At 37.5% G+C, this 57,671-nt stretch carries 53 protein-coding genes, 1 tRNA gene and 5 pseudogenes; 25 read left to right on the plus strand and 34 right to left on the minus strand.

Annotation, left to right across the window (positions count from 1 at the left end):
• Positions 1-200: 200 nt before the first annotated feature.
• The gene (locus CS842_RS00460; RefSeq protein ID WP_103326707.1) at positions 201-404 is read right to left on the minus strand and encodes a hypothetical protein; all 204 of its coding nucleotides are present in this window, start codon (positions 402-404) and stop codon (positions 201-203) included.
• A 39-nt stretch (positions 405-443) separates the two neighbouring features.
• Positions 444-728 (minus strand): annotated as a pseudogene (locus CS842_RS00465) (DUF5712 family protein); the annotation flags it as partial.
• A 914-nt stretch (positions 729-1,642) separates the two neighbouring features.
• Between CS842_RS00465 and CS842_RS06735 the strand changes: the two are divergent.
• Together CS842_RS06735 and CS842_RS06420 are read left to right on the plus strand one after the other, a co-directional pair.
• Entirely contained in the window at positions 1,643-1,789 is a 147-nt protein-coding gene (locus CS842_RS06735) for a hypothetical protein (RefSeq protein ID WP_195909799.1), read from the plus strand.
• 231 nt (positions 1,790-2,020) lie between these two features.
• Positions 2,021-2,308, plus strand: a complete 288-nt coding sequence (locus CS842_RS06420) for a hypothetical protein (RefSeq protein ID WP_146037410.1) — start codon at positions 2,021-2,023, stop codon at positions 2,306-2,308.
• A 633-nt stretch (positions 2,309-2,941) separates the two neighbouring features.
• Here the strand turns inward: CS842_RS06420 and CS842_RS00480 are convergent.
• The 5 genes from CS842_RS00480 to CS842_RS06740 all read right to left on the minus strand — a co-directional run bounded on the left by CS842_RS00480 (position 2,942) and on the right by CS842_RS06740 (position 8,079).
• A complete protein-coding gene (locus CS842_RS00480; protein WP_103326716.1) occupies positions 2,942-3,334 on the minus strand; it encodes a diacylglycerol kinase family protein in 393 nt (130 codons plus the stop codon).
• A gap of 10 nt (positions 3,335-3,344) precedes the next feature.
• Positions 3,345-4,034 carry a Sir2 family NAD-dependent protein deacetylase gene (locus CS842_RS00485; RefSeq protein WP_103326717.1) on the minus strand — a complete coding sequence of 230 codons (690 nt, stop codon included), beginning with the start codon at positions 4,032-4,034 and terminating at the stop codon, positions 3,345-3,347.
• 12 nt (positions 4,035-4,046) lie between these two features.
• Positions 4,047-5,222: a nicotinate phosphoribosyltransferase gene (pncB, locus tag CS842_RS00490; RefSeq protein ID WP_103326719.1), complete on the minus strand. Its 1,176-nt coding sequence runs from the start codon at positions 5,220-5,222 to the stop codon at positions 4,047-4,049.
• Between the two features lie 102 nt (positions 5,223-5,324).
• Entirely contained in the window at positions 5,325-7,136 is a 1,812-nt protein-coding gene (gene typA, locus CS842_RS00495; protein ID WP_103326721.1) for a translational GTPase TypA, read from the minus strand.
• 793 nt (positions 7,137-7,929) lie between these two features.
• Positions 7,930-8,079 carry a thioredoxin domain-containing protein gene (locus CS842_RS06740; RefSeq protein ID WP_195909800.1) on the minus strand — a complete coding sequence of 50 codons (150 nt, stop codon included), beginning with the start codon at positions 8,077-8,079 and terminating at the stop codon, positions 7,930-7,932.
• A gap of 177 nt (positions 8,080-8,256) precedes the next feature.
• Here CS842_RS06740 and CS842_RS00500 point away from each other — a divergent pair, with 177 nt between their 5' ends.
• Positions 8,257-9,480: an NADP-dependent isocitrate dehydrogenase gene (locus CS842_RS00500; protein ID WP_103326723.1), complete on the plus strand. Its 1,224-nt coding sequence runs from the start codon at positions 8,257-8,259 to the stop codon at positions 9,478-9,480.
• An 80-nt stretch (positions 9,481-9,560) separates the two neighbouring features.
• Here the strand turns inward: CS842_RS00500 and CS842_RS00505 are convergent, their stop codons facing one another.
• The 5 genes from CS842_RS00505 to menB form a co-directional block, all read right to left on the minus strand.
• Positions 9,561-10,592 (minus strand): AMP-binding protein, encoded by a 1,032-nt coding sequence (locus CS842_RS00505; protein WP_103326725.1) that lies wholly within the window; start codon positions 10,590-10,592, stop codon positions 9,561-9,563.
• Between the two features lie 10 nt (positions 10,593-10,602).
• On the minus strand, positions 10,603-11,634 hold the full coding sequence (menC, locus tag CS842_RS00510; RefSeq protein WP_103327005.1) for an o-succinylbenzoate synthase: 1,032 nt from the start codon (positions 11,632-11,634) through the stop codon (positions 10,603-10,605).
• Between the two features lie 13 nt (positions 11,635-11,647).
• Complete coding sequence (locus tag CS842_RS00515) at positions 11,648-12,346, minus strand: metal-dependent hydrolase (protein ID WP_103326727.1); 699 nt, start codon at positions 12,344-12,346, stop codon at positions 11,648-11,650.
• A 45-nt stretch (positions 12,347-12,391) separates the two neighbouring features.
• Complete coding sequence (menA, locus tag CS842_RS00520; RefSeq protein ID WP_241518391.1) at positions 12,392-13,300, minus strand: 1,4-dihydroxy-2-naphthoate octaprenyltransferase; 909 nt, start codon at positions 13,298-13,300, stop codon at positions 12,392-12,394.
• A gap of 777 nt (positions 13,301-14,077) precedes the next feature.
• The gene (gene menB / locus CS842_RS00530) at positions 14,078-14,899 is read right to left on the minus strand and encodes a 1,4-dihydroxy-2-naphthoyl-CoA synthase (protein ID WP_103327009.1); all 822 of its coding nucleotides are present in this window, start codon (positions 14,897-14,899) and stop codon (positions 14,078-14,080) included.
• Between the two features lie 120 nt (positions 14,900-15,019).
• On the opposite strand from menB, the gene CS842_RS00535 reads away from it, so the two are divergent.
• Positions 15,020-15,433, plus strand: a complete 414-nt coding sequence (locus tag CS842_RS00535; RefSeq protein ID WP_103326731.1) for a hypothetical protein — start codon at positions 15,020-15,022, stop codon at positions 15,431-15,433.
• An 887-nt stretch (positions 15,434-16,320) separates the two neighbouring features.
• Complete coding sequence (locus CS842_RS00540; RefSeq protein WP_103326733.1) at positions 16,321-16,533, plus strand: hypothetical protein; 213 nt, start codon at positions 16,321-16,323, stop codon at positions 16,531-16,533.
• Positions 16,534-17,232: 699 nt separating this feature from the next.
• On the opposite strand, the gene CS842_RS06745 is transcribed toward CS842_RS00540, so the two are convergent.
• From CS842_RS06745 to rpsF, 5 genes are all read right to left on the minus strand, one after another.
• Positions 17,233-17,394: a hypothetical protein gene (locus CS842_RS06745; RefSeq protein ID WP_195909801.1), complete on the minus strand. Its 162-nt coding sequence runs from the start codon at positions 17,392-17,394 to the stop codon at positions 17,233-17,235.
• Between the two features lie 565 nt (positions 17,395-17,959).
• Positions 17,960-19,504, minus strand: coding sequence for a glycine--tRNA ligase (locus tag CS842_RS00555; protein ID WP_103326739.1), 1,545 nt, complete (start codon positions 19,502-19,504; stop codon positions 17,960-17,962).
• A 234-nt stretch (positions 19,505-19,738) separates the two neighbouring features.
• Positions 19,739-20,206: a 50S ribosomal protein L9 gene (gene rplI, locus CS842_RS00560; RefSeq protein ID WP_103326741.1), complete on the minus strand. Its 468-nt coding sequence runs from the start codon at positions 20,204-20,206 to the stop codon at positions 19,739-19,741.
• A gap of 23 nt (positions 20,207-20,229) precedes the next feature.
• On the minus strand, positions 20,230-20,532 hold the full coding sequence (rpsR, locus tag CS842_RS00565) for a 30S ribosomal protein S18 (RefSeq protein WP_103327011.1): 303 nt from the start codon (positions 20,530-20,532) through the stop codon (positions 20,230-20,232).
• Positions 20,533-20,551: 19 nt separating this feature from the next.
• On the minus strand, positions 20,552-20,908 hold the full coding sequence (rpsF, locus tag CS842_RS00570; protein ID WP_103326743.1) for a 30S ribosomal protein S6: 357 nt from the start codon (positions 20,906-20,908) through the stop codon (positions 20,552-20,554).
• A 409-nt stretch (positions 20,909-21,317) separates the two neighbouring features.
• Between rpsF and CS842_RS06750 the strand changes: the two genes are divergently transcribed.
• A complete protein-coding gene (locus CS842_RS06750; protein ID WP_195909802.1) occupies positions 21,318-21,476 on the plus strand; it encodes a hypothetical protein in 159 nt (52 codons plus the stop codon).
• A 290-nt stretch (positions 21,477-21,766) separates the two neighbouring features.
• Here the strand turns inward: CS842_RS06750 and CS842_RS00575 are convergent, their stop codons facing one another.
• On the minus strand, positions 21,767-22,924 hold the full coding sequence (locus CS842_RS00575) for a cysteine desulfurase family protein (protein ID WP_103327013.1): 1,158 nt from the start codon (positions 22,922-22,924) through the stop codon (positions 21,767-21,769).
• A 164-nt stretch (positions 22,925-23,088) separates the two neighbouring features.
• Between CS842_RS00575 and CS842_RS00580 the strand changes: the two genes are divergently transcribed.
• Positions 23,089-23,358 carry a hypothetical protein gene (locus tag CS842_RS00580; RefSeq protein WP_103326746.1) on the plus strand — a complete coding sequence of 90 codons (270 nt, stop codon included), beginning with the start codon at positions 23,089-23,091 and terminating at the stop codon, positions 23,356-23,358.
• Between the two features lie 503 nt (positions 23,359-23,861).
• On the plus strand, positions 23,862-23,984 hold the full coding sequence (locus CS842_RS07325; RefSeq protein ID WP_265614245.1) for a hypothetical protein: 123 nt from the start codon (positions 23,862-23,864) through the stop codon (positions 23,982-23,984).
• 2,067 nt (positions 23,985-26,051) lie between these two features.
• Here the strand turns inward: CS842_RS07325 and CS842_RS00590 are convergent.
• Together CS842_RS00590 and CS842_RS07330 are read right to left on the minus strand one after the other, a co-directional pair.
• A pseudogene (locus CS842_RS00590) lies at positions 26,052-27,590 on the minus strand (helicase-related protein); the annotation flags it as partial.
• 432 nt (positions 27,591-28,022) lie between these two features.
• Positions 28,023-28,151, minus strand: coding sequence for a hypothetical protein (locus tag CS842_RS07330; protein ID WP_265614244.1), 129 nt, complete (start codon positions 28,149-28,151; stop codon positions 28,023-28,025).
• Between the two features lie 433 nt (positions 28,152-28,584).
• Here CS842_RS07330 and CS842_RS00595 point away from each other — a divergent pair, with 433 nt between their 5' ends.
• Positions 28,585-30,909, plus strand: coding sequence for an inorganic phosphate transporter (locus CS842_RS00595; protein ID WP_103326750.1), 2,325 nt, complete (start codon positions 28,585-28,587; stop codon positions 30,907-30,909).
• 220 nt (positions 30,910-31,129) lie between these two features.
• Here CS842_RS00595 and CS842_RS00600 read toward each other — a convergent pair whose 3' ends face one another.
• A complete protein-coding gene (locus CS842_RS00600) occupies positions 31,130-31,645 on the minus strand; it encodes a CvpA family protein (protein WP_195909803.1) in 516 nt (171 codons plus the stop codon).
• Positions 31,646-31,739: 94 nt separating this feature from the next.
• Between CS842_RS00600 and CS842_RS00605 the strand changes: the two genes are divergently transcribed.
• The 8 genes and pseudogenes from CS842_RS00605 (at position 31,740) to CS842_RS07675 (ending at position 35,991) form a co-directional block, all read left to right on the plus strand.
• Positions 31,740-32,141 (plus strand): hypothetical protein, encoded by a 402-nt coding sequence (locus CS842_RS00605; RefSeq protein WP_103326754.1) that lies wholly within the window; start codon positions 31,740-31,742, stop codon positions 32,139-32,141.
• 1 nt (position 32,142) lies between these two features.
• Entirely contained in the window at positions 32,143-33,162 is a 1,020-nt protein-coding gene (pheS, locus tag CS842_RS00610; RefSeq protein ID WP_103326756.1) for a phenylalanine--tRNA ligase subunit alpha, read from the plus strand.
• A gap of 367 nt (positions 33,163-33,529) precedes the next feature.
• Positions 33,530-33,760, plus strand: a complete 231-nt coding sequence (locus CS842_RS00615) for a hypothetical protein (RefSeq protein WP_195909804.1) — start codon at positions 33,530-33,532, stop codon at positions 33,758-33,760.
• A 357-nt stretch (positions 33,761-34,117) separates the two neighbouring features.
• A complete protein-coding gene (locus CS842_RS06755; protein ID WP_195909805.1) occupies positions 34,118-34,282 on the plus strand; it encodes a hypothetical protein in 165 nt (54 codons plus the stop codon).
• Positions 34,283-34,583: 301 nt separating this feature from the next.
• The gene (locus CS842_RS00625; protein WP_103326762.1) at positions 34,584-34,769 is read left to right on the plus strand and encodes a hypothetical protein; all 186 of its coding nucleotides are present in this window, start codon (positions 34,584-34,586) and stop codon (positions 34,767-34,769) included.
• 17 nt (positions 34,770-34,786) lie between these two features.
• A pseudogene (locus CS842_RS07665) lies at positions 34,787-35,100 on the plus strand (trehalase family glycosidase).
• Between the two features lie 249 nt (positions 35,101-35,349).
• The gene (locus CS842_RS07670; RefSeq protein ID WP_146037420.1) at positions 35,350-35,505 is read left to right on the plus strand and encodes a trehalase family glycosidase; all 156 of its coding nucleotides are present in this window, start codon (positions 35,350-35,352) and stop codon (positions 35,503-35,505) included.
• A gap of 184 nt (positions 35,506-35,689) precedes the next feature.
• Positions 35,690-35,991, plus strand: a pseudogene (locus CS842_RS07675) (trehalase family glycosidase).
• A gap of 84 nt (positions 35,992-36,075) precedes the next feature.
• Here CS842_RS07675 and rlmB read toward each other — a convergent pair.
• The 3 genes from rlmB to CS842_RS06760 all read right to left on the minus strand — a co-directional run bounded on the left by rlmB (position 36,076) and on the right by CS842_RS06760 (position 37,494).
• Positions 36,076-36,822 carry a 23S rRNA (guanosine(2251)-2'-O)-methyltransferase RlmB gene (gene rlmB, locus CS842_RS00640; RefSeq protein WP_103326768.1) on the minus strand — a complete coding sequence of 249 codons (747 nt, stop codon included), beginning with the start codon at positions 36,820-36,822 and terminating at the stop codon, positions 36,076-36,078.
• Positions 36,823-37,131: 309 nt separating this feature from the next.
• A tRNA-Val gene (locus CS842_RS00645) sits at positions 37,132-37,209 on the minus strand.
• Between the two features lie 114 nt (positions 37,210-37,323).
• Complete coding sequence (locus CS842_RS06760) at positions 37,324-37,494, minus strand: hypothetical protein (protein ID WP_195909806.1); 171 nt, start codon at positions 37,492-37,494, stop codon at positions 37,324-37,326.
• 967 nt (positions 37,495-38,461) lie between these two features.
• Between CS842_RS06760 and CS842_RS06765 the strand changes: the two genes are divergently transcribed.
• A complete protein-coding gene (locus tag CS842_RS06765; protein WP_195909807.1) occupies positions 38,462-38,608 on the plus strand; it encodes a hypothetical protein in 147 nt (48 codons plus the stop codon).
• Positions 38,609-39,013: 405 nt separating this feature from the next.
• Here the strand turns inward: CS842_RS06765 and CS842_RS00660 are convergent, their stop codons facing one another.
• Positions 39,014-39,556, minus strand: coding sequence for a hypothetical protein (locus CS842_RS00660; RefSeq protein ID WP_103326774.1), 543 nt, complete (start codon positions 39,554-39,556; stop codon positions 39,014-39,016).
• Positions 39,557-40,231: 675 nt separating this feature from the next.
• Here CS842_RS00660 and nqrF point away from each other — a divergent pair.
• Positions 40,232-41,234: pseudogene (gene nqrF / locus CS842_RS07555) on the plus strand (NADH:ubiquinone reductase (Na(+)-transporting) subunit F); the annotation flags it as partial.
• Positions 41,235-41,320: 86 nt separating this feature from the next.
• Complete coding sequence (locus tag CS842_RS00680; RefSeq protein WP_241518394.1) at positions 41,321-42,100, plus strand: N-acetylmuramoyl-L-alanine amidase; 780 nt, start codon at positions 41,321-41,323, stop codon at positions 42,098-42,100.
• Between the two features lie 7 nt (positions 42,101-42,107).
• On the opposite strand, the gene CS842_RS00685 is transcribed toward CS842_RS00680, so the two are convergent.
• A complete protein-coding gene (locus tag CS842_RS00685; RefSeq protein WP_103326784.1) occupies positions 42,108-43,457 on the minus strand; it encodes a peptidylprolyl isomerase in 1,350 nt (449 codons plus the stop codon).
• 1,282 nt (positions 43,458-44,739) lie between these two features.
• Between CS842_RS00685 and mdh the strand changes: the two genes are divergently transcribed.
• The 4 genes from mdh (at position 44,740) to CS842_RS07335 (ending at position 46,562) form a co-directional block, all read left to right on the plus strand.
• The gene (gene mdh, locus CS842_RS00690) at positions 44,740-45,702 is read left to right on the plus strand and encodes a malate dehydrogenase (RefSeq protein ID WP_103326785.1); all 963 of its coding nucleotides are present in this window, start codon (positions 44,740-44,742) and stop codon (positions 45,700-45,702) included.
• Positions 45,703-45,889: 187 nt separating this feature from the next.
• On the plus strand, positions 45,890-46,066 hold the full coding sequence (locus CS842_RS00695; RefSeq protein ID WP_103326787.1) for a lactate/malate family dehydrogenase: 177 nt from the start codon (positions 45,890-45,892) through the stop codon (positions 46,064-46,066).
• A complete protein-coding gene (locus CS842_RS00700; RefSeq protein WP_103326788.1) occupies positions 46,026-46,247 on the plus strand; it encodes a Rossmann-fold NAD(P)-binding domain-containing protein in 222 nt (73 codons plus the stop codon). Before CS842_RS00695 ends, CS842_RS00700 begins: the two co-directional genes overlap by 41 nt.
• A gap of 183 nt (positions 46,248-46,430) precedes the next feature.
• Positions 46,431-46,562 (plus strand): hypothetical protein, encoded by a 132-nt coding sequence (locus tag CS842_RS07335; RefSeq protein WP_265614242.1) that lies wholly within the window; start codon positions 46,431-46,433, stop codon positions 46,560-46,562.
• Between the two features lie 1,408 nt (positions 46,563-47,970).
• Here the strand turns inward: CS842_RS07335 and CS842_RS07340 are convergent.
• The 3 genes from CS842_RS07340 to CS842_RS00710 form a co-directional block, all read right to left on the minus strand.
• Positions 47,971-48,102, minus strand: coding sequence for a hypothetical protein (locus tag CS842_RS07340; protein ID WP_265614241.1), 132 nt, complete (start codon positions 48,100-48,102; stop codon positions 47,971-47,973).
• 397 nt (positions 48,103-48,499) lie between these two features.
• A complete protein-coding gene (locus CS842_RS06770; protein ID WP_195909808.1) occupies positions 48,500-48,670 on the minus strand; it encodes a hypothetical protein in 171 nt (56 codons plus the stop codon).
• 216 nt (positions 48,671-48,886) lie between these two features.
• Entirely contained in the window at positions 48,887-49,180 is a 294-nt protein-coding gene (locus CS842_RS00710) for a hypothetical protein (RefSeq protein ID WP_103326791.1), read from the minus strand.
• A gap of 475 nt (positions 49,181-49,655) precedes the next feature.
• On the opposite strand from CS842_RS00710, the gene CS842_RS00715 reads away from it, so the two are divergent.
• On the plus strand, positions 49,656-50,921 hold the full coding sequence (locus CS842_RS00715) for a DNA recombination protein RmuC (protein ID WP_103326793.1): 1,266 nt from the start codon (positions 49,656-49,658) through the stop codon (positions 50,919-50,921).
• 10 nt (positions 50,922-50,931) lie between these two features.
• On the opposite strand, the gene thrC is transcribed toward CS842_RS00715, so the two are convergent.
• The 5 genes from thrC to CS842_RS07680 form a co-directional block, all read right to left on the minus strand.
• A complete protein-coding gene (thrC, locus tag CS842_RS00720) occupies positions 50,932-52,245 on the minus strand; it encodes a threonine synthase (protein WP_103326795.1) in 1,314 nt (437 codons plus the stop codon).
• Between the two features lie 49 nt (positions 52,246-52,294).
• On the minus strand, positions 52,295-53,230 hold the full coding sequence (locus tag CS842_RS00725) for a homoserine kinase (RefSeq protein ID WP_103326796.1): 936 nt from the start codon (positions 53,228-53,230) through the stop codon (positions 52,295-52,297).
• Positions 53,231-53,235: 5 nt separating this feature from the next.
• On the minus strand, positions 53,236-55,683 hold the full coding sequence (thrA, locus tag CS842_RS00730) for a bifunctional aspartate kinase/homoserine dehydrogenase I (RefSeq protein ID WP_103326799.1): 2,448 nt from the start codon (positions 55,681-55,683) through the stop codon (positions 53,236-53,238).
• Positions 55,684-56,034: 351 nt separating this feature from the next.
• A complete protein-coding gene (locus CS842_RS00735) occupies positions 56,035-56,508 on the minus strand; it encodes a transposase (RefSeq protein ID WP_195909809.1) in 474 nt (157 codons plus the stop codon).
• Between the two features lie 488 nt (positions 56,509-56,996).
• Positions 56,997-57,191 (minus strand): transposase, encoded by a 195-nt coding sequence (locus CS842_RS07680; protein WP_103326804.1) that lies wholly within the window; start codon positions 57,189-57,191, stop codon positions 56,997-56,999.
• Positions 57,192-57,671: the final 480 nt, after the last annotated feature.

Raw genomic sequence — 57,671 nt, forward strand, 5'->3', positions numbered from 1 at the left:
TAAAAAATTTACACTTTATCCTCAGAGATCTCTGAAGCCCGAAGATACTAGAGGTATATTATTATAGGTATAGCCATTTCCTCGAACGGAGTGCTATAACAATTGTTATAAATAAAGTATTTTCAATGGGCTTTAGTATTGAATCTTTTTAAGTGTAATAGTCACTTTAGTTATCATCATGACCGCCAAAGCACTTGGCGTTATTTTTCTGCTAACCACTTTATTACTTTTATATAGCCCCTCTGGAGTTCATCGTCGGAATCAGACCTCCCGGAGAAAGCAGCTCTCTCATCTGATGTCGGATCGATCTCTTGTAAAACTTCTCTCAAACTACTCCTTAGAGCTCCTTTGACCTTAGATTTTAACCTGTTTTCAAATCCCGCGCTCGCTATTTTTAAATCCATATGAGATTTTTCGCTTTTTAAGGAAGCTTTACTCGGTTCTTACGTTTTGATATAAAAATCTTCCGCATCTTTTTTTTGCCTGATTTCTATGCCTGCGCATTTCATGATTTGTGGCTTTTCTTTGTTGAAATCCGCTAATCTTTTATGAACAAAGATGACATGCTCTTTTTGTCGATGTACATAGCTTTTTTTTGGACTGATGCTTTTTCCCTGATAATAATACCTTGTAATAGCGTTTTCTGAGCTTCTTTGATTGGTTAAAGGACTTAAGTTTACTTTGCGAGATTTATCTTTTCTGTGTACCAATACATGTATATGGGAGTAATCTCCTTTTTTGTAAACCTTCTTCTATAATAACATAGTCTTTATAGGGAGTAGCTTTTTTTCTATGGTTCCTTCTTTACTTACCACATACCATCCACCCATCATCTTATAACAGATATATCTATTTAATCGGCATTCTCCCTTTCTATATGTTTTGAAAGAGCAGAGTATTCCCTGTTATGAATTACATGAGCCTCTTTATTATTGAATTTACGTTCTCTCTCATATCCCCCCGGTGGTCCGTAAGGTAAATTACGGCCTCAGCGCTGAGGATCTTTATAAACTCTTTATCAAGAACTTTGTAGTTAGTCCATAAAAAGCCCTTCGTAAAGGACCGAGAAGCTATGGAGAATCTCAATGAAGAATCCCAAGATCTTACTGTTGTACTTCTGAGAAATATCTGCTTATAGTGGTGAGGATGGTACGGGATAGGAAAGAGCACCGTGATGTGTGTTTTTAGTCAACTTCTTCCTCCTTCCCATAACTTCAATTTTTACTCGGCGAATGAAGTAGTCGAGTGCTACGAGGCCATACAAACCCCTGAAGATAAGAAGCTCTTCTTCTCTGATATGACAATGGTCCTCAGAGGTACTTTGACGATGTTAAAAGTGAATGAGAGACTAACAACTACGGCAAGACCAACCTCTTTAAGGACATCCTAGAGAAGAGATACGCCAAGGATAAGAAAACCATTATGTCAGCTGCAACTACTCAGAAAAAAAAGCCAGATTTAAGGGAAAGAGCTTCAGAAGATGAGCGGCACCTTATAATAGGCTTAAAGAGTACGTTTGTGCTTTGTCGGATTTATATTGCTTTAGAACCCGTGGAAATAGAAGAGATAAGCTCTTTGAGAGGCGAGCTTTTGAGGATGAGTGAACTCTTTGTGAAAGGATGGAAAACAAACAAGAAATCCCTTGGGAAACTCAAAAGTATCCACACCGGATAGGGAAGAAGCGGAAAATGTGAAAAATATTCAAGGCGGCAAGCCTACTCCGGGATCTTTAGTGTTTGATCAAAGCAAGCAGTGCTTGAAGTATTTTATATCTTATAAACGCAGATGATCACGACTCATGTTGATGGTCTGAATGTTCAGGTAAAGACAATTATAATGTCGATAAAATGATGAGCCAGCAAGCCTTTAACGCCGGAAAAGTTGATATCAAAAGATAATTTTGAAAAAGGAGATTTTTTAATTCATAGAACTAGGTGATAGAGAACGAAAAAATAAAATGGCTTGATCGAAATATAAATGCTTCTAGAGTGGCCCAACATAAAAATGATGAACCGATCAATTGGGAATTGAAAGTAGCTCTCATGAGAGTAGAGGAAGTAAAACTTTGCATTTAAGGTCTGATTCTTATAAACTCGCACATGATAAACTTACTGCCACAAGTTATAATAGTATTAACTGCCAATGGCAAGTCACTCCCAACAAAAATCTTTGTAAGATGCTCCAGAAACTAAATAATCCTTGTCCCGAGGACTTTCATATTCCCTCCAGAAAAGAATGGGAAGAGGAATTAAAAAACTTTACTTCTGATGATGAGGCTTTTAAAAGTCTTTTAAGACTTGTAAAATGAACCAACAGTAAGACCAACAATTGATATCGTTATTTTTAAAGGGGCGAAATATCGGTGAAAACCGTTGAGTATATAAATAATAATTTATAGATAATTTATCTAAAACGAGGAGATAAGCTAAGGTTTCGTTTTTCAACTCACGGAGTTAACAACATGAATAAAAAACCTAATAATATCTATGTTGATAAGAATGCTAGTTGGATCGAGCTATGGAATCTTTGAATATAGTTTTTTATTAAATAAAGGGCTTTTTTAGCCCTAAGTTTTATACTATTTCTAAATCAGCGTAAATTTAAAGAGCTTTACAAGAGGGTGTTTTAGCTTTTTTTTTAAATCAGACGCGCATATTTATTAAATATACATTGCTGCTTATTATAGACCTTCGGAAGATTGTTTTAGTTAGGAGCTTTCCTATTTCTGCTGCAAATCGAATCGTAAATACATGCGCTGTGATAAACATTATGTTTATACTATTTACCAAAGATGATAAGTATGCCAAAGATGCGCTGAATATAAAATCACTCGGATTTCGAAAAAAAACTTAAATAAGGCCATGTAAAGACAAAAGAACGTATAGAAAAAAGGAATTTTGAATTCAATGATTCAGCTCATAAGTAAAGAATGAAATACATATTAAAGAAGAATGCAAAACTTAGGCAGGTAGATGATAAGGAAAACGATAAAAGCGCCCGAAGCGGCGAGCAATACAGCGGCAGCGGCCATATCTTTAGCTTTTTTAGCCAGCGTGTGATACTTCGGCGATGCGAGGTCCACCGCATTTTCTACGGCGGTATTCATAAGCTCGGCAGAGCAAATCAAGGAGGTAACCACAGACTGCGACAGCCATTCATAGCGGTCTATATTGAATAAAAAGCCTAAGGCCACGCTAAACGATATCCCAAGGATATAGAGCCAGATATTGTGCTCCTCACAGGCAAAAGTTCTCAGCCCGGATAAGGCGTAGGTAAAGTTTTGGTATTTTTTACGCAGGGAGAATTTATCCGCGTTTTTAACCGGCTCTTTCATATTTTAAGAATTAATTGTTTTTCAGTAAAATTTCCCGCAATATGCGCATACCCTCAGAAGCGATACACTCTATAAAATATGTGTTTTTAACATCAAGCGCCGAAGGTTTTTTGGGATCGATCACGTAGATCTTAGCATTTGATGGTAGGTAATTTATCAAAGAAGCAGCGGGACATACTTCAAGCGAAGTGCCTATAAGCAGACAAATATCTCCCCGAGCTACTTGGGTGGTAGCCTGTTTTATCATCGGAACTTCCTCGCCGAACCAAACGATATGCGGCCGCAGGCGATCGCCGTCATCCTGCGCTTTGTCTTCCAGGTGAAGATCTTCCGTCCAATTATATATAAGGTTCTCATCGCGTTCACTGCGCACCTTGAGCAGCTCTCCGTGCAGATGCAAAACATTTTTCGAGCCCGCGCGCTCATGAAGGTCATCTACGTTTTGGGTAATGATAAAAACTTCAAAAAACGCTTCGAGCTCCTTAAGAATAAGATGCGCCTCATTGGGCTTAACCTTTTTTAACTCACGGCGTCTTTGGTTGTAAAAATCGAGCACCAGCTTTGGATTATTTTTCCATCCTTCAGGAGAAACTACCGTCATCACATCATGACCTTCCCAAAGACCGCCGACATCGCGAAAAGTGCGTAGGCCGCTTTCGGCGCTGATCCCCGCACCGGATAAGACGATAAGTTTTTGCATAGTTTTATAAAATTACAGATGTAAAAAGGATCTGGCCAGCTCTATCATTTTCGGATCACCGGTATATTTTTCTCTGATATCAGAGAGTTTTACCACAGGAGTCCATATTTCATGCTCGGGAAGCGCCTCGGTCATTTTGATAACGATATTCATCAACGGCAGGCCTACATCATTGGTGAAATTCGTACCTATACCAAAGGACATGCCTATACGAGAGCGACAAAAATCGGCGATATCGATTACCTTTTTCGGGTCTAAAGCGTCAGAGAATACGATGGTTTTACTTGTGGGATCGATTTTAAATCGCTCGTAATGTTTTATAGTAGCTTTGGCAAAAGCGATCGGATCGCCGCTATCATGGCGTACTCCGTCGAAAAGCTTGGCGAACTTTTTATCAAAACTCTGGAAAAAAAAACGTGTAGTATAAGTATCTGAAAGGGCAATTCCAAGATCACCTCGATACACGTTCGTCCAGTTTTCCAGGGCCAGTTGATTAGCCATTTTAAATCCATATTTAGCTCCGTGGAACATAAACCACTCATGGGCATGAGTACCAATAGGTTTAGTATTGAAAAGGTGCGCCAAATGTAGGTTGCTGCTTCCTATAAAAGAGCGCTTTCCTTCTTCTTTCAAAGTTTTTACCACCAGCTTGTGCACTTGGTAAGAGTGTCTTCGACGTGTTCCAAATTCAGCTACCGATACATCGATAGCCTCATAGCCGAGTATCTTTTCACGTGTAATGCGTATTATGTCCTCATCTGCAAATCTGCGCAAAGCCTGCATCTTATAGTAAAACTCCGAGATTATCGCCATAAGAGGCACCTCCCATAAAATGGTGCGATACCATAAACCTTCAATGGTCACCTCAAGATCATCCCCTCTCTGAATAACACTTACCTCCGAAGGGTCATAACGATAACCTTTTAGAAAGTCTAGATAAGTGGGATCGAGGTAAGGGCAATTTTCTTCCAAATAAGCGCGCTCCTGATCGTCAAGCTTGAGCTGACGCATTTCTTTAATGGCTTTTTTTAAAGCTTGATCAAAACCTTTAGGAAAAGAATGACCTCCACGGTTAATAAACTTATATCGGGCTTTAGCATAAGGAAAATGCTTCACCACGGCATTCTGCATGGTGAACTTATAAAAATCGTTATCTAAAAGCGAGACCGGAAATAAAGACCCTGACATAGAAAATCAATTGTAATCCTCATGTAAAGATGAGGTATTTTTCTCAGAAAAATAAAAAGGATTTCATTGAAAATTAGTCCATCCTTTATTAAAAAGTGGGGATTATTTCGGACGACGTTTTTGAGCGGCCAAACGTTCACTTTCTTTTAAGATAATTTTACGTAAACGCATATGCTTAGGAGTGATTTCAACATACTCATCACTTTGAATATATTCAAGTGCTTCTTCGAGAGAAAAACGGATGGGCGGGGCAATTTTAGCAGCGTCGTCTTTAGAGGTAGTGCGAAAGTTTGTCAATTGTTTACCATCCGTGATATTTACCGTTAAATCATTTTCACGCGAGTGCTCTCCGATAATCATTCCCTCATACACTTCCTCGCCCGGAGCGATGAAAAATTTGCCGCGATCCTGAAGTCTGTCAATACGATAAGCCGTAGAGAATCCCTTTTCCATGGAGACGAGCACGCCAAGGGCGCGCGTGGGGATCTCGCCTTTCCAGGCTTCGTAAGTGTCAAAGCGATGAGCCAATATCGCTTCGCCAGCTGAAGCGGTCAAAAACATATTTCTCAATCCAATCACCCCGCGTGAAGGAATCCTGAATTCGAGATGTTGCGAATCACCTTTGGCTTCCATGATAAGCAACTCACCCTTGCGCTGGGTGGCGATTTCTATGATTTTTCCGGAATATTCCTGCCGCACGTCTACTGTGAGAACCTCCACGGGTTCATGTTTTTTTCCTTCGATTTCCCGGATGATTACTTGAGGTTGTCCCACTTGTAATTCATAACCTTCACGACGCATTTCCTCAATGAGAACCGAAAGGTGAAGCACTCCGCGCCCGTAGACAAGAAAAGCATCGGGTGAATCGGTAGGAACAATCTTCAAAGCAAGATTTTTCTCCGTCTCTTTATAAAGACGATCTTGTAAATGCCTGGAGGTAAGAAATTTACCATCTTTACCGTAAAACGGAGAATTATTAATGGTAAAGAGCATATTCATCGTAGGTTCATCAATTTTAATGTGAGGCAAGGCCTCGGGCTGATCTACGTCAGCTAACGTATCACCTATTTGAAAGCCTTCCACTCCTACCACAGCGCAAATGTCTCCACAGGAGACCTCGGGGGTTTTCGCTTTGCCTAGGCCATCAAAAACATACAAGTCCTTAATACGCGATTTACTGATCTTTCCGTCGGAATTGACCAGGGCCAAAGGCATGTTTTCTTTAATGGAACCTCTTGCCACGCGTCCAATAGCGATACGCCCCACAAAAGAAGAGTAATCAATCGAGGTGATTTGCATTTGCATAGGTCCTTGCTTGACTTTAGGGGCCGGGATATAGTTTAAAATAGCGTCGAGCAAAGCCAGGATATTTCCCGTGGGCTCTTGCCATTGGGTGCTCATCCAGCCCTGTTTTGAAGATCCATAAAGCACGGGAAAATTAAGCTGGTCTTCGGTAGCTTCTAAATGGAAGAAAAGCTCGAAAACCTGTTCATAAACTAGCTCAGGCTGGCAATTTTCCTTATCTACCTTATTAATTACGACTATAGGTTTTAAACCCAAGGAAAGTGCCTTTTGAGTGACAAAACGCGTTTGGGGCATAGGTCCTTCAAAAGCATCTACCAGGAGTAAAACGCCATCAGCCATTTTTAGGACGCGCTCTACTTCGCCGCCAAAATCCGCGTGTCCTGGGGTATCGATAATATTGATCTTAGTATTCTTATATTTTACCGAAACGTTTTTTGAAATGATAGTGATGCCACGCTCGCGCTCAAGGTCATTGTTATCTAATATCAAATCACCAACCACCTGGTGGTCGTTAAAGAGTTGACAGCTATGAAGGATTTTATCCACCAGGGTTGTTTTCCCGTGGTCTACATGCGCTATAATGGCGATATTTCGAAGAGGTGGTGTCATGAAAAAAAAAGAATACTAAAAAAATGTGAATTTAATCAAATTCTGCACTACTTATCTACTTTGAGCTCAGGACGGCAAATCATTTAATATTATATCTCTCACAGAGATAAATAAATTGATCGTATTTTACTGTTTTAATGAATATATCGCAAATAAAAAGCGCTTGTTGATTTTTTGGATATATTCGTTTCTGATACTTTTGAAAAAAAGACAAAGTCTTATAGGTTTTAAACCTATAAGACTTCCTCATCTATCCGCGCTCCCAAAGAAGCGCTGCAATATTAAATAACAAATCCCTTGAGTATTGAGTATTTATTTCACAGGTTTTAATAACACAAAGGACACAAAAAATTTGTAAACAGCTACAAAATTAAATATTTTCAGAAAAAAATCTGAGAAGAATTAATCATTTACTCTTTTCTAGGCAAATCGTTTTTGTATTTTTAAACATAAAAACCGTAGTCTTTGCGAACAGATCTTACTGAGTAGATTCATTTAGCTGAAATTCTTCAATAAATTTACAGATAGAAATTTACAAGTGCGTCTTAAATTTCCTCTTTGAGGTAAAAACGTTATAAAGCAAAAATTAAACCGATAAGCTCTTCAAGACCCTTTCATAATTCGACTCCCGGGAGAGTTCACGAACTATTTCAGTATTTTTCTACCTTCATCAAGCACTACAACAGCCCTGTCCAGTATAACCGGCTAAAGGTCCGTCTGTTATTTTCAGTTCGTACTCTTTAGAAGAGTTCTAATCTCTGGAATGCGATAACATGATAACCTTGTTAATTCCTTACCGCGCGGTAGTGCAAGTGCCTGTATCTACAAAATGCGCGAAAGAGAGGTCGTTTCTTGTTAAAACAAAATCAGGCGCCGTCGTACCTATCCCCGGTAAGCTTCCATAAACGGATATCTCAGTACCTTTTAAATGAATTTTTGCCATAAAAAATGCTTATTATTAATGTTATTGCTATTTATGAATGAAATATACTCAAGGCAAGAGAAATAAAAAAACTTTCTTTCAAAGCTTGTCAAAACATATGAACGGTAACAATTTCCTATTTCTTAAAGCATTTGATATCTTTAGCGGATTGTATCAAAATTAAAGTATATATTATTCATGAATAAAATAAAGGTAGCCAATCCCGTAGTCGAGATGGACGGCGATGAAATGGCTCGAATTCTGTGGAGGTACATCAAGGATCAATTGATCTTTCCTCATCTTGAGCTTGATATTAAATATTTCGACTTAGGTATAGAACATCGCAACCAGACAAATGATCAGGTAACGATAGAAGCTGCCGAGGCGATCAAAGAATACAAAGTAGGTATAAAATGTGCTACCATCACACCCGATCAAACTCGCGTGGAGGAATACAGCCTGAAAAAGATGTGGAAATCCCCCAATGGCACCTTGCGAAATATCATAGGCGGAACTGTATTTCGAGAGCCCATACTCATCAGCAATGTTCCAAAACTGGTGCGCGGCTGGAGCGAACCTATATGCATAGGAAGGCACGCGCACGCCGATCAATATAAGGCTACTGATTTTCTTGTAAAAGGAAAAGGACTCCTTACGATGACCTTTATCCCGGAAGAGGGCAAGCCGGAAACTTACGAGGTGTACCACTTTGACCGAGCGGGTATCGCCATGGGAATGTACAACACGGATGATTCTATTTACGGCTTTGCGCGTTCGTGTTTCAATCAAGCTATAGCAAAAAAATGGCCTTTATATCTTTCCACTAAGAATACTATTTTAAAAGCCTATGACGGGCGTTTTAAAGATATATTTCAAGAGGTGTATGAAAATGAATTTCAAAGAAAATTCGAAGAGGTTAATATCAGTTATGAACATCGACTTATCGACGATATGGTAGCTTCTGCCTTAAAATGGAAAGGCGGGTTCGTGTGGGCTTGCAAAAATTATGACGGCGATGTGCAATCTGACACCGTAGCGCAAGGCTTTGGCTCTTTAGGTCTGATGACTTCGGTATTACTTACACCCGATGGACAAATCCTCGAAGCAGAAGCAGCTCACGGCACTGTTACACGCCATTATCGTCAACATCAGAAAGGCAAGGAAACCTCCACTAACCCTATCGCCTCTGTATTTGCCTGGACAGGCGGCTTAAAGCATCGCGCCAAACTCGATGGCAACGAAGAGCTGGATGATTTCTGCGATAAGCTTGAACAAATATGTATACGTACTGTAGAAACCGGGCAAATGACCAAAGATCTCGCGTTACTCATACATGGCGAAAGGCTCTCGAGAGAAGATTATCTTACAACGGAAGAGTTTATGAACGTCCTTGAGAAAGGTCTTTATTCAATGCTTTCCTGAGCTTTCAGGAAGGCAAGGGATGGATAATGCTTTCCTGAGCTTTCAGGAAGGTAAGGGATGGATAATGCTTTCCTGAGCTTTCAGGAAGGTAAGGGATGGATTTGGCTAAGGGTTTCTTCTCGCCGAATTTTTCCTGTGGGTGTTTCTAAAAATTTTGAAACAAAATAAATCTCCTTTGGTTTGTAAAACTGACACGCTTCCTTAAAGAGTTCATCAGGAAATTTTATATCAAAAGAGTTTCCTTGCACAATCATTATAAGCTTTTCCCCCAAAGCCTCATCAGCTAAAGAGGAGAGAAAAAATCGCCGGGAGATAAATCCTTGAAGTTTGGCTTCCCACTCTTCAGGGATGATTTTAATACCTCCACTATTGATTAAATAGTCGTATCGCCCCATCCATTTAAAGCGATCAGGAGCTTGTAATCGAACTAAATCGTTCGTCTGCAAAGGATCATCCATTAACAATGGGGAAAAAATTTTCAGGCATTTCCTGTGATCCACTCCGATTTCTATTCCGGGTAAGCTTGTATACCAAAGACTTTTATCCGAACCGTTAATCCTGCGCAAAGCGATATGGCTAAGGGTTTCTGTCATTCCGTAAGAAGCATAACAAGCTGTATGAATCTTTTGCAAGAGTTCCTCCATAGCTAGCGTAAGGGGTGCTCCCCCTACCAAAAGCTTCTTTATCCGATGAATATCAGAAAAGATATTAAAAAGCTGTAAGGGTACCATAGCTGCGAAATCAAAGGACAAGTCTAGATTTCGCAGGGGTTCGGAAGAAGGGTCTACACAGTAAAGACGCAAACCTAAAACAGCAGATCGCACCAGCATCATTTTAGCCGCAATATATTCAGGAGACAAACATAAAAGCGCCGTGCTTCCCTTGGCAAGTTTAAAAAAATCACCGCTCATGCGCGCGCTATTACGCATATATTCTTTTTTAAGAGAGATCTCTTTTCGTTTTCCGGTAGTACCTGAGGTAGATGTTAAAATAAAAGGCTTCTTATCATACCATTGCTCTAAAAAAGAAAAAATAATTTGTTGCCATTTTTCATCAAATCGATCTTTGAGCTCAAATAAATCAGGCGCTCCCTTGCTAAAGTCTATCCACATAGTAGCTTATTTATTTAAAGAAATACAAATCCCATAATTTCCCGGGCTGGTACCACAGATACTGATCCTTTACAGCTAAAGGCGCCGGAATATTGTCGGTATAAAGACCGCCGGTTCCCAAGCCCTGAGGCATGGGATTATCTAATGAGTACGTCCATTGCGCGATAGCGTTTAATCCGATATTACTCTCAAGAGCTGAGGTAATCCACCAGGAGATATTTTTTTTCCCTGCAATATCTATCCACTCCTTCGCCGCACGAAAACCTCCACACAAACTGGGCTTTAATACAAAGTAATGTGGAGCAATTTTCTCAAACAACTCTTGCTTGTCTTTATAAGTGAACCCACCTATCAACTCCTCATCCAGAACAATAGGTATGGGCGTTTCTCGGCAAAGCTGGGCCATGATTTCTCTTTGGCCAGCACGTATGGGTTGCTCGATAGAGTGAATTTTAAAAGCTGAGAGTCTCTCAAGCTTTTGCATGATTTCATCGGGAGAAAAAGCCCCGTTGGCATCCAGACGAAGCTCTATATCAGGATATTTTTCTCGAACTCTGGCGAGAAATTCATATTCTTTTTCAAAACAAAGCGCACCTATTTTTATTTTTATACATGAGAATCCTTGCTGGATTTTTTGATGAAGCTGAGCCTGCATAAAATCTATAGAACCCATCCAGATAAGGCCATTGATAGGTATACCTTGAACTCCTGAAGTAAAATCAGAAGGAAAAAGTATAAAATCATTTTTTTCAAGGCTTAAAAGAGCCTGCTCTAATCCGAAAACAATGGAAGGATAATCTTTGAGCTGCTGATAAAGATCATCAATTTCCTTATAAATATTTTTACAAAGCCATTGAATTTTTTCTTCATAATCAGAAAGATTATCTCTGCTTAATCCCTGTAAAGGAGCACATTCCCCCGTTCCGAGGCGTCCTTGATCTTCAAGCCGGATAAACCAGCTTTCGCGCTTATAGAACATACCCCTGGAGGTTCCGGAAGCCACCCGAAAATGAAAAACACACTTCTTATAACGCGCTCGGATCATTCATGATTTTTTAAATATTGATTTGCTGATCTCTTTTTAATAAAAGAAGTTGTTTTCCTTTGGCGGAAAATTTTTCCAAAGCGATTCGGTGATCTATTTCGATAGACTCAAACGTATCATAATGTACCCCTAATACCCGGTTACATTGTATAAAATCCGAGGCCATGATCGCTTCATCGATATCCATGGTAAACAAACCTCCGAGGGGCAAAACAGCCAAATCAGGTTTTACAAAAAAAGGTATTAATTTCATCTCCTGGCTAAGAGCCGTATCACCAGCTATGTAAATATTTTTTCCTTCTGAGCTTAATAAAAACCCCCCTGGATTACCTCCATGAGTGCCATCGGGAAATACGCTGGAATGGGCAGCCCATACGTACTTAAGTTTTCCGAAATCAAAAGATTTAAAACCCCCGAAATTCATTCCTAAGGTATTTGTAACTCCTATTTTCTCGAAATAAGCGGTGATTTCATAATTTGAGATCACCGTAGCGCCGGTTCGTCTGGTTATAGAGGCTACATCTGTTATATGATCAAAATGCGCGTGGGTTACCAAAATATAATCTGCCTTTAGATTCTCGAGATAATTCCGAACGAGAGCCGTCTCTTGAGAAAATACAGGATTCCCCGTAAAAAAAGGATCAACGAGCAAGTGTTTGCCTGCGCACTCTATAGAATAGGTAGCGTGGGCATAGAAACGAAGTTTCATGAGCAATTTTATTTTGAAATTTCTCGTATTTCAAATATAAAAAAATCAAAATACCTGACCCAATCCGATGATAAGAGCGTACAAAAGTGTAATAAGCGCTATTTTCTTAAGTTCAGGATCGAATTTTTTTAAATCACTAATGGAAAAAATCTTTTTTAAATGAAAAAAAACTGGAATCAACAAGATTAAAAATGCCCAATGATAAATCAATTGATGTTGATTAAGCTTAACGAAAAGGCTTCCCAAGGCAAAAGGAAGCAATACCAAAAAAAGATGATATATTTTAGCTTTATAAAGCCCTATTTGAACTACAAATGTGTATTTATTGCTTTGATAATCGCTATGAATATCACGCATATTGTTCAAATTGAGCACAGCCATACTTAAAAACCCTATAGCAGTTGCCAAAAGCAAAACATCCCATTCAAAATGATGGGTATATAAAAAATAACTTCCCTGCACGGATACCAATCCGAAGAATAAAAACACAGATAAATCCCCTTGGCCTTTATAACCGTAAGCATCCTGACCGATAGTGTATTTAATGGACGCATATAAACAGGTGAATATTATGAATATAAAAATTAACGGAGCAGGTGCGCGATAAGTTTTAAAGGAAAGATAAATCAACAGCATCCCAAAGAGAAGACAAAGCTTCCCTAAAAAAAGCAAGGCTTTTTTCATAGATCGCGGTGAAATACGACCTGACTGAACAGCGCGCTCCGGCCCGATACGAGAGGCATTATCAGTGCCCTTGACTCCATCTCCGTAATCATCGGCGAAGTTGGCTAGGATTTGTAAAGATAAAGTAGTCAGGAAGACCATAATAAAAACAAGGTCTACCTTAAATCCCCTGGAGTAGGCGATCAAGGCAGAGAGAGTAATACCTGAGAGAGAAAGAGGTAAAGTACGCAAACGAGCGGCGTAAATCCAGGATTTAATGTCTATCTGCAAGATTAATTCTTTGGGTCTGTGAAATTAGTAAAATAACTTTACCTTGTTGTAGGTATAGATTTTCTCCATTTATCGGAGATATTTTACAGTTTTACCGACTGTTTATTTGTTTGTTTTCAAAGCGAACTTTAAATTTTTTAGTTTCGATGATCTTCTCTTTTTCAGATGGATCGGACCTTATTGACATACTAATATGCTTATTTTCCGGATCGGTCCTTACTGAGCTTCTAATGTACGAATAAGATTAAATTAAGAAATTTCTGCAATATTATAAGTGCTTTATCACTCAAAAAGATTTAAAACAAGAAAAAATCAAGTCTTTTACCATTTTTTTAATGGCACTTTCAGTAAAAAATCTTATAAATATTTGTGGTTCGAAAAAGCCAATAATTCCTAACCTTAACTAAATGATTTTCACCTTTAGGGTCGTCTACAACCAGAATATAGGATCAGGAATTAGGCTTTTTCTCTTAATCATCGGAAAATCATATGGCCGGATCTTAAAAAAATAGAAAAATGCCGACTTTTCTAAAATTCATAAGCATATTTGTAAATATGTCTTTGTTAATCATCTTTATAATTGGTATTGAAAAGTGTAAACTATTCTTACGGTATTCTTTTTTCTGCCTCGATGAGAGGCGTTTATAGGGTAATTCCGTTCTGCAAGAAAATCCGGGAAGAGCTGAGCTGCCTAAACAAAATTTCTTATTTTTTGTTGTTATTGCCATAGGATCCACTAATCTTTTAGGATAATCGGTATTTCTTTGCTTAAAGAGGTCAGGGAAATTTTGGGAATTTCCCAAATTCCGGTGATCGCTTCTCAAGAAAAGCCTTTTTACCTTCCTGGGCTTCTTCAGTTAAGTAATACATTAAGGTAGCATCGCCGGCGAGCTGCATCAATCCATGCTGACCGTCGAGCTCCGCATTTAAACAGCGCTTGATCATGCGTAAAGCCATAGGGCTACGCTGTTGAATGAGCCTACACCACTCCATAGTGACAGCTTCAAGGTCTTTTTGAGGCACTGCCTTATTGATCAAACCCATATCCAGAGCCTCTTTTGCACTGTATTGCTGACAAAGCAACCATATCTCACGTGCTTTTTTCTGGCCTACATGCTGAGCTAAGTAAGATGATCCAAAGCCCCCGTCAAAAGAGCCTACTTTTGGGCCCGTTTGCCCAAAACGGGCGTTTTCTGAAGCTATCGTAAGATCACATACCACATGTAATACATGTCCTCCACCTATAGCGTAACCATTGACCATAGCGATTACGGGCTTAGGCAATTCACGTATTTTTTTATGTAAATCCAATATATTCAAACGCGGAATTCCATCTTCTCCTACATAGCCACCAATTCCTTTTACTCTCTGATCTCCTCCGCTGCAAAACGCTTTATCTCCGGCCCCTGTAAAAATTACTACATCGATATCCGTACGCTCACGAGCTGTATCCATGGCATTAAGCATTTCACTGACGGTCTCTGGGCGAAACGCATTGTGTACCTCGGGGCGGTTAATGGTAATTTTAGCAATACCCTGATGAAATTCAAATAGAATATCCTTATAATGATGAATGACTTTCCAGGTTTTGTTTAACATCAGCTCTTTTGCTAACAAAATTAATTCTGATAAATATAGCTATTTTTAATAGAGAGAAAACAATCATGAGAGCTCATAAAAATCATTATAGCTATATTTGAGATGAAAAATAATTAAGAAGTGTTAAAGAACATATTAGCTATATTTTTAGGTTTATTTATAGGTATCGCGGTGACATTTTCCGGAAGCGGTATGGCGAAAGAGTGGTTTACAGAACCAAGTTCACTAAATTTCTCTCAATGGCAGGAAGTCATTCGACAAGCGCCTGCTGAATTTTTTATTATTCTGCTCATTTCTTATGCCCTGGGTTCCTTAATGGGAGGCGTTACTACAGCTTTCTTTGTAAGTACAGCTAAAGAAGCCTATGCCTTTCTCATTGGATTTATACTGTTTGTTTTTTCCTGCGTACATATTTTCTGCTATAGAATGCCTTTCTGGTTTGAGTTAAGCACGTTTTTTGTATTCTTCCCTGCTTCATGGCTCGGTGGAAAACTTGTAGTATCCATTCAACCAGATCTCATCAGATTCCTATGAGCACATAGGACAATTGAAATAATAATAAAAAAGAGTTTTTTGTGGTGTTTATTATCCATAATAAAATAAACATATAAAAATTAATATGTTTATTACGGAAACTCGTAGTTGATATTATTATCAGAAATCTACAAACTATCTGTCAAAAACTTCTGTCTGAAAAAATACGTTCGTTCAATCAATAAACGAATGATCAATGATTTAATCTTTTTTACATCCTCGGCAATCTAAGCATAATACTCAACTATAAAATCTTTCTCTGAAGTTCTGATCTAAGGAGCGCTTTGTGGTATACAAGCGCTCCTTGGAGGCATATTTTGCCTTTTTTATCTCGCAAAAAAGTTTTGTGTGATAATAGATTAATCCTCCAAAATCTCAAAACGCCGCTTTGAGCTTCCGGCCCGGCAAACACCAAATTTGGTCTTACCCATCTCTAATCCGTCTAAACTTGCGATGCAAGATATAAATCTGAATGTATATTAAATCTATAATTATTAATAAAATATTAAAAAAATTCTTACAAATAACAATGATATGATACTAAAGGAATTTTTTGGTTATTCCCATCGCCATGGGATCCTTGTAGGAATAAGTGGGAGTGGGAATCGGCACTAAAAACCCACAGAGCAAGCTAGATATCAAGGGGGATATTAGAATAAGTAATGAAATATAAAACCGATGCGCAAGGAAAAGAAGAGATGATACGATGGAATAAAGAAAAAACCTGATTTGAGGGACATAACGGAACACAATGGAAATGCCTAGAATACAAAATAACCAAAGGTTTCGGAGTACCTTTGGTGAGTCGGAGGAAATTTAATATTTGGTAATGATCAGGATTGGTTAAATAATAACAATTCACATACCGGCATAAAAATATATTAAAGTTGAATATAAAAAAAGGAATAAAATCAATCATTTATGATCCTAAAAGCGGAACCACGGCAGATCAGGACGGTTCTTACAAATTGGCTTACAAATTTCAATTAGTAAATGATCCTTTCGGAGGAAGTTTTAATGGAACTTCCGGTAGGTTTGGCACCTGGATCCACCATAAACAACGAACCAGAAAGTTTAACACGGGTGCAACTTATTTATAGAGGAACTAAAACCCGCGGCGGAATTACTAATGTAGACAATAATGAAAATCAGATCATTTATTTAAAAAAAGGCGATAAGCTTCAAGTTCGTTTCTATACCTGTGCAACTTATAATATGAATACTGATACAAATAATATTTATATCAATAAAGACCAGAGGTACTACTTCTGAATACTTTGAAAAATTGTAATTTATCTTTACTTTTAACCCTTTCTTCTTTATTAGGAAACGGTTTTTTATTTATAAACTATCACTAAATCAACTTTAAAAGTTCAAAAACCTCTCTAAGAACTTCCCTGCAAAGCTCTGATCTTAATAAGACGCGTATAGCTCTCATAATGACAAGAAAAGTTTGCCTCTTTGATATCCGTCACAAGACCTTGCTGGCAAGAAACATTCATAGATTCCGGGGGGCACTGAGCAGTCGTGGGAGAGGTGTTGTTTTCGATAATATTGGTATTATAATATCTTATTCATTATTGTATATATCCATAGATTTTTGATAATAAGGTTCTTGTATTTCAGAATATATATTAATAACACGCGCCTTCATAAAATCAATAGGTTTGTTATATTTTAAAGCTTTTATATGATCCTCTGTCGTATCGACCTCTTTCTCGGATTCTTGAATGTCCGAGATCTTTCCGTTAGTTTACTCTCAAGGTGCGTCCGTCAGTTCAGTCAAGAGGTATGGCCCGTCACTCAGAGGGAGTGCCCGCTTCATCTCTCAGCTCATCGCTAAAATCGGGCTCTTCTCTCTCGGTAATAACTCTTATATAACCGCTTCCGTCGGCTAAAGAGAGTTGCAGATCCTTCTGCTTTACACCAAAGGTTTTTATTACTTTGCTTGGAATATTCATATTGTTTTTCTGTTTTACATACGATTTATATTTCTCTAAAAAGGTCTCCACAATCGAAGGGTCTTGCTCGATCTTCTCGAAAATCTCGGGGTGTGGTCATTTAAAAACTCTATTACTCGTTCTCTGTAAGCTTTGAGAAGGAGGTTTTTCAATTTCCATAGAGTACAAGAATGTCTGTCGAACTCGTAAAGAGAGATTATGTCTGTGAGGCGGTAAAACCCCTACAGGTCAAAAATACTAAAGCTAAAGACTCACCTAGATAAGATATTTTATGTGCATCTTACTAAAGGAAAAAACCTTGAGAAATTTTTATTTTACCCTTATAATGAATCGGGAGATAAAAATGATTCTCAGAAGTAGAGGAATGGTTTGCGTTAGGAACGAAACTTACTTTTTTAGAAAAAAGTAAAGATCTGCTCTTATAGATATAAGAGAGGATAAAGTTGCTGAGCATATAAAAAAACTCACGCCAAAATATCCCTTAAAAAATAAATATTTATCAATCCAATTTAAAAGGCTTAAATGACTTGAAAACACCGCAAAAGCAAAGAAGTCAGCAGTTTGATCATATGCTCTTTTTTAAGATTTTTGCCATATTGGTCTCAGCCTCAAGAAACGAGCTGAGCCGGGCTATTGGAATGCGCTCTTGCCGCATGCTGTCTCTGTGGCGAGCTGTGACAGCTTGATCTTCCAAACTCGCATGATCTAGTGTAAAACAGAAAGGAGTTCCAATCGCATCCTGACGACGATAGCGCTTTCCAATGGATTCTTTTTCTTCATACGCCAGGGCATATTTCCATTTAAATTCATCAAAAATTTTCTCAGCCATCTCCGGCAAGCCGTCTTTTTTAACCAAAGGCAAAATAGCCGCTTTAACAGGCGCAAGGCATGAAGGTAGTTTCAATACCCAGCGAGCACTACCATCTTCGAGGGTTTCCTGGCAAAGGCAAGAGGAAAATACCCCAAGAAATAAACGATCCAGCCCCACTGAAGTTTCTATGACATAAGGGACATAACTTTCATTTTTATCCGAATCGAAATATTGCATTTTCTTTCCCGAGCACAGCTGATGGTTCTTTAAATCAAAGTCCGTACGCGAGTGAATGCCTTCTAATTCCTTAAAACCAAAGGGAAAACGAAACTCTATATCAGCAGCGGCATCGGCATAATGCGCCAGCTTGTCATGATCGTGAAATCGGTAGTTCTCGAAGCCTAATCCCAAAGCCAAATGCCATTTCATACGCACTTCTTTCCAGTACTCATACCATTGCATCTCATCACCCGGAGGTATAAAAAACTGCATTTCCATTTGCTCGAATTCACGCATGCGAAAGATGAATTGCCGTGCTATAATCTCATTTCTAAAGGCTTTACCAATTTGTGCAATACCAAAAGGAATTTTCATACGAGCGCTCTTTTGCACCTGAGGAAAATTCACGAAAATGCCCTGGGCCGTTTCAGGACGCATATAGAGCGTACTGCTCTCTTCCGCCAGGGAACCTATACGGGTTTGAAACATCAGATTGAACTGTCTTACATCAGTCCAATTTCTTGAGCCCGTTTGGGGGTCTGTGATCCCCAGTTCATCGATTAAATCTTTCACATCCGCCAAATCTTCTTTTTCCAGAGAACACACCATGCGCCGGAGAATTTGTTTTTTCTGCTCCTGATAACCGATAATTTTTGGATGAGTGATCAAAAAATGATCTTTATCAAAACCTTCGCCAGAGCGCTTACGCGCTTTTTCAAGTTCTCTATCGATTTTCTGCTGCAATTTTTCACAAAAATCTTCAATCAAAATATCGGCTCGATAACGATAACCATTTTCTTTATTATCAATTAAAGGATCGCTAAAGGCATCCACATGCCCAGAGGCCTTCCAGGTGGCGGGATGCATTAGTATAGAAGCATCAAGACCCACGATATTTCTCCGCAAACCCACCATAGCTTCCCACCAGTAAGTCTTAAGATGATTTTTAAGAATAACACCGTAAGGACCGTAATCGTACAGAGCACTTATACCCTCATAGATCTGACTTGAAGGAAAAATAAATCCATAGGATTTAGCATGAGAAATAACAGACTTTAGCGGATCATCAGGCTTTTTCATATTTTCTTAACTACCAAGCAAATATAAGAAAAGAGGCAGGTCACATTAGGAAAAATATAAAAAAATAACTCAAGAAAGAAGATTCAAGATTTCTCGAAAAATGAAGTAAAAAGTTATGTGCAGTTTATCCGAAACTAAAAACGATAGCCTATGATCTTCATAAAAAACTTATCCTCTTCTTAAAGAAAAGGATAAAAAGAAGATTAGAATAAGACAAGCGCCGAAAGTAATAGATTAATGCTTCTTTTTAGGCTCTTCAGCAGTGACCAGTTCAAAAGGAAGTGCTACCTCAAGTTGGCGATGCAGTCGAACCTTGGCTTGATGCTTTCCAAGCACTTTAACGCTGTTTCCGGGGATAAGAATAAATTTTTTCTCTAATGGTATACCCTGTTCCATAAGCGCCTGAGAAAGGGTTTGATTATTTACCGATCCGAACAATTTACCTCCGGAACCTGCCTTAACGACGATTTGAAGTCGAACACTCTGAAATTGCTCAGCCATCTGCTGAGCTTGCTTTAATAAAGACGCTTCTTTTTTAGCACGTTGTTTTAAAATTTCCTGAAGCTGTTTTTTAGCCGACGGAGTAGCCAGATCGACGTAGCCCTGTGGAATGAGGTAATTTCTGGCGTAACCAGGCTTTACATTTATCTCTTCATATTGAAAACCCAAGTTCTCAATATCTTTTTTCAAAATAATTTGCATGTAAAATGAATTTATACCTTGAATTACTTCGAGCTGTCAGTTAAAAAAGGGAGAATAGCCAAATGGCGCGCCCTTTTTATAGCCTGATCTACCCTACCTTGATATTTCATGGAGGTTCCCGTAATGCGACGAGGCAGTATTTTTCCCTGTGGATTGAGAAATTTTAGCAGGAAATCTGGATTTTTATAATCCACGTATTTTATGCCATATTTCTTAAAAAGACAGTATTTCTCACGAGGTTTATCATCTATCTCTAGCGGCGCTAAATAACGTATTTCGCCTTCTCCTCCTTGTTTGGCCTGTTGCGCCAAATCATCTAAAATCATAGCCATTTAAAATTTGTTTTTATTGATTGGACTTTATTTTCTGCCTGCGCTTTTCTGCATATTCAAGAGCGTATTTGTCAAGATTTACACTTAGAAAACGCAGTACACGCTCATCGCGTTTAAATTGAAGCTCAAGATCCGATACGATATTTTTCGAAGCTGTTTTTTCATCTACATGAAATTGTAATAATTCGTAGTAGCCGCTTTTTTTCTTATCTATAGGATAAGCTAATTTTTTAAGTCCCCAAGATTCGTAGTGATCTATTTTCGAGGCATTCTCTTTAAGAAAATCCTGAAATTTTTTTACTGTTTCCTCCACCTGGCTTTGAGATAGAACGGGAGTTAAAATGAAAACAGTCTCATAATGTTTGAGCATGAATCTGATATTTATAGAATGATGAAATTAAAATTTATAGCGCCAGCGAAGGTAAGTTTTTCTGCTCAACGATCAAAAACAAGCAGATCTTTACCTTTAAGAAGGTATATATTTAAATCAAAATAAATCGATGAAATTTATCTTACGATTCCCCTCTTTTTCTTATTTAACAACTAACTGCCGAAAGGACCGGTTTACGAGATAGTCGCCACTCATATTTTACTGCCCGAAAAGCTCGCCGAAAAAAATAGATCGGTCTTTCAAAAGAAAAATTTTTTAGAATACACTTTCCATTAAAAATCTTCTAAAAAAATAGCCGGAAAAAAATGTGTTATTATTTGATATAAAAAACAATTAAGAAATATTAAAGAACATATTAGCTATATTTTTAGGTTCATTCATAGGTGTCGTGGTGATATTTTCCGGAAGCGGTATGGCGAAAGAGTGGTTTACAGAAACCTGTTCACTAAATTTCTCTCAATGGCAGGAAGTCCACAAGCGTTGCCATTTTGAGCTTCATAAAAAAGCTCAAAACCAGGAATTTATTTTGCCCGAGCGGATGATGTAATCTTTATCATAATCCTTAGTATGCATAAAAGCTTTAAAAAACAATTGAAAGAAATCGGAAATCCGAAAAATAGAAAAAATTCTCTTACCTTTCGGTACTGTATAACATTAGTCTACAAATCTCCAGGTTATTTAACTAATAAGTCGTCGGAAATATCTGCATCGATGGTGTATGTTCATAAATAAGAACTTTAGCAAAAGCTAAGTCCTACCAGATTTGTAGACATTCGTTTTGATCGATAATTTTATGCTGAGGGCCTCTTTTTTTTATAAAAATCCCTCGACAAAAAATCAAGACTTATGAGCATTTTCTTGCATGTATTCTTTTAAAGCAACTGTAAGCTTATCTATATCTCCTCGAGTATTGGAGTATCCGAAGGAAATTCGCAAGTTCGTTGTGTTTTCTCTGTCTTGCGACTCATATATTGCCTCAATAACATGCGAGGGCTTTATGGAGCCCGAAAGACAAGCACTTCCTTGCGAAACAGCAATTCCCCTTAAATCCAAATAAAAGCTTAAAAGACCATCTCTGAGGGGAAGGGAAATGTTTAGAACCATATAAAGGCTTTGATCTAAGTGCGCTGAAAGACCGTTAAAGCGTATAGACGGCACAGCTTTTTGAAGCTCAGAAATCGCATAGACTTTGAGAGATTCTATATGTGAACGTTCCTTTTCGAGCCCTTCTAAAGCGCATTCCAAGGCTCTAGCCATACCCAAAATACCGCATATATTTTCTGTTCCGGCACGCAGACCTCGCTCTTGAGGGCCGCCTATGATAAAACCTTTATGCATGGAGTTCTTTCTAAGAAAAGCAAAACCCACCCCTGCGGGTCCATAAAACTTATGAGCGCTGCAAGAGGCGAAATCCATGCCAGCACTCTGCAGATCTAAACGATAATGCCCGATAGTTTGCATTGTATCTGCATGAAACCAGGCTTTGTATTTTTTACAAATTTCCCCTACCCGGGATAATGGCAAGATATTTCCAATCTCGTTATTAGCATGCATCAAGCTTACCAGTGTAGTAAGAGAAGAAGTTTTTAATTTATCTTCCAAATCTTCCAGGTCAATAATCCCATTGGACTTGAGTTTGATAAACTCCACTATCACACCTTGAATTTCATATAATTGACAAGATATCTCTAAAACCGATTTATGCTCAAGAGGTGAGGTGAGAATACGTTTAACCTTGAGATGTTGAACCGCTGTTGTTAAAATCATATTGTTAGCCTCTGTTCCTCCTGAGGTAAAAATGATCTCTGAAGAATCGGCATTCAAAAGGCCGGCAATTCTCTTTCTCGCCGTTTCTATCGAGGATCGACTCAATCTACCCCAATGATGTGAAGAAGAGGGATTTCCATAAAATTTATGTAAATTCTCTATCATAACTTCTATAACTTCTGATCGCATGGGAGAAGTTGCGGCGTTATCTAAATATATCTTTGACAATTCTAAATTTTTGGAAGAAGAGATGAGTGAAAAATTTTTTTCCAAAGGTCGTAAAAAAAGAAAAATTATCGCGTGAATTTTATATGAAAACAGATATTATTAACATATCAAAAAAAATTTAAGTAAATATCTATATATAAACATTAACAAAATATTGTTGAGGTATGATCGTAGAAACCGAATCTTATAAGGTTCCGGAAGAGCGTAGCTCTCCATCCCTTCCTTCGGCAACTGCAGAAGAACGCGTACGAAGCTATATCCGCACAGAGAGCATTCTTTACAGACGTAAGATGAAAGACATGAAAAAGGCTATTCGCCGGACCGGGCTTGCTCACTCAGGAACTACTGTGCAGGATTTGTGTAGGAAAATAAATATTTATATATTAAAATATATCCTTGTAAATCCACTCCTCTCTCAGGAGAGACATATATAATATCACTCGTTTTATCTGTGAAAAATTGATTATGAAAGTTTTACATAAAACATTTTTAACTCCTGGTCGATTATATAAGAATCATAGCTTCAAAAGCTTTCACTTTCGTCCTTTTGTATATATACCTTTAATACTGCTCTAATTCCTTATTCCAGTGCATCATGCCTTCTTTTACTTTGCACATTAATTTTTCTCTCATTGCCTGTATTTAATATCCTCCTTGACATCAAACTTGCTCTCGGGGTTTATGTTATGAGTAAATAAGAATATTTTTTTAATATTTTATTAAAAAACATCTATCTATGTAACAGATATTATTATTTAATATATGTTCATTTTTTTAATATCATGTATCACAAGTTTAGAGGGATCACAAACTGGCAAAACCGAATATGGTGTTCGCGGGCTCGGAAATTTAAAAGGATTTTTGAGCTTTTAAAGGGATTCCCCTATCCTTCTCTCTGTGTAGCGAAAAATTTCTTGCGAGAGACAAAACGAGAAATGTGGCGCGAAAACTTAATGTACTCGCCATAAGGGGTATTAAAGCAGATTTTCAGGGAAATATTTATGGCTTAAGTTGCCAAATAGGCAAAAGCGAAGAAATAGTAATTGCAGGTGATTTATAGATTAAATTTATATATTTTCGTTTTTGGCACATCCTAAATCCATACAACAAAATTAAAAATACCTCTTCCTATGTAAGGAGGTCTTAATCATAAAAATGTCTGTCAATTATTTTGATTTTATAATCCATCATCAGTAAATGTATATACAAGCTCTTTTAACACATATACGCGTTTCTCTCAGGTCGCTTGACAGCACGGAAAGCCTTCTTTGATGGGTTCAGTCCATTATTGGTCTCTTGCAGAGCTCCTCCGGGCTAAACATATTTACAGCGCCCTGAGGTTTTTAAATCAACTCATATTGGTTGATTTTCAACTCCCGCTCTCCTTGTTTATCTCCTATAAAAAGGATATGTAATATAGTTACATGCCAAATTTTTCATGACTTATCCATCACTTTTTTTAGTTAAATGAAACATATGACACGAGTATTTTTAGCCATCATAAAAATTCACTTAATAAAAAGAAAGATTTTACATAAATCTTCTTAATAGGAAAAAATGTATTTTTTAACTCAGGGTTTTACATCAAAAAAAACATAAAATTTTTAAAGATCCTATAAGGACAATTAATATATTATTAATAAATAATTACAAAGCCATGCTTGACAAACCGACATCGCTTATTTTCAATTACGAAAATAAGCGATGTCGGTTATCGGAATTTAGAAGAAATCTACCTATATTGCCGATTCTAACAGAAGGGTAAATGCTTTAAACGTAAGCAGAGTCTATTATATCCTCTTTTAATCTTGCCTTGTTATTTTCTTTATCCTTCCTTATTAATAAGGGGAGCGCTCCATAAGTCTTTGAGCGAATAAAAAGAGATACTTTTAAAATATTTTCGATAAGGATTTTTTTGAAAATACCAACAGTTTTATTTCCAATAGCGGATTTCTTCCCAGTAAATATTAGGAGCGCCTTTATAGGACGAATGACGAATCATGCATAAGATATATAAGTTCACCCCTATAGACCACCTTCCTTATTACCTTAGCTTGCTAGATCTGGACTCATGTATTCCATTCTTGAGAATTCATAAAACTTAACCTCTTTAGCTGCGAGCTTTGATTTTTGCTCTACGCGATACCGATTTGTCTGATGGCATCCTGTAAAAAAGACACAGGAAGAGACACTTAACATCAATTTTTTCATAGCTTATTTATTGTTTTACTTTACCAAGTAAAACAATATTACATGAATCTTTTTTGTTGTTATAAACTAAGTAGGTTCAAACCTAAATGATCTTTCTCGAGACTTCCTAAATATCAAATAAAAGCAACGTGTTTTTTTAAAATATCTATTGTAAATCAACTATTTAATTCAAAAAAAAGAATCGAATTACAGGACAAATATAAACAAAAGTTAACATATTTATTATAAATAATTATAATTCAATATTATATAATATATAAAATTATAAAAATTAGACTATCATCTCATACATCTTATAAACAAGATTGCTCGTTTTCATAATTGAAAATGAGCAACGAAATTTAGAATCAGATAAGAATGAGTAATCCAATTGACCCAGAATATATATGCTTCTCTTCTTTTTTTTACGGTGAAGATTTATCATAAAAAAAGCATCCAAATTATATCCTTTTAATTGTAATAAAATCATTCTCTCCCAAACTCAGTTTGAATCATTTCTAATAAAAGAACAAACGAAAAACCCGGTATATACTGTAAGACTTTTGATCCTCTTCGCTGAGCTTTAATTAAGTGTAGATAAAAAAGATATTTAGCTTTTCCCTCTATGCGATGGCCGAAAATAACACAAAAAACCTTTGAGTTTCATACTTAAAGAGTCTATAAAATTTAATAAGAGAGAAGAAAAATCTATTCCTATAATAGGAACTATTTAAAAATAATAGCTTGGCTAAAGCTATTATTTATTTTCCCTGCCTTTGATCATTTTAAATATATCTCGATGAGAAAATCGTCGTTGAGTCGATTGCTATGCTCTTAAAGACTTAGATTAAAGAAAGCGTTAAATTCATTTTTTTACAAAAAAAAGGGAACTTCCGGCAAAGGTTTATAAAAAAAATCAGCCATGATTCTTTACTAATCACAAAGCACCATCGAGGGTCTTGATAGCATCCCGGTATTTAGCCGCCTGGATAAAATCGAGTTTCGCCGCGGCCTCTTGCATTTGTTTGCGCAGTTTTTTGACTTCTTTTTCAAGGATTTCAGTATCCTTTCCGTAAAATTCTTTGGTCTGTTTTGCGATGGCAAGCGATTCTTGAGGGATTGCGTATACTCGAGAAAGGGAAGGACACAAGGAAGAACCTAATTTCTTATTCAAGGCCGTAGGGGTAAGTCCATGTTTTTATTATAGCGTTTTTGTATTTCACGCCGGCGATTCGTCTCGTCAATGGTTTTTTGCATGCTCGCCGTGATCTTATCAACGTACATGATGACCTTGCCTTCTAAATTTCTCGCAGCCCGGCCCTATAGTCTGCGTAAGTGAGCGGTATGAACGTAAAAAGCCTTCTTTGTCGGCGTCTAAAATATCCACCAGAGAAACCTCGGGAAAGTCCAGGCCCTCACGTAAGAGATTCACCCCTACCAATACATCACAACGGTCGGCGCGAAGATCCTGCGTAATATCTAACCTCTCAATCGTATCGATATCAGATTGGATATAGCGCGTGCGTACACTCGCTCGGGTAAGGTATTTAGTCGATTCTTCGGTCATGCGCTTGGTGAGTGTGACAACCCAACACGCGTTGATCTTTTTTAGCGCGTATACGAGAATTTCTTCCATTAGATCATCTATCTTGATGAAGGCTAGGGCGCAAATCAATCAGGGGATCCAAAAGACCCGTCGGGCGCACGAGTTGCTTTACAATAATACCGTTGCTTTTTTCCAGCTCATAATCCGCCGGAGTAGCACTCACATAGACGACCTGATTTTGCAAAAGCTCAAATTCATCAAATTTCAAAGGACGATTATCAAGCGCGGAAGGCAGGCGAAAGCCGTGTTCCACTAAATTTTCTTTACGTGAGCGATCCCCTCCGTACATGGCGCGAACCTGCGGAAGCGTCACATGACTTTCATCGATCACCATTACATAATCTCCTCAGGAAGATAATCCAACAAACAGAAAGGGGACGCATGCCGGGCAAACGATTATCCATATAACACGAATAGTTTTCTATTCCTGAGCAATATCCAAGCTCTTTCATCATTTCAATATCGAATTCTGTGCGCTCTTTTAAACGCTTGATCTCAAGTTTTCTTCCCTCTTGATAAAGCTGATCCAGTCGTAAAAACAAATCCTGTTGGATTTGGAGAATAGCCGCGTTTAAGCGATCAGGAGTGGTGACAAATAAATTAGCTGGATAGATCTGTATTTGATCCAAAATTGAAAAGCCTTGACCTGTAGAGGGGATCAAAGCGTTCGATACCTTCGATATAGTCGCCGAAAAACTGAAAACGTATCGCCTCATCGGCATAAGCGGGAAAAACATCTACCGTATCGCCGCGCACGCGAAAATTTCCTTGTGAGAGTTCCCCTTCGCTACGAGAATAAAGAGCCGCCACCAATTGATGTAAAAAACGAGTGCGACTGATCGTCTGTCCCTTTTGAGCCGATACCAGATTTTAAGGAAATGCTTCAAAACAGCGATAACTTCCTGGTCGAGAAACTCTTATTGATATGCACCTCAACGCTTTTTAAAATTTTAATACCGATGATCTGATTCGTTACGCTGAGGAGAATTTTTTCAATGCCTGGAACTTTAGTGGAAATTCTTAAAAAGAAATACCCGATTTTAACCACTTCAAGAAATTTTACCCGCCTACGGCATTTTCGACACCCTTAAAACTCTACCCACCGCTGATCAAGGAAATTCCTTTATCTGGGCAAAAACCGGAACCCTTAAGGGGGTATATAATAAAAGTAGCTACATGTTGACAAAAAAAAGAAAATCGATTGATCTTTTCTTTTATGAACAATAACTTCATTTCGGGGCCTTCAAAAATAAGTCAGGAAGTAGCACGCATACTTACTTATATTGACAAAAATTTTAATCCTTAGGAAGTATTTTCGTTTTGAATGACCTCCATTGGACAAAGGGTTTCCTTAAAATGACGTATAGCTCCAAATTCACCGAATTGATCGCGCGTTATTCTATCAAGTATACCGAGAACAATTTTACCCAAATAGGTTTTGTAAGAAAATCGCTTACAAAAAGGATTTGACCACACCCGGATATCGGACCTGTAGCTTTCGCTACTTTCTTTAAAATATACTTTTTTCTTATAACCTCTTCAGGGGAAACATTGAGCCGGCCGTATTCATATCAAAATCCGGTTTATCCACGTTTTTAGAAATAATCTTCTCAAAGAGACAAAGCCATTGTATGTGAGAGATTTAGTTTTCGTGAAAATTTTTCCGGGCAGAACAGGCTGTTTTGAAGAGATATACTATATAAGGAATTTAAATTCCTCATTATATAATAATTTATTTATTATATTCCGATATATAGCAATATTTTATTTTTTTCTAGATACTCTTAGATACTCTCCGGAGAGAAATGAACCGATATATTTCTAATTATTATATTTTTGACCTAACTGAAAAATTCAGAGTCTTATGGAATACTTTTTCTCGATAGGCTTGATCATTCTCTTTGTATTTGCTGTTTTTGATCTTATCGTGGGAGTAAGCAATGATGCGGTAAACTTCCTTAATTCAGCCATAGGCTCTAAGGTAGCCTCGCGTAATACCATAATGATCTTCGCGAGCGTAGGAATATTCATGGGATCCTTCTTATCGAGCGGAATGATGGAAGTAGCCCGTAAGGGAATCTTCGACCCTGCACAGTTTTACCTGCCCGATTTGTTTTGTGTTTTCATAGCGGTGATGATTTGTGATATTATTCTTTTAGATCTGTTCAATACCCTGGGATTGCCTACCTCTACTACTATTTCTTTGGTGTTTTCTCTTTTGGGAAGCGCGCTGAGCGTGGCGCTGATAAAAATTGCCTCGCCCCTAAGCCAGGAGCCGCTACATCATCTGGGGAACTACATCAAATCCGAACGCACCTTAACCATTCTCTCAGGCATATTTCTTTCCATAGGTATTTCATTCATCACTGGGATGATCGTTCATTATTTTGTACGCTGGATGTTTGGCTTTAATTATGAAAAGAAACTTAAATATGTAGGAAGTCTATGGGCGGCTCTCGCACTGAGCAGCATGACTTACTTTTTAATCATAGAGGGCTTTCACAGCGCGTTAAAAGGCCTAGATCCTAAAGAAATCACGGGAGCTACCGCTAGTATAAATGATTTTCTCGAGTGGGTAGACACGCACTTCTACGGATTCATCGGCGCTCTGTTTGTCACTTGGTTGCTTATCGCCCAAATTTTTTTTTCATTAAGCTATAATGTATTAAAATTCGTCGTGCTCTTTGGAACCTTTTCATTAGCGATGGCCTTTGCCGGAAATGATCTGGTAAATTTCATAGGTGTTCCCATGGCAGGTTTCGAGTCTTTTCAAATTTGGTCAACTACCGGAAAACCTGACGCGGAAACCTTTGGCATGCAAGCCTTGGCCGGAAATGTGCAGAGCTCGCCCCTGATGTTGCTTGGGGCGGGGATCATTATGATATTGACCTTATGGTTTTCAAAAAAAGCCCGTACGGTTACTGAAACCGAAATCAATTTAGGACGACAGGATGAAGGCGCCGAAAAGTTTTCTTCGAACTCCCTGGCGCGCCTTATTGTCAGAGGATTTCGAGGATTCGGTCGCTTTTTCTTTGGCTTATTTCCTAAACGCATGCTGGTAAAAATAGAACGGAATTTTAAGCAAAACCAGCAGAATGAAGACATCGCTTTCGATTTGGTTCGCGCCTCCGCTAATCTTACCATATCAAGTATTTTAATCGCGATAGCCACGACTCATAAACTGCCCTTATCCACAACCTTTGTCACTTTTATGGTCGCCATGGGTACTTCTTTATCCGACAGGGCATGGGGCAGGGAAAGCGCCGTATACCGGGTAGCGGGAGTGCTTAAGATCATCGGCGGATGGTTTCTGACGGGAGTCATTGCCTTTCTTATGGCGGGGATTTTCGCAGGATTGCTCCATGAATTTAGGGAATGGGCGCTGCTAGGAGCAATAGGGTTGGTATTTTTTAGTTTTTATAAAAATAATAAAGAGCACAAAAAAGCGGAGCTAAAAAAAGCCAGAGAAGAAACTCATATTTCAGGTGTAGATGAGTTAAGCTTGTTCAAAGCTTTAAAAAAGACCTCTGATCGCCTGGCTTTAGTAATGGAGAGCGTTGAGCAAATCTACCAAAAATCCATAGAAGGTGTTTGCACGGAGAATTTAAAGATGCTCCAAAAAGAAAGAAAACTACAGGAAGAACTGCGGGAGAATTTTACCGCTACTCAGGGCGCGGTTATCAAAGTGATTAAAAAAACTAAAGCCAATGAACCCACGACGGGTAAGATATATATTGAGATATATGAAGAAATACAATTAATAATTAATGCTCTGGATATTATTTCGCAACGCTCTTTGGATCATGTACTTAACAGTCACAAACCCTTGAAATCCAAGCAAAAAATAAATATTGAGTATCTGAAAGAGAGCATGCTTGAGTATATACATCTGATGAGAGACGTACTTGAAACAAAAAAATTTCATACCTACAGGACACATTCAGTTAAAAATATTATCATAAATGATATAAACGAGCAATTGAACTATCAAGTAATGGGTATCGTAAATAAAAAATACGGGCCTAAAAACAGCACTTTAGTATTCGCAATCCTTTTAAAGTCAAAGGATCTTTTGGAAGCGTTTGAAAAAATATTGCAACTTTATAATAAAATTTCCAGAGAGTTTCCTTTGACGGAGATTGCTTTTAAAAAATCTTTTTCAAAACATTCAGAAAAGCAGAACTCTTAGGAAAGAAGCAGATTGCATCCACGCAATTCAAAGTCCTCTAATCTGTCCAAAACAATAAAAGTATCAATTAGCTCCTACGTAAGATTGGACGTAAAAATTAAGAGAAAACGACACATTTTTTTCCCGGAGATACACTGTATACTAAAACTCACAAGCCATATGACATAGACAAAAAAGGCCATGTAAATTAAAATTCCAAGAAAAAAAGTGATATCATATCTTATAAGATATGTTTGATGTTTTTGATACTTGAAAAACTCTGCGATATTTTATCATATAAAAAAGAATTCAGTGAAAGCACCTTTTGAAAAAGAATTGAATTATTTAAGGGCGCCGAAGCAATCAGATCCAGTGAATTATTGAGATGGCTAAACAAGAATACGCCGAGAGGTATGTATAAAAAAGATTTAAGCAATCCCAATAAGGCTCCAAAAAATCTATTGATAGAATAAGCCCAAGTAAGATACATGGCGCGCGCAAGGAGGATATTTAAAAGACGTACAACCCAAAAAATAAGGAGAAATGATAGAAGAAAAGAAACTATTGAAAGGTAAGAACTATTTACAACGGCTGTTTTCTCAAGAAAAGGTGCGATGAATTTAGAGAGCTCACCACCACTGTAAAATCCTAGAATCCAAGAAAACCATGAAGTCATCTGGGAGAGGATCCCTCTTTGGTATCCGCAGTAGGTTCCTAAAAGCACAGGAATAGCTATGACGATATCTACCCAGTTCAAAATATAGTAGTTATACTCTCTTAAAATATTACAAAATATACAAAGATTTCGTTAAGATGTATCAATAAATAGAATTCTAAGTTACTTTTGTCCCATGAAAACGCTGAAAAAGTCAGTGGACGCAGAAAAATGGGAGGCGATCTTAAGTTATATGAGTGAACGTTTTTCACCCGGCGAAGCGATCAGTATTGAAGGGATTCTTTTTCTCATCGGAATACAAACACTTGGTCAGGGAGCGCGCAGGTATAAAAAGGATGAAAAACTCTATATCATCCATATAGCCGTATGCCATCTCTTAGAACCCTGGGGATACTATCGTTATCAGAGCAGAGATCAGAAGGGATGGCCTCATTATAAGATTTCCGATACGCTTCCGTCCCTTAAGGCAGGTGAGCAGACTATTTTGATTAAAAAATCTCTCATTTTATTTTTTGATAAAGAAAATTTACTACACGAAAACTTTCGGAAAATAGAAAAAAAACATCAAATAACTTGAAATGAATGAAAAAATTCAAAAGATACAGCAAGATATTCAAGGATTCATATTTGAGAGCGAGGAAAGAATTGAGACCTTCAGGATTAAATATCTAAGTAAAAAAGGAGAAATCTCCGTGCTTTTTAAAGAATTCAAAACGCTTCCTTCCTGGGGGAAAAAGCAACTTGGCACCCGGCTCAATGATTTGAAAAACCAAGCGCAGAGTAAAGTTCAGCAGGCCAAAATATCATTTTCCCGTCAGATAAAAAACCGGGAAGATTTTGAGGATCTTACCAAACCTGGAATGCCTTTTACCATCGGGGCACGCCATCCCGTTTCGGTAGTAAAAAACCGCATCGTAAAGATTTTTCGAAACATCGGCTTTATAACAGCCGAAGGTCCTGAAATTGAGGATGACTGGCATAATTTCACTGCCTTGAATTTACCAACCTATCACCCGGCACGCGATATGCAAGATACTTTTTTTATCGAGCAAAACCCTGACATCTTACTGCGCACACACACTTCTTCTGTGCAGATTCGTTATATGAAAAGTCATCAGCCACCTATTCGCATTTTATCCCCCGGAAGGGTCTATCGCAATGAGGCGATCTCGGCGCGCTCACACTGTATGTTTCATCAGATCGAGGGTTTATATGTAGATAAGCAAGTGTCTTTTGCCGATTTAAAACAAACACTTCAATATTTCACCACCACCCTTTTTGGAAAGTCTCGCCTCAGATTGAGGCCTTCTTATTTTCCTTTCACTGAGCCCAGCGCCGAGGTAGATGTCTATTGGGGACTGGAAACTGAAATCGATCAACGTATTACCAAAGGCACGGGCTGGTTAGAGATTATGGGCTGTGGAATGGTCGATCCGCAAGTATTGCGAAACACAGGCATTGACAATGAAGAATTTTCAGGTTTCGCCTTTGGCATGGGTATCGAAAGAATCGCCCTGCTACTTTATCAGATCGGAGACATTCGTTCATATTTTGAAAATGACCTACGTTTTCTCAAACAATTCGAAGGTGCCCTTTGAAGTTGTGCAATTATTATTTATCCCACTTAGGATTAATAAGTTATCGAAGAATAATCTTTAAAACATCACTAAATCGATATCGATCTCACCGGTTCGTGCAAAAGGAAATGTTTAAGAAGTATCGTTTATCGTACAGAATTTTCACAGAAAAAAAATAATGTACTTTGGTTATTGTTACTTTCTTTTTGTTAAAAGTGTAAGTCGCTTTGAAATAAGGAAATTATTCCTTTTATCTTAATATATATTTACTAAGTGTTATTGACATATAAAAGTCAAAATTTTTTACTATTATCAATTTATCTTAATTATTTCATTTTCGCGCTTTTGCTAAACAGCGTCGGGGGCAGTAATACTCAAAACTCAAAATTTGAGTAGTGCAAATAAAACAGAGGCAAACACCATGGAATTTTTTAAAGATTTACCCATCACTTTTTTCTTTTATCTCAGGCCTGCCTTGGCTTCTTCTTTAGACAATCAATTCTGGATGCCAAAAATATTGTTTGTCACCATAGATGCTTCATTCTCGCTTACGAAAATATCAGTCTACTCTGCCTTGGGACTGATGAAAGATGATAAAAAACACATCATAAACTCATGAGTGCCACAGAGGGAATATTTATGCTGGTCATAGCCAACGCTTACTTTTTATTCGCTCCCCTTTTTAATCAAAAAGTAAAAGGAGACGCCTGAATGGAAGCTTACTAGGTTTTAGCGGCTTTATCAGCTATAGCTCTCATGATCTTGCTACTTAGTAAAAGTACTAAAGTCGGATAGAAAACTCTGACTCTGTTAAAGGTCACTTTTCAGCCATGCTTGGATTGCTGAAGAAAACCCTGTTGATTCTCTTCGCTCTGAGCACTTTTTTCTCGTGATGACAGAACAAAGCTTCATGACATGGTTGGCCCCTGTCTTTAACAATAAAATATTGAATCTCAATGAAAATTGAACCATCACTATGGGGAGTATTCTTGCCGTATACTCAGGTGTCGAAAGAATAGGCATCGGAAGTCTTACAAAATATTGGAGCTGGCTGAAAATAGTCTCTTTTTGCCTGGTGGGCACTATGCTACTTATCTTATTCATTCTCTCAAAATTGGGACCCGCAGGAAGTGGGGGGTAAAACAGATCATCCGGCTAATATTCCCTGGATTGCCTATATTTTTCCAACCGTAGGGTCTGTTCATCGCTTTAGTATATCCCCTGATAAACTCATGCTCACTTCCATTTCAAAGTCTCTGCACGGATCTATGTCGAGATTGATCATCATTTTTTCAGCCATTGGCAGGGTTTTAGACTCAAGAATAACAGCCTATCTACTTAGAGAAAGCAGCGCGGGGCGGCAGTTTTTTACTATACCCTTATTTCTATGAGATTACTTTTAATAGACCTGTTTCTCTTGAATAAAAAAAGTCTTTAAAAACATGATTAAACACCTTATTTCTGATAGTATTTTTCAAGAGCTTTTCATAGTTTTCCAAACTGCCGGTATACAGGAAATTCTCTCAAAATACCACAGCTTAAAAAAGACAGAAGATTTTAGATTTAAAAAGTTTTTTCTTCGCGAATTTACGCATAATAAACCCAAAGGAGAGTTCACTTGTGAGTGATACCTCCATGGGGGTAGATGAACAATATACAAAAGCTCTGGGAGCTGCTCTACGAGGTACCCGATGATGAAATCGCTCAGAGAAACTCTCTCATTCTTTTAAAGCATCCTTATATCGTGTCCGAAGGACGCTTTAATGAGATCTACTATTGGGATAGCTTCACTATATGCTTGGGTTCAAAGCGCATGGAGAGCACGAGTTTATAGAGAGCATGATCGAGATTTTTACTGAAATGATTGATAGCTTTGGCTTCATGCCCAACGGGAATCGGTCTTATTTTTTAAGCAGATTTCAGCCTCTTTTTTTCTCGATTACGGTACCTTTTATCTGAAATAAAAGGTTAGAAGTTCTTATAAAAATCTGCTGGTGCTTAAAAAGGAATATGCTTTTTGGATGAGAGGTCGGGAATGTTCATCAAATCATTACATCACCCAAGAACATGTGGTTTATATTGGAAAAGAGAAACAACTAAACAGGTATTTTGATAAAAAAGATACGGAGCGTGTAGGAATTTTTGCCACGGATTATAGATAACCTCAGCATTTGAGCGCCATCCTGAGGAAAATTTCACGATTTTACGATACGAAGTGCTTGCGAATCCGGCTGGGATTTCAGCTCACAATGGTTAAAAGATTCTGGAAAGCTCGAAAGCATCATCACTATGCATCTCTTACCCGTAGAGCTCAACTGCTTGCTCTACCGACTGGAAAAAACCCTTTGCTTATCCGAAGGCTAAAAAAGATCCGGTAAAATACTGTCATTATAAAATAAAGGCCAAATAAAATAAAGGCCAAAAATCGTGAAGATCGGATTCTTTCTACTTCTTGTAAAGAAGATTTTTTTTCTATGATTACGATTTTTTCGAAAAAAACACACAAAAAACTAATCCTTAGCGGGAAGCTATCCCCCTTTTTTTTAAGATAGATGATAAAGATCAAGCTAAAAGTTGCGCCGAGCTCTTAGAGAAGAAATTTTTGAAAATCGGCGATTTTCTTACCACTACTTTCAAAAGCGGTCAGCAATGGGACGCACCTAACGGATGGACTCCTATACAACATATAGCCGTTAAACCACTGGAAATTACGGATATCATCAATTGGCTGATGAGGTGCGAAATATATGGATTTTCCTGAATAAAAAAGTATACAAAGAAACCAGATTACTCGAGAAATACAATGTGGTAGACATCGAATTGACCTCAGGAGGAGAATACCAAGTTTAGGACGGCTTTGGCTGGACCAATGGGGTTTTGGCGAGTTTTTTAAATGATTTCACAAAAACCCCTGAAAAATTATTCGTTGAACTTTTAGAGGCCTAAGCGCTGGCGCATAGTCTCGTAGAGAAGCACTCCACTGGCAACGGAAACATTTAACGAGGTGATTTCCCCAAGAACGGGCAATTTTAAGCGTTCATCGGCAAGGGCCAAGCAAGAGGAAGAAATTCCTTCTTCTTCATTCCCCAAAATAATGGCTAAAGGTCCCAAAAGTTCCGACTTATAAAAAATGGCGCCGGCTTTCTCGGTGGCTGCTATAAGGCGTACGCCGGAATTTTTTAAAAAACGCAAGCTTCTTACAAGATCGTTTTCCTTACAAACAGGTAGCTTGAAAATCGCTCCCGCAGAGGTTTTAATTGCATCATCATTTACAGGGGCTGCTCCCTTGGCGGGGATGATTACCGCATCAACCCCCCCACATTCGGCCGTACGAACAATAGCGCCGAAATTGCGCACATCGGTAATTCCGTCTAATACGAGCAATAAAGGCGTCTTGCCCGCTTCATAAATCTGAGGAAGCAGATCTTCAAGTCGGTAAAAATCCACGGGAGACATAAAGGCAAAAACTCCTTGGTGATTTTTTTGTGTGAGTCGATTGAGTTTTTCCAAAGGAACGCCCTGGAAAGGGATGCGATGCTTTCTGATCAACTCATGCAAAATTTGATAGTTTGCTCCCCGCAGACCTTTCTGAAGAAAAAGTTTATTAAGGGTCTTACCTGATTCTATAGCCTCTATTAAGGGGCGTAAACCGTATACAGGCTTTGAAGAAGAATGAATCAAAACAAAAATATTTCTTGGCGAGAATTTAAACTTTTCTCACCAGTAAGGATCTATATGGAAGAGTTTTACCCTAAAAAAAAATTCTTTAGCCACTCGTTGTTTTTTATCATATTATAAATGATAAAAGAGTTATCAAAAATGTAAATGTTTTCTCTTGAATTTTTAAAGATATAAGCGCTTATTGAAGCTTTTTAAAAATTCGCTCGGTTTTGAAATAGTCGCTATCCTGATGAGTTTATTCCGTTGACAAAATGAATTTTTTGATCATCAGGGCTGAAATTTTTATGAGCGCTCTTTTTTTTTAATAAATGGTGGACATTACCGGAATCGAACCGATGACCTCTACCTTGTCGAGGTAGCGCTCTAAACCATCTGAGCTAAATGTCCTGAAATGTTTGAAAATATACTGAAAGATTAGCAATTAAGTAGACAAAAGTAGATATAACTCTTCAATGAGAAGAAAAGATTATAATCAATGTATCTTATTCCCATTAGGGAAAGTTACTCATCAGAAGAGCCTAAAATTGCCAAATCCTTCTCTTTTATCTCATCATTTTTATCACATTTTCTGGCCATCCAGGAAGCTTGAGAACTCTCGCGAGAGTAATCTTTTTCAGAAAAATAATCACCCTCTCCCTCACAAGAGGAAAAGCCTTCTCTTTTGTGAACCATATTCTGAGGATGAAACAAGCTGTTTAAATCAATCTCTTGCCTCGAAAAGGCACTCTAAATACCCATTCGGTATAAATTTTTTCTTCCCATTTTATAAAAGAAAAATGTCTTTGTCTTATCAGGGGTAAGATTTCTTTAAAGATATATAAGGTGTCTGGATCTACTGGGGGTTCTTAATAATAAGAGGTCTTTAAAATAGCCCTTTATAAAGGTTTCCGATAAGGTATTTTGTGAAAGGAAATGGCTTTTTCTATTTGTGAAAGATAATGATCCCCTGATAAGACCTATTTACTGTAAAGATTGCAAATTCTCCGGAGCTCTCACTGTCGAAAAATGTAAATCTTCAACCTTATTAGAGTTGCGAGAGCAAGGAAGTCTAGGGTATGAAATGGTTTTATTTCGAATAGTTAGTAAATTCATAAATCATTTATAGTAAATAACTTATTAACCTAAATTGTTTAAATTTTAAGAGAATATAATGCTTAATACCTACTCCCCCCCCCCTTTAAAAAAGTATAAGGAGTATTTTCGATATCTGAAACTTCTCTTGCTTATATATCCTTTTCACAAGGTGAAGTTTGCCATAAAAAAGAATCATTCCTCTTTATGGAAAACAAACTTTATGATATGTATCTTAAATAGTCTGTATGGTGATTTTTATAACGAATAGGGATTGAGTCATTTTATGAAGCTATACAGACATGAGTTTTGAGAATTTTTATACTTAAAAAGTATAGGCTATGTATTCCAAAAATATAAACACTTATTAAACAATGTTTTATAAAAAATATTTTATGAAAAACATAAAAATTTTCCGTTAAAAATAGCAGCTTATCAAGAAGGATAAACAAAAAATCAAAACAAATAAAATATATCTTTAGGAAGAAAAATATCGAGATTATTTATTTTTATTTGGTATTTTAGAATTATATGTTAAATAAATATTTCACAATATGAAAGAGTCAAGATGAAAGAGTCAAGCTACGTTATACCAGAATATGGTAATCCGAGCATGGGAGAAAAAGAAGAACAAGAGCTAGAATGGGATCATGATTTTGATCTGAATTCATTATCAAAACAAGAAGATAATCACTCTCTTGAACTGAATGCTTAAAATGAATCTGCGATGCCGAGCAGCCTTGATAAGAAAATTAAGGAACTCGAAGCAGAAGTGAGTAAAAGCTTTGATGAACATCAAGCAGAAGTAAAAAAATTAAAAAATGAAACTCTTAAGGAACGGTTGAAGAAATTCGAAAAAGAAAACGCTGCATTAAAGCGCTACTCTTTTAAAAATATATATAATAGTATTAAAAATATTTTCCTATTTATTTAATAGGGATCCAATTAAAAAAGATCCTCAAGAAAAGTTGAAATCAGCATTAATAAATTCTTTATAAAGCATCAGTGGTAGTAGTAAAACAGCATTTTTAAATACACGTAATCAACTTATTACGTATGATTTGAAAAAATGAAACCGAGATTTCCTGATAAAAGAGCTCATCGCTACAGCTTATAAAATTCACTTTAAAACAGCGTCCTTAAAATAAACGATCACATCGATCAAGGCATAAGGCACAATCATATCATAGGAAGAATCTATAGGGAATATAAAAAGCCTATCATTAGCCTCGACATCAAAAGGCACTTTTTCAAATTTCGCAACCCTATTAATATAGGGTTGCCCTTTTTCAATAAGCGCCGGGAGAGGATAGCATTTGTTATTTCTATAAAGACAAGCCCTGAGACCTACCTCATAAACGCTGCCATAAAAAAGAGCTTTTAGATACAATTCCACTTTTCCTTTTCTTTGAATAAGCAGACCGCCTTTTTTATTTCGATTTTCTCCTTGCTTAGGTAAATAATAATACTCTTGAAAGCTATTGTCGCTTCTCTTAAAGCTAATATACGGAGCTTCTACACCTTTTGGTTGCTGATAAATTTTATAAAATCCATAGGAATGCTCTGTTACATACGTTGCCCGTTGAACATGATCCTCATCATTACAAGAGAAAGAAAAAAGTATACAGACAAAAAATAGAAAAATAGTTCGTAAAATGCCCATGTGCATATTTTGATAATGTAATAATAATAAAAATAAATTCTTTATTAAAATTACCTGCACTCAGAAGTCTTGAATAAGGGATCATTTACTATTTTCGTTCTTAATATTTATGTAATACATTATCATGAATCCCATTGTACCTGATCAGCCATTCATATTTATTTTTCATTCGCAGACTAAAAAATTCGATTAGAATACTTATTTTAACAATTTATTATTAAAAAATAAATTTTAAATAATTATAAAATTATTGTGGAAAAATATAGTTTTAATAATATTATTAATAATTATTTATTATAATTACCATGATATAAAAATCTACAGAGGAGCTATTGCTTTCGATGAAATTACGGAACTAGAACGAAAACATTTTTGGGAGATTGATTTTTATATTTGTAAGACCTATTTAGAAGAATAGTATTTACATCAAGTTCCGACTGAGCATAAAAGCGATCGCAATAAATAGATAGACAACGCTGAAAAAGAAATCGAAAAATTCGGAAATGAAGTTGCATTTTTCAACATACGTTTAATAGAGATTAAATAAATAATTTAGAAGAGCAACTAGATAATTTTATCAGTGGCACTGTTCATACACTACGAGAATCAGAGTCATCCTAAATTTCATGAAAATCTAAATAAAGGTATTAATAAAGCTTATCAAGAGATAGAAACCAATGCAAGTGTCAGGTATTTCGGGAGGTGGTGATATTTTTTCCTACGGAAGAGTCTCATTTTACATGAAAGGAAAAAGAAAATCACTGGCTACTAGACTTCTATGTAAAAGTTAAACAAGATCTAGAGATTCAAATTCACGAAGAAGTCTTTGGGATTAGGAAATGGGAATATACCGTTTAATTCAATTATAACGTAGCTTCCTTTATCAAGGAGTTTATCGTGCAATTACCCGAGGGTGAAAACTTTGATTTTATAGATATTGAAGCTCGTCCCAAGCACCACACTGAGCCGGATAAATTCCGTCTGGAATGGAACAAATTTAAACTCTGGGATCTTAAGATGAGTAACCACAAACCCATAGTACATTCTTATTCTATGGGAAATTCGCCAACGGAAGGAAATATCGTCATGCTCAATGTAGCGTGTAGCCACGCCCCCTTTTGACAAAGCCAGCGGCGTCTGGACTGGTAAATATAAGCATTTTCTCTTCCTATATACTCTCAAGAAAACCCGGATATAAAGTCTTTATATCAGTACCTTACGGAGAGTTCTTTATCAATGAGAGCTCCGATGCAGAGATGATCTATATCGACGGAGGAGCAGGAATGGCGCCTATGCGCTCGCATCTATTCCATATATTTCATACGAAAAAACACAGAGAAAAGTTTTTTGGTATTAAGGGCACTCCAAGCGTGAACTCTTTTATCTTGAAGATTTGAGAGCTATTGAGCGCGAGTTTATGAATTTTAAGTTTTATATTGTCCTTTCCGAACCTTTGCGGAAGATCAGCGGGTACTAAAAAGTATTGATGATAACCGCGGAGAAGGCTTTAGTAGTTGTACATCAAGCCCTAATAGATAATTACCTTAAAGATCACGAGATCCCTGAGGATGTATATTATTTCCGCGGTCCACCTATGATGAATATGACCGTAGTGAAGATGTGCGATGGCTTTGGTATTCCTAAAGAGAATGTTCGTTTTGACGACTTTGGAGGGTAAGTATGATTTTTTTAATCACTTGATTTATGAGATTTTACAAAGATTTCCTTGAAAAAAGCTTATTTCGAATTTTTCCTTTTATACTGTTGATATCTCTTTTTACCGCTTGTGGAACAGCACGCAAATTTTCCTTTTCTATAGATAAAAATTACCCAGCGAAATCTTTTAACTCTCGTGTTCGTTTTCTGGTGATGCATTACACGGCGCTCGACTTTGAAAGCTCTCTCAGAATCTTAACTCAACAAGGAGTAAGCGCGCATTACCTCGTTCCACAAACACCATTAGATAAAAAAAATAAGCTATTTCTTCTGGTTTCAGAGCATGATCGGGCTTGGCACGCAGGAGTGAGCTCCTGGCAAGGAAGAAGCAATTTAAATGACACCTCCATAGGAATCGAGATAGTTAATTTGGGCTATAAAGACGAACCTCAGGGACGTCTTTGGTTTCCTTTTACCCCTTATCAAATTCAAATGATTAAGAAACTCGCTAAAGATATCATAGATCGTTATAAAATTCACCCTACAGCCATCGTAGGACATAGTGATATAGCTCCCGGAAGAAAGCAAGATCCCGGAATTCTCTTTCCGTGGAAACAGCTCTATCAGGCGGGTATAGGCGCTTGGTACGACGAGGATCGCGTAAAAGAACTTCATACTCAGCTTCAAAATCAGGAGCTCAATATACTTAAACTACAACAAGACTTGAAAAAATATGGCTATGCTCTAGAGGAAAGCGGCATTCTTGATGAGCGAACGGAAAAAGTAATTCAAGCTTTTCAGATGCACTTCAGACCTTCAGATCATTCAGGAGTTCCTGATACGGAAAGCTTGGCGATTTTGAAAAATCTACTGGAAAAGTATTTTTAAAAAAGTTTTATTTTTTTAGCCAATTGTTTTCAAATGAGCAAGCTTGGTAATCCTTTCCGATTCTAATAAAAACGTCATCGATACGCTTACGTATCCAGCTACTTAGTTTTTCTCTCTTCTGAGAACTTTCTGTCATACGCTTAAGTTGTTGATAATCTTGTAAAAACGAAACCTTATGCGCAGGAATGTGCTTTATGAGTTTTAGAATAACATAAACTTTATGGCCGTCATATTCTTCTTCATAAGGTTTGCTCAGCTCTCCTTCTTGCAAATTTGCTATATAAACAGCTGTATTTAAAGGTAATTGGCTCTTTTCAAAGCGATCGACACCTGTTTCAGGATTTTTCATGCGACTGTCATTAGTTTTTTCAGATTTTTCAGCGGAATATTTTTTAACTGCTTCCTCAAAACTGATTTTTTTCTCGGCTAAAAGGGTATAAACCGAATCAGCCAAGGCCTTGGCAGTCTTTATTTCTTCATCGGTGTATTTAGGTCTGAGCAATATATGGCGAACATCCACTTCTTGTTCTTTTCTTTTTTCCAACTGCAGTATATGAAAGCCGAACTCAGTCTCAAAAGGTTCGGAGATTTCCCCTTCTTCGATAGAGAAGGCTACCACCTCGAATTCCTTTATCATTTGTCCACGCTTGATATTCTTTATAAGTCCCGCGTCAATGGCAGATCCCGGATCTTCTGAATTTGCGATGGCTTTGGTAGCAAAACTTTCCCCCTGAAGTATATCTTCTTTCATTTTTTTAAGTTGATTAATAATCTCTCCTCGGTGCACGTGGGTAAGACGAGGAAAAAAGACGATTTGTGCCGGCTCAAACTGTTCAGGAATTTCAGTAAGTCGATCTTTATTTTTTTCATAGAAATTCCTTACTTGCTGAGGGCTCGCATTTATATCTTTAGTGATACTTTCGTATTGACCCTGAATATATTGACGATTTTTAATCAGCGTACCGATTTCTTCACGTATCTCACCCAGAGTGCTTCTTTCATAAGTTTTAAGTAAACCTTCTTTGCCTCCGGCTTGTCTTTCAAGACCTTTGACAATTTCTTCCACCCCGGACTGCACTTGCTGATCATTTACCCTCAGGTCAGTATCCTTCTTAGCATAATAAAGAAGCATTCGATTGCTGAGCATTTCTTCAAAAAACTTACAGGGATCCTCAGGAGTAGTTTTTTCCCGGGCTCTATTATTGGAAATTCCTTCTTGGATTTCCGACTCCAAAATGATTTCATCTCCGACCACCGCAGCGATCCTCTCTAGTTTTTCTTGGGCATATGAGCAAGGGGAGATCGAGAAGGAAAAAAGAATAAAGACGACATGAGAAGTGCGAAAAAGTTGACACATGGTGTTTTTTTTCTAAAAAATATCCTCAAATATACGAATGTCTTCTTTCTTTGGGTTTTAAAATCACCTAAAAAACAATAATCAATCCATTTTTTTCCATCTTCGCGCTCATAAGGATAAAAGGGAAGGTGCTGAGTAAATGTTTATATATCTTTTTATTATTGACCAAGCAAACCAAATCTTCAAGATCTTCACGGAGCCAGGACCTTAATACGAGCTCTTCTATTTAAGAATACATATTTAAAATAAGATACAAATATTCTCATAAATTTAGTACTATAAGATATACCCTCTTCTGGTTATGATCATACTGGATTTGTATTTAAATAGTTCTGATAAAAATAACTGCCGATTATCCTCTCTTCTTTTCTAAACTTTGAAAGGGAAATTTTTTATTTAATCCCCCATCGATAAAGATATTTATTCTCTGTTCAAATGACGATTGCTCTACGTCCCGGAACTGTAAAAATGCTCTTTTAGCATCTTTTTCTATCTATCTCTTACTTTCTAAATCCTTCTTCAGAGTATTGCAAAGTTAAAAAGAGTAAATATTTAATTTTAGGATCCGGAAAGTTTACATGTAATCGTTATAAACAGCTTGTAAACTCAAGATCTGAACATATATCATCGATCTTAAACATATCATGGCTGAAAGTGACAGAGAAAAGATTCCCTATAGTATACTATTAAAGAATGCTTCTTACCTTTAAAAGAAAAGAGTTAGATATTTGTTGTAAGATCATTTGCTTTATCGAAAAATGTTTCGAGTATGGAATACACCGACGCTTCGAAAAAGGGAGGTATGGTCATAACCGGATAAAGAACTAAGCTTAACTTGGAACGCAATACAAAATTTTTTTAAAAACAAGTAAACTTCTTAACTCCTGATCCGACGCCTTTCCATATCCTTTTTCAGGTAGACTTACTTCAAGAGAAAAAAAACCTCCAATTATCGAAATAAAGTGCTTGTAAATATTACTTAGAGATCTAAACGGAGTTTAGCTCTGCTAAGAAAATATACAAAGACAACTTTTATAAGTTACTGATTAAAAACAAAATCTTTGTAAGATATCCCTAAGTCTTCCGATTTCCTTATTGTAGGAACACAAACTCGCCTTTATAGGAATACTCTAAAAATGAGCTCTTTTATCTAATCGATAATTTCTTATAAGTCACGACGGTGACGCTTGTATATTCAGTCGCAGATTTATGTGGTGTACATTTTTTAGTAATTTTATTTAACTTATAAGTTAATTCAAAATAATTCAAACAAAATATTGATATGAAAATTGCTGTTGTGGGAGCCGGAAACGTAGGGACCACCTGTACAGATATCATTGCTCAGAGAGATATTGTCAAAGAGATCGTACTGCTCGATATTAAGAAAAATCTTGCCGAAGGTAAAGCTTTGGACATTTGGCAGTCAGCCCCTATAAGTAATTACAACACTCGCGTTTTAGGCGTAACGAATGATTATATGCGCACGACGAACTCTCAGGTAGTAGTGATCACCTCAGGCTTACCCAGAAAACCAGGGATGAGTCGGGATGATCTCATCGGAACCAATGCCCGCATTATACAATCGGTAGTGAGCCAAATTATAGATCACTCGCCTCGAGCTAAAATCATTATCGTATCAAATCCTCTGGATGTGATGACCTATGCCGCCTATCGCACGGTTATTGAAAAAGGAAAGAGCCCAGAATGGGCTTCAAAAAACGTGTTGGGAATGGCCGGTGTCCTCGATACGGCTCGTTATAGGGCATTTCTGGCTGATGAACTTGGATGTGTACCGCAAGATATTCAGGCGCTTTTGCTCGGTGGTCATGGCGATACCATGGTGCCTCTACCCCGTTATACTAGCGTATCGGGTATTCCCGTAACGGAGCTTATAAAAGAGGAAAGACTTACCTCTATTATAGAAAGAACGAAAAAAGGCGGAGGAGAAATCATAAACCTCTTGGGCACCTCAGCCTGGTATGCTCCCGGAGCTTCAGCCGCGCAGATGGTTGAAGCTATCGTTAAGGACTATAAACGTATTTTACCTTGCTGTGTCCTTCTACAAGGAGAATATGATCTAAAAGAAGTTTATTTAGGTGTGCCGGTAGTCCTGGGCGCTCAAGGAGTAGAGGACATTATCGAGCTTAACTTAGATAAAGGCGAAAAAGAACTTTTGAATACCTCGGCGCTTCATGTTAAAGAAGGAATGAACCTACTGGATGAAATGAAACTTTTTCAAAGCTAGCGTCTAAAAAATAGTGAGATATTTATAAAATAACCATCATTGGAGCTGGAAACGTAATCGCTTCCTGTGCTGAGAAGTTAGCTAAAAGCGCATGGTTTATCGCAAAGGGAAAATCTCCGGATATCATCTAAAGCGCCTGTTTCTATCCTGGTTCAATCCGCTTTATTTCATCAGTAGATAAAGGTTTATAAGTGAAACGGCGGACTCTCAAATTATTATTCTTACGGCAGGCGTGAGGGTATCACCGGGCATGAGTCGTGAAGATGTGCTATCGATCAACGCTGAGATCGTCATCTTTTGTACTGAAAAGGGAAAAGCCCAGAATGAGCTTCAAAAACGTATTTGGAATAGTTGGTATCCTTGATATAGCCCGTTACCGTTTTGCCATAGCCGAGGCACTGGGTTGCCCTGCTTCAGAACGTACAAAGCTTGGTTATAAGGGGGCGCATAACGAGACGATGATTCCCATGATTTATACGAGATTTTCAAGTATTCCTCTAAGCGAGCTTCTTTCTTTTGAGAAAATGAGATTCATTGAAGAATAATGTTAAGAATATAGATCAAAATGATCGAGCAGAACAACCATTCGGCTTATTACGCTCCGGCTTCCGTTTATAGTACGTATGGTAGATACCATTGACTCTAAATGTATTTTTCCTTGTTGCGCGCCTTTTTGCAAGGAGAATATGGCTTGGAAGAGGGGTTTTATTTAGGGGCGCCAGTAATCCTTGGCCGACGATGGCATAGAGCGTGTTATCGAGCTGAATTTAAACCTTAAAGAACGAGATCTTTTACATCTTGCCGCCGCAAATGTAAAAACAGGTATGAAAAATCTTGAAAGGATAGATTCCTTTTTATAAATCTAAAAAAGATTTATAAAAAAAACACTCGAATGTTACTCATCCCTTTCTGATTTGAAGCTCTTTACCCTTAATAGAAAAATTACGGAAAAGGCATCTAACTTAAGTTACAAACTGCTTTGCTTTAGATATAAAATCATAATTTACGTAGCTTTACTTCTGAAGTCAGGGTTTATTAAATATCCTTATGACTCAACTTAAAAAGAGAAATTTTATTAAAACTCTTCATATAAAATAAAGGCTATCAAAAAATATCAAGATTTCTATATAAAAGCATTTTTTATGACTTTTCATTTATATACCCTCAGAATTTTTAACCTCCGTCCATCGGTACAAACCTTTAAAAGAGATTCGTTTTTATAAGAACAAATAGGTCTTTTGCCTGCTGTGATAGCTTAGAGTAAAAACACAAAATCTTTTACCGGCTCTTCTTCCACTCTACCTTGAGGAATTTATTAATATAGTCTATCAGGAGCAGCTCGGGTGCTTTCAAAGATTATCACGCCCGTATAAGGGTTTTTCATGTGTAAATCTTCATAAGACCACCAACTAAGAGTAGTTGTAGTTCCCTTTTGGGAAGGATACATAATCAAGGATATAAATCCTTTTTAAAATACCATCATTGTGCATTACCAAGATGGAATTATTTCCTTGAGATAATGTGGGCTTTTGATCAGCCCTAAAACCTGCGCTGATAAGACCCCCGGTAAAAAAACTCCAGTGAATAATCACGATTTATGACTCTATGATTTTTAGTTTGGAACTATTTATTCCTACATTTTTTGAGAAATATTCCAGTGGGCTAAATCGGAAGAGATGAAATCTCCTCTTAATGGTGAGCTCCGGGCTGTTAAAGCTCGCCTTTTATGTCGTCAATATAGGTAGGCGTCACTGATTGTATTTTTGTGTAGCCATTCATTGTAGTAGCGAAGGTTAATAATCATAGAATTGATATTCTTTTTTTTGCGCGCTCAGAATACAAAAGAGCCCTTTATTGGTTTTTAATAGAGGTAGTATATTTACCCTCTATAAGCTTGTGACCATTTATGGAAAAAAAGTCTTCCATATTTGTAGCCCGGCGATAGGTATTTTCTTGCGTTACATAGCGTTTTTTTTCGTTTTAACTTCAAAAGAATTACGCTTAAAGAGTACATTATAAAATGTACGAAGATAATTCTCACGAGTTATCAGTTTTTATTATTTCTTAAAAGAGCAAGTTTTCTTATAAAAAGAAGATTTCCGTAAACAAACGGCAAAAGGTTAAAGCAAAAATTTTCCCGCTTATAGCCATAAGACGCGATACCACATTCTCGTAAAAAAATATTTATTCATAATTAGGAATTATAATTATAAAAATTTATATAATTATATATAATATATTTTTTTATATACTTACTATAAAATATTATTAATTTTTATCATATAAAAATTTCTCGGGTTTTTCTTCAGAATCTGCCAATCCATAGGTAAGTAAAGTAGATAAAGAGAGAAGTCGATCCATTTCCGGGGAAAGGATAACCTCAAGGCTCTGCTGTGGCATTTGAGTGTGTTTCTTACATAAGATTCGGATAAAGACAAATTTTTGTAAAAATGAAATAAACTGCAGAAACTACAAACAAAGCATTTCAATAAATCGGAAAAATAGTTTTGATATTAAAAATACAGATAAGCTTACTTAATAAACCTGTGTCTAGGATAAATGAAAAACAAGAACTTATAAAATAAGAGCATGAAATAGAAACAAGACAGGCATTAAAGTTCCATGGAGCATCAAAACGATCTTAAAGGGGTCTTTGCAAAGAAAGGGAGTTGAGAGATGAGTAACATTTAAATTTTATAATTAAATAATTATATAATAATTAATTATTTAATATAACAAAAAATCTCCCATAAAGAGGTTTTTTGTGTTTATCATCTAGTTTGCATTACTTTTTAAGTCATATTTTATGGTAATTAACCGGATCATAGAATAAAATCATGACCATATGAGTGTTCGCTTCATAATCGAGTATATAGATATATCTAAAAGCGCCTGAGTTGAGCTTTGTGAAGATATAAGTTCTGTTGTGAAGCACGGGTTTTTCAAAAAATCCACTCTCATATCTCATATTTATAGGAATCAGGTCTCATTTCGAAATTTTCGAGATTGGGAAATCCATTATTGTAAGTGAGCTCAGTAGGGTACTTTTCGTCGTTTACAATCTCATACGTCCCATAATGTTGATTTTTTGTCATAGTCTTAAAGAATTTTACAGTCCGTTTTTCACCTTTTGTGTTTAACCACGAAAGGTTAATATGCCCTACTCTTTCATCTTTTCTTAGCTCTATTTTTTTGGCCGTGTATCTGAAACACCGCCCTCTTCCGAGAGGAATTTCCCTTCAGAGCTCATCTTATAGGCTCCGTTCAAAATTTCAGTTCCGTTTTCATAATTTTTATGGTTGAAAACTCTCGATTGATAGGAATTCTCTTTCTCGTTATATTTTATATTTAGTGCATTTTCAGAAATCGGCAAATTTTTACTTACCACATCTAAAGGTATATTCATATCTACCTCTGACCAAGGTGTTATCCAACAGCAGCTTTTTTTATATCGAATTACGATATTTATTTGACTCATCTATAATAAACCTTTTTGATAAGCTAATCTTGTGATCATTGTCATTTTTACATGAAACTACTATTAAAGATAGTGATAGAATCAAAAAACTCTTTTTCATAATTGTACAATATTTTTTTCACAAATGTCAAAAATTTAAAGATGAATTATATTTTTCCCCGTTTGTATTCTTTTGATCTTTTTTAAGGTAAAGAAGTATTTAATATAACAGGTCTGCAAGGAAATTGCAGATAAATGGAGTTCGATTTTTCAAAAAGGGTATTAAAATATAAAATAAAGGAGCTCAAAAGCTAGAAAATATTGATTTTATGAATTCTTCTAAAATAAAACGCAAGATGAGCGTTCAGGGTTTTTATGGAATCAAATTGCCTGAACTTATTTCTCATCCCATCTGAGAGGGAAAGAATATTTCAAATATTAATCGAATCTGTCGGAAGACAGATGTACTTTTGGTGAGATTATACGACTTAAGAAAATGGAAATACTCTTTTATATACTTATTTCACTTGTAACGCTCTGCCTGATACTGCAGATTGTAATTTATTTGCAAATAAAAGAGTTAACTCCTTTAAAGAGTATTTCTGCGCGTATAGATCTTATGGGAAATCTCTTGATTAAACTCGAATCTTGTTTTAAGGAAGAATTTGCGCTTCATCGCAGGGAATTTCACGAGGCCACCCGAGAGGGACGAAAAGAGCTTTCCGAATCGCTGATGCGATTTCGCCAACAACTCATGAGAGCGCTGGAGAAAGATATCAGCGCCTCAAGAGATTTGCAGCGGGAAAAGTTAGAGGATTTACAAAAAGAGCAGGAAAAGCTCATTGCCGGCACTGAAAAAAAGCTCGAGCAGGTGCGTCAGACTGTAGATGAAAAACTTCAGAAAACCTTAAATGAGCGCTTAGGTCGCTCTTTCGAAGCTGTCGGTAAACAATTATCGGCCGTGCAAGAAGGCCTGGGCGAAATGCGCCATCTGGCGCAAGATGTCGGAGGATTAAAAAAAATTCTCAGCAACGTAAAAATGCGCGGCGGCTTTGGCGAGATGCAACTCTCCATGCTTTTAGATCAGCTATTGGCGCCTGATCAATACCAAGCCAATATCATCACACGTAAGGGATCTTCCTTTACAGTGGAGTTTGCCATAAAACTACCCGGATTAGATAATCAAAGGCCTTTATGGCTTCCCATAGATGCTAAATTTCCAAAAGATGCTTACGAGCAATTGCAGCAGGCTTATGATAATGTAGAAAGCAACTCTATCGAATCGGCCCAGAAAAATCTGGAAAACACCCTTAAGAAAATGGCGAGAGACATCAATGAGAAATACCTCGATCCGCCACACACTACCGATTTTGGCATTCTCTTCCTGCCTTTTGAGAGCCTCTATGGAGAGGTGGTAAAAAAAGCCGCTTTGCTGGAAGAACTACAACGTGTTCATAAGGTGGTGGTTACCGGCCCCACCACCTTAGCTGCTTTGCTCAATAGCCTTCAGATAGGCTTTCGCACTCTCGCCATTCAAAAACGCAGCAGTCAGGTATGGGAGATCCTTAGCGCGGTAAAAACTGAGTTTGAAAAATTTGGCGGTATGCTTCAAAAAGCTCAGAACAATCTTCAGACAGCCTCGAATCAACTCGAAGAGGTTATGGGAAAACGCACGCGGGCTATCGAGAGAAAGCTTAAAAATATCGAAAGTTTTGAAGCCGTCGAACCTCAAAAAGTCCTTTCCGAGGCGGAAGAATTTTGAGAGAAATCATTCAACGCGTATCGAGTAAATAACTTCGAAAGTTTTCGTAATCCTTAGATAGTTTTTTCGCTTTTTTATGCTTTTTCATGAGATCCTTCAGCGCATCGGGCATAATTATTTCCTTGCGCAATTCTTCGGGGATTTTATCGATAAATTTTACCGGGTGGGCCGTTTCAAGAAATACCCCGAGAGCAGAGGGCTCTTGATTTTTTCTCTTTAAGTACCGTTGTAGACCCAGATAACCCACTGCTCCATGAGGATCGAGCATATAAGCTTTGTCTTTCCAGATATTTTGTATAGCCTCAATGGTCTGTGGATCCGTGAAACGATAAGCCGACATGCTATTTTGCAAATCTTTAAAGTCAGGATACAATTCCAGAATCCGAACAAAATTACTCGGATCAGCTACGTCCATAGCGTTAGAAAGAGTAGTTCGCGCCGTTTTTGGTTCATATACCCCATTTTCCATAAAACGCGGTATGGTATCGTTACTATTTGTAGAGGCAACAAAATGCTCAATGGGAAGCCCCATTTGAGCCGCCAGTATACCGGCGCATAAATTTCCAAAATTCCCGCTGGGAACGGAAAAAATGATTTTCTTATCAGATGATTTCTCCATCAATGAACGGTAAGCGATAAAATAGTAAAACATCTGCGGTAACCATCGCGCTACATTAATGGAATTTGCTGAGGTAAGCGAGCGCTTTTTTTGCAATTCCTTATCAAGGAAAGCACATTTGACTAAATTTTGGCAATCATCAAAATTGCCCTCTATCTCCAGGGTCTCTATATTCCCTCCAAGGGTTGTGAGCTGCTTTTCTTGCAACTCGCTTACCTTTCCCGATGGATAGAGAATCACTACTTTTACTTTCGGAACTTTATAAAACCCTCTTGCCACGGCGCCTCCGGTATCTCCTGAGGTAGCTACCAAGACGGTGACGGGCGCTGAATTTTTCTCTTGAAAATGACCCAAACAGCCTGCCATAAATGCAGCGCCTACATCTTTAAAAGCCAGCGTTGGGCCGTGAAAGAGCTCCAGGGAATGGATGTCCTCATCTATGGAAATTAACGGAAAAGGGAAATTAAGGGTTTTTTCAATAATTCCCCGAAGGACTTCTTTACTAAAGGTATTCTGAACGTAAGGATAAATGACTTGAAAAGCAAGTTCATGTATTTCATACTCTGAAAGATTATGAATAATTCTCCGCGAGAGCTTTGGAATACTCTCAGGAAAATACAAGCCTTTATCCGGAGCCAGTCCTCTATTGACCGCTTCTTGAAAGCTTACACGGTGGCGCGAATTGTTTAGGCTAAAATACAACATGTTCGTTTACTATTTAGAGTGCTTATATGTGTTTGAAGATTATGTTAAGTCAATTTATAAATTCCCATTTAACCCCTTGTCGATTAACAGGAGAGAGATAAATTTTGTAGTCCACGCCTAGTTTTGCGTAGATCTTATCCATACGCGAGGCGATAATTCGCGCCTTTTCCTTTCCCTTACTTAGCATAAATACCGAAGGGCCAGAACCTGAAATACCTCCGCCAAGAGCTCCTGAGGCTTTGCATTCTATTTTAAGCTCCTGAAAAGCGGGAATTAGTATAGAGCGTATGGGCTCTACGATAAAATCTTCCAAGGAACGGCTGATAAGAGAATAGTCTTCCAGGTAAAGACCCGCTACCAGCGCCCCTACATTCCCCCATTGCCGAATGGCATCGTTCATCAAGACCTTTTTCTTTAAAATTTCTCTTGCCTCAGAGGTTTTGATCTCTATCTTCGGATGAAGAACCGTGGCCCAAAGTTCTTCAGGTGTATGAAGCGCGATAATATCTAAAGGAAGATAGCTTCTTACAAGAGTAAAGCCACCCATAATAGCGGGCGCTACATTGTCCGCATGGGCGCTTCCGCTGGCCAGCCGCTCTCCTTCCATGGCAAAGCGCACCAGTTCAATAGGTGTAAAGGGCTCTCCAAACAAAACGTTGGCGCCTACCACAGCCCCCGCGGCGCTAGCGGCGCTTGAGCCGATGCCGCTTCCGGGCTGAATATTTTTAAATATCTCCACCTCCAGGCCTTCCTTGCAATTTGGCAATTGACGCAGAAAATTTTTCAAGGCTACGCCTGCTACGTTCAGATCGGGATCTCTCGAGAGATCCGCTCCATGAATTTTGTGAATATATACTCCCATCCGCTGCGATTTTCTGAGAATGATCTCATCGCCGGGCTCTTCCAGAGCTAGACCGATGACATCAAAGCCACACGATACGTTGGCAATGGTAGCGGGAGCAAATATTTTAACGCCCTTCTTCATAGATCTCACCTAGAAGCCTTGATGATGTCCGAGAATATTCCAGAAGCAGTTACTTCTGCGCCGGCGCCGGCGCCTTTGACAATCAAGGGCTGTTCGGCATAGCGTTGTGTAGTATAAAGGATCATGTTATCTTTACCTTCGAGCTGATAAAAAGGATGCTCAACTCCTATGGCCTGCAATCCTACCGAGGCCTTTCCATGCTCATATTTAGCCATAAAGCGCAAACGCTTTCCGTTGTTCTCAGCTTCTTCACGTAATTTCACGAAATGATTCTCATACCGGACCATCGATTTATAAAAATCCTCTACGCTTTTAGCTTTTTCACAAGCTTCAGGAAGGAACGATTTTTGAATAATATCGTCCAGTTCTATAGACTCTCCGCATTCTCGTACCAGGATAAGAATTTTCCTCATGACATCTATACCGCTTAAGTCGATACGCGGATCAGGTTCTGTATATCCCTTTTCCTGAGCTTCATGAACAGTATCGGCAAAGGTGCGATCTGCTTTAAAATTATTAAAAATAAAGTTGAGACTTCCTGATAAAACCGCTTCTATGAGGTGAATCTTATCCCCGCTATGGACCAGATCGTTTAAAGTACTGATAATGGGCAGACCTGCGCCTACATTGGTTTCAAAAAAGAAAGGAGCATTGAAATAGCGCGCTAAATTTTTCAGATTTTTATAGGATTCATAAGAAGAAGCACAGGCAATTTTATTGCAAGTGATCACTCCGATTCCTTTTGCGAGAAATTGAGCATAGGTACCAGCTAGCTCTTCACTGGCGGTATTGTCTACGAAAACGCTATTGCGTAAGTTTAAGGAATAGATTTTTTTGATAAAATTTTCCAGCGCCATCGGCTCTCCGTATTTTAAGCTTTTCTGCCAGTTGCCGAGATCCATGCCCAGCTCTTCAAAATACATATTTTTGCTATTAGCAAGTCCGATAATTCTGATTTGCAATTTCAGCTCTTTTATCAGATGATCTCTCTGCCGGGAGAGCTGCTCGAGCAGCTTTCTTCCTACCTGACCCGCGCCAACTACAAAGAGATTGATCTGTTTAGCAGGTCTTTCAAAAAAGATTTCATGAAGTATGTTTAAAGCCTTCTTGAAATTGTTTTTTGCAATGACGGCTGAGATATTTTTCTCATTAGATCCTTGTGCTATAGCTCGTATGTTGATACTATTTTTACCCAAGGCGCTAAACATTCTTCCCGAAGTACCATGCGTGTTTTTCATATCATCTCCTATAACGGCTATAATGCACAAATCTTTTTCCACCGAAACCGGCAAGATACGTTTCTGATAAATTTCTTCCGCAAACTCGCTATCTATACCGCTCTTAGCCTTCAATAAATCGTTTTCTTTTATGCCTACCGTAATGGAATGCTCTGAGGAGCTTTGCGTGATAAAAATTACGTTAATTTTTTGGTAAGCCAAAGTGGCGAAAAGACGCTTGGAATATCCTGGTATACCGATCATTCCGCTACCTTCAAGGGTAAGAAGTACCAGATTCTGTATGCCAGATATACCGGTAACCACAGGTTTGGTTAACTGCATATTATGTTCAGCTATACAAGTTCCTTTTTCTGAAGGGACAAAGGTATTTTTGATAAAAACAGGAATACGTCTTTCCATAACGGGTTGCAGCGTCGGCGGATAGATCACCTTAGCGCCAAAGTGGGAAAGTTCCATAGCCTCTTTATAAGAGAGATTTTCAATGGTAAAAGCTTGAGAGACTATCTTGGGGTCTGCGGTCATCATGCCGTTTACATCGGTCCATATCTCCAATGCGTCAGCTCTAAGCGCCGCCGCTACGATAGCCGCGCTATAGTCTGAACCACCGCGTCCGAGAGTAGTGGTCTCATGCTCGGCCGATGCCGCTATGAAGCCCGGCATCACCACATAAGGGGTAGACTCTCTTGAGAAAAAATCCTGAATACGACCGTAGCTATTGATAAGATCTACCTGCGCACTTCCATAGTATTCATCAGTAATGATAAGCTCACGACTGTCTTTCCAGCTGGCTTTAAAGCCCGATTCTTTTAATTTTTCGCTTATAAGGTAAGAAGAAATGAGCTCTCCAAAGCTCATAATCTTATCGAGTGAACGTCTGGAGAGCTCTAGCACGTGAAAGATACTATCACAAAAGATTTCCAGAGCATTAAAATATTTTTTCGTTCGACTGATTAAATGGCTTTGATGAGCGACGGAGAAGAGCTCACGTATGGCGCTCATATGCTTCATCTCGATTTCTTCGAGCAAAGTGCAGTATTTTTCATCCTTTTGAGCAGCGAGTTTACCGCATGTAACCAACATATCCGTAACGCCTCCAAGTGCTGAAACTATTATAACGTAACGGTGGGTTGAATTTTGGTCTTTAAGGATTTTACAAATTTGCTTTATAGAACAAGGATTACCTACAGAAGTGCCCCCAAATTTAAGAACTTTCATATTTCTTTGGAAATTTTTTAACAACATATCTAAAAAAGCTCTTCTTTACGCTAGTAAGAGAGCGTAGAAAGACAAATATAGTGATATTTTGCCTCTCTTTCAGCGAGATTTTATTCATACGAGCGACTTTAATATATTTAAGTTTACAGGTACCGTGCGATGAATTTTCAGCAAAATGGGATCAAAAATTATAAACTTTAAGGTAAAATTTGTCAATGTTATTATGAATCTGAGATTTATTTAGATCTTGCTTACTTTTTAAAACATACCAAATAAATAGTCAATCCTTAAGGATAAGGATTTATTTTAGGAATTGAGAGGGAATTTGTAGGATTATGTAACTACATAGTCTTAGTTGGATAAAAAGAGCTCATAGATTTTGATACAAAAATTCATACGCTTGATGAAGTTGAATGCCACTGCTGCCAAAAGCGCGTTGATCAAGTCTACCGATTTTCCTTTTAGGTAGTTCCTTACCATGCAAGAGGACTTCATATGCCCAATTATTGGTTCTATGGTGGATCTACCGCTGCATTGTTTTCTTCTTTTATCTCGTTGATACCTATTTAATCCCTTATTCTTCAATGGATTGTGTTTGATCAGCCTGATCTTTTCTAAACCTTTAGCTCCTGTGTATCCCCTGTCGGCTAACACATATTTGAACCGCTTTTCGGTCATTATTTCCACATACGCTAACGTAGGTAGCATAGTTATACTATCGTGTAGATTCCCTCTAAATGAGGCTATTCCTATTACTACTTTACTCCCGGGAAGTGTAGTTATTCCTATCTTGTTTCCAAATTCATATGGCTTGTGAGCTTTCACTATGCATGATACACTTGGCTCATGCAAACTGTATACTTTGTGCTTACTCTCTCGCTGCTGACTGAGTACTTTATGCAATAGCGATGATACCCTCTCCTCAGGGGTAAGCGATCGGTTTTGAGTTTCGAGCGCAAGTCTCTATAGAGACGTCCGGATATTGTTTTGAACTTCTTACCAACCTTTTTGGCTTCTTTGAACCGATGTGAATGACAACCCAAACGAAGCTGTACCTGCAACTCAGGGTAATACTGTAACTCTTCCTCAAGCTAATATTCTCTTGTTGAACTATCTTCCAGAATTTCTTTATGATTTTTGTATGCAATTTATTGTCTGTTGGGTAGGTGATGTTCCTTTCTTGCACCCTTGAATCCACTAACACTGTTTTACTTTATTTGACTTTTTGTTGAAACAAAGCAATACTCTGTTTAAACAATTTCTCTATACCCTAAGGATCCAGAAGCTTACGAAAATGCACCAGATCACCGGGATCACAAAGAAGACGCCACTGAAAAGGACGCTAATCCACAGAAATATTGGAAATAAAGATCGCTTACAAAAAAAACATCGTGAGCTTCATCACTCAAATTATAAACTTGCTTTAAAATGAGAAATCCGGACATTAGGTGAACGGGCTTGGACTGAGACCCATAGTAGGATACAAAGAGTGCAAATATTTTTTTCATGGATTTTCAATCTATAGCGTCTCCCAATTTTACTAATTTATAGGAGAGGTCAATAAATTCTTTCAGTAGTAGTTTAAAGAGGTTGTATTGATTTTTATTAGCTGATTTTCTTAGCATTTTTTGTAAGCTTTTGACCTAATTTACCTTTTTTCTTGCATTTTTTACCCCTTTTTTCGCTCTATTTTTATCTCATATATCTTTGATAGTAAAGATATTATAACTGTTCTTAAATATCAACTAAATAATAAAATAACGCTCATGGGGTGACTTATTATTTTAAATAATTAGACCATTATTTAAACCTTTCTTTTAAAAATCGATGAAAAAAAATAAAAACTTCTCATCATATACAATGAATAAATTGTATCGCGAGCCGCAAGATTTCACGGTTGAGAACAATCTGTATGCTAAAAAACAAGCTTTTAAAAGCGATGAAATTTTAAAATATAAATGACCGAAGTAAAGAAAATGATATAGACT

Source organism: Bacteroidetes bacterium endosymbiont of Geopemphigus sp. (assembly GCF_002904345.1).
Classification (GTDB): domain Bacteria; phylum Bacteroidota; class Bacteroidia; order Flavobacteriales; family Blattabacteriaceae; genus GSPS2-BC2016.

Coding starts and splice junctions, on each gene's coding strand:
- CS842_RS00460 (WP_103326707.1), bottom strand. CDS start 404: ATGGATTTAAAAATAGCGAGCGCGGGATTTGAAAACAGGTTAAAATCT.
- CS842_RS00480 (WP_103326716.1), bottom strand. CDS start 3,334: ATGAAAGAGCCGGTTAAAAACGCGGATAAATTCTCCCTGCGTAAAAAA.
- CS842_RS00485 (WP_103326717.1), bottom strand. CDS start 4,034: ATGCAAAAACTTATCGTCTTATCCGGTGCGGGGATCAGCGCCGAAAGC.
- pncB (WP_103326719.1), bottom strand. CDS start 5,222: ATGTCAGGGTCTTTATTTCCGGTCTCGCTTTTAGATAACGATTTTTAT.
- typA (WP_103326721.1), bottom strand. CDS start 7,136: ATGACACCACCTCTTCGAAATATCGCCATTATAGCGCATGTAGACCAC.
- CS842_RS06740 (WP_195909800.1), bottom strand. CDS start 8,079: ATGGCAAAAATTCATTTAAAAGGTACTGAGATATCCGTTTATGGAAGC.
- CS842_RS00500 (WP_103326723.1), top strand. CDS start 8,257: ATGAATAAAATAAAGGTAGCCAATCCCGTAGTCGAGATGGACGGCGAT.
- CS842_RS00505 (WP_103326725.1), bottom strand. CDS start 10,592: ATGTGGATAGACTTTAGCAAGGGAGCGCCTGATTTATTTGAGCTCAAA.
- CS842_RS00515 (WP_103326727.1), bottom strand. CDS start 12,346: ATGAAACTTCGTTTCTATGCCCACGCTACCTATTCTATAGAGTGCGCA.
- menB (WP_103327009.1), bottom strand. CDS start 14,899: ATGTTAAACAAAACCTGGAAAGTCATTCATCATTATAAGGATATTCTA.
- CS842_RS06745 (WP_195909801.1), bottom strand. CDS start 17,394: ATGAATATTCCAAGCAAAGTAATAAAAACCTTTGGTGTAAAGCAGAAG.
- CS842_RS00555 (WP_103326739.1), bottom strand. CDS start 19,504: ATGAAAAAGCCTGATGATCCGCTAAAGTCTGTTATTTCTCATGCTAAA.
- rplI (WP_103326741.1), bottom strand. CDS start 20,206: ATGCAAATTATTTTGAAAAAAGATATTGAGAACTTGGGTTTTCAATAT.
- rpsR (WP_103327011.1), bottom strand. CDS start 20,532: ATGATTTTAGATGATTTGGCGCAACAGGCCAAACAAGGAGGAGAAGGC.
- rpsF (WP_103326743.1), bottom strand. CDS start 20,908: ATGCTCAAACATTATGAGACTGTTTTCATTTTAACTCCCGTTCTATCT.
- CS842_RS00580 (WP_103326746.1), top strand. CDS start 23,089: ATGATCGTAGAAACCGAATCTTATAAGGTTCCGGAAGAGCGTAGCTCT.
- CS842_RS00595 (WP_103326750.1), top strand. CDS start 28,585: ATGGAATACTTTTTCTCGATAGGCTTGATCATTCTCTTTGTATTTGCT.
- CS842_RS00605 (WP_103326754.1), top strand. CDS start 31,740: ATGAAAACGCTGAAAAAGTCAGTGGACGCAGAAAAATGGGAGGCGATC.
- pheS (WP_103326756.1), top strand. CDS start 32,143: ATGAATGAAAAAATTCAAAAGATACAGCAAGATATTCAAGGATTCATA.
- CS842_RS06755 (WP_195909805.1), top strand. CDS start 34,118: ATGGGGAGTATTCTTGCCGTATACTCAGGTGTCGAAAGAATAGGCATC.
- CS842_RS00625 (WP_103326762.1), top strand. CDS start 34,584: ATGATTAAACACCTTATTTCTGATAGTATTTTTCAAGAGCTTTTCATA.
- CS842_RS06760 (WP_195909806.1), bottom strand. CDS start 37,494: ATGGTTCACAAAAGAGAAGGCTTTTCCTCTTGTGAGGGAGAGGGTGAT.
- CS842_RS06765 (WP_195909807.1), top strand. CDS start 38,462: ATGAAAGAGTCAAGCTACGTTATACCAGAATATGGTAATCCGAGCATG.
- CS842_RS00660 (WP_103326774.1), bottom strand. CDS start 39,556: ATGGGCATTTTACGAACTATTTTTCTATTTTTTGTCTGTATACTTTTT.
- CS842_RS00685 (WP_103326784.1), bottom strand. CDS start 43,457: ATGTGTCAACTTTTTCGCACTTCTCATGTCGTCTTTATTCTTTTTTCC.
- mdh (WP_103326785.1), top strand. CDS start 44,740: ATGAAAATTGCTGTTGTGGGAGCCGGAAACGTAGGGACCACCTGTACA.
- CS842_RS00700 (WP_103326788.1), top strand. CDS start 46,026: ATGAGCTTCAAAAACGTATTTGGAATAGTTGGTATCCTTGATATAGCC.
- CS842_RS07340 (WP_265614241.1), bottom strand. CDS start 48,102: ATGCCACAGCAGAGCCTTGAGGTTATCCTTTCCCCGGAAATGGATCGA.
- CS842_RS06770 (WP_195909808.1), bottom strand. CDS start 48,670: ATGAGATATGAGAGTGGATTTTTTGAAAAACCCGTGCTTCACAACAGA.
- CS842_RS00710 (WP_103326791.1), bottom strand. CDS start 49,180: ATGAGTCAAATAAATATCGTAATTCGATATAAAAAAAGCTGCTGTTGG.
- CS842_RS00715 (WP_103326793.1), top strand. CDS start 49,656: ATGGAAATACTCTTTTATATACTTATTTCACTTGTAACGCTCTGCCTG.
- thrC (WP_103326795.1), bottom strand. CDS start 52,245: ATGTTGTATTTTAGCCTAAACAATTCGCGCCACCGTGTAAGCTTTCAA.
- CS842_RS00725 (WP_103326796.1), bottom strand. CDS start 53,230: ATGAAGAAGGGCGTTAAAATATTTGCTCCCGCTACCATTGCCAACGTA.
- thrA (WP_103326799.1), bottom strand. CDS start 55,683: ATGAAAGTTCTTAAATTTGGGGGCACTTCTGTAGGTAATCCTTGTTCT.
- CS842_RS07680 (WP_103326804.1), bottom strand. CDS start 57,191: ATGAAAAAAATATTTGCACTCTTTGTATCCTACTATGGGTCTCAGTCC.